Source organism: Pseudotabrizicola sp. (genome assembly GCF_030656345.1).
Lineage (GTDB): Bacteria > Pseudomonadota > Alphaproteobacteria > Rhodobacterales > Rhodobacteraceae > Pseudotabrizicola.
This window is the reverse complement of record NZ_JAUSNR010000017.1, coordinates 1-42,132: the sequence shown is the minus strand read 5'-3', so window position 1 is coordinate 42,132 and position 42,132 is coordinate 1. Positions and strand designations below refer to the sequence as shown.

53 protein-coding genes and 1 pseudogene are annotated in these 42,132 nt (G+C 61.5%); 26 read left to right on the top strand and 28 right to left on the bottom strand.

The annotated features are described in order from the left end of the window. Both Q7J44_RS10200 and Q7J44_RS10195 read left to right on the top strand, forming a co-directional pair. Nucleotides 1-310: pseudogene (locus Q7J44_RS10200) on the top strand (MFS transporter); the annotation flags it as partial. A gap of 230 nt (nt 311-540) precedes the next feature. Continuing rightward, nucleotides 541-726 carry a hypothetical protein gene (locus tag Q7J44_RS10195; RefSeq protein ID WP_304879496.1) on the top strand — a complete coding sequence of 62 codons (186 nt, stop codon included), beginning with the start codon at nt 541-543 and terminating at the stop codon, nt 724-726. 200 nt (nt 727-926) lie between these two features. Here Q7J44_RS10195 and Q7J44_RS10190 read toward each other — a convergent pair whose 3' ends face one another. Both Q7J44_RS10190 and Q7J44_RS10185 read right to left on the bottom strand, forming a co-directional pair. Then, entirely contained in the window at nt 927-3,317 is a 2,391-nt protein-coding gene (locus Q7J44_RS10190; RefSeq protein WP_304879502.1) for a YbcC family protein, read from the bottom strand. Nucleotides 3,318-3,351: 34 nt separating this feature from the next. Then, complete coding sequence (locus Q7J44_RS10185; RefSeq protein ID WP_304879494.1) at nt 3,352-4,911, bottom strand: proton-conducting transporter membrane subunit; 1,560 nt, start codon at nt 4,909-4,911, stop codon at nt 3,352-3,354. Nucleotides 4,912-5,014: 103 nt separating this feature from the next. On the opposite strand from Q7J44_RS10185, the gene Q7J44_RS10180 reads away from it, so the two are divergent. Both Q7J44_RS10180 and Q7J44_RS10175 read left to right on the top strand, forming a co-directional pair. Beyond that, on the top strand, nt 5,015-5,887 hold the full coding sequence (locus Q7J44_RS10180; RefSeq protein ID WP_304879492.1) for a LysR family transcriptional regulator: 873 nt from the start codon (nt 5,015-5,017) through the stop codon (nt 5,885-5,887). A 283-nt stretch (nt 5,888-6,170) separates the two neighbouring features. Further along, on the top strand, nt 6,171-6,353 hold the full coding sequence (locus Q7J44_RS10175; RefSeq protein ID WP_304879490.1) for a hypothetical protein: 183 nt from the start codon (nt 6,171-6,173) through the stop codon (nt 6,351-6,353). A 483-nt stretch (nt 6,354-6,836) separates the two neighbouring features. On the opposite strand, the gene Q7J44_RS10170 is transcribed toward Q7J44_RS10175, so the two are convergent. The 7 genes from Q7J44_RS10170 to Q7J44_RS10140 are packed head-to-tail and all read right to left on the bottom strand — an operon-like array spanning nt 6,837 to nt 12,432. After that, on the bottom strand, nt 6,837-7,535 hold the full coding sequence (locus Q7J44_RS10170) for an NnrU family protein (protein WP_304879489.1): 699 nt from the start codon (nt 7,533-7,535) through the stop codon (nt 6,837-6,839). Next, nucleotides 7,532-7,756 carry an NnrT protein gene (locus Q7J44_RS10165; protein WP_304879487.1) on the bottom strand — a complete coding sequence of 75 codons (225 nt, stop codon included), beginning with the start codon at nt 7,754-7,756 and terminating at the stop codon, nt 7,532-7,534. Before Q7J44_RS10165 ends, Q7J44_RS10170 begins: the two co-directional genes overlap by 4 nt. Then, nucleotides 7,753-7,929: a hypothetical protein gene (locus Q7J44_RS10160; protein WP_304879485.1), complete on the bottom strand. Its 177-nt coding sequence runs from the start codon at nt 7,927-7,929 to the stop codon at nt 7,753-7,755. Before Q7J44_RS10160 ends, Q7J44_RS10165 begins: the two co-directional genes overlap by 4 nt. A 1-nt stretch (nt 7,930) precedes the next feature. Continuing rightward, entirely contained in the window at nt 7,931-9,811 is a 1,881-nt protein-coding gene (locus tag Q7J44_RS10155; protein ID WP_304879482.1) for a nitric oxide reductase activation protein NorD, read from the bottom strand. A 3-nt stretch (nt 9,812-9,814) separates the two neighbouring features. Next, nucleotides 9,815-10,621 (bottom strand): CbbQ/NirQ/NorQ/GpvN family protein, encoded by an 807-nt coding sequence (locus tag Q7J44_RS10150; RefSeq protein WP_304879480.1) that lies wholly within the window; start codon nt 10,619-10,621, stop codon nt 9,815-9,817. Further along, nucleotides 10,618-11,970: a cbb3-type cytochrome c oxidase subunit I gene (locus Q7J44_RS10145; protein WP_304879478.1), complete on the bottom strand. Its 1,353-nt coding sequence runs from the start codon at nt 11,968-11,970 to the stop codon at nt 10,618-10,620. Before Q7J44_RS10145 ends, Q7J44_RS10150 begins: the two co-directional genes overlap by 4 nt. 9 nt (nt 11,971-11,979) lie before the next feature. Beyond that, on the bottom strand, nt 11,980-12,432 hold the full coding sequence (locus tag Q7J44_RS10140; protein ID WP_304879476.1) for a cytochrome c: 453 nt from the start codon (nt 12,430-12,432) through the stop codon (nt 11,980-11,982). 138 nt (nt 12,433-12,570) lie between these two features. Here Q7J44_RS10140 and Q7J44_RS10135 point away from each other — a divergent pair, with 138 nt between their 5' ends. Together Q7J44_RS10135 and Q7J44_RS10130 are read left to right on the top strand one after the other, a co-directional pair. Next, on the top strand, nt 12,571-12,780 hold the full coding sequence (locus Q7J44_RS10135) for a DUF1858 domain-containing protein (protein WP_304879474.1): 210 nt from the start codon (nt 12,571-12,573) through the stop codon (nt 12,778-12,780). A 59-nt stretch (nt 12,781-12,839) separates the two neighbouring features. Continuing rightward, a complete protein-coding gene (locus Q7J44_RS10130) occupies nt 12,840-14,027 on the top strand; it encodes an NnrS family protein (protein ID WP_304879472.1) in 1,188 nt (395 codons plus the stop codon). A 4-nt stretch (nt 14,028-14,031) separates the two neighbouring features. On the opposite strand, the gene Q7J44_RS10125 is transcribed toward Q7J44_RS10130, so the two are convergent. Beyond that, complete coding sequence (locus Q7J44_RS10125) at nt 14,032-14,730, bottom strand: Crp/Fnr family transcriptional regulator (protein ID WP_304879470.1); 699 nt, start codon at nt 14,728-14,730, stop codon at nt 14,032-14,034. Nucleotides 14,731-14,827: 97 nt separating this feature from the next. On the opposite strand from Q7J44_RS10125, the gene Q7J44_RS10120 reads away from it, so the two are divergent. Then, a complete protein-coding gene (locus Q7J44_RS10120; RefSeq protein WP_304879469.1) occupies nt 14,828-15,262 on the top strand; it encodes a pseudoazurin in 435 nt (144 codons plus the stop codon). A gap of 109 nt (nt 15,263-15,371) precedes the next feature. Here the strand turns inward: Q7J44_RS10120 and Q7J44_RS10115 are convergent, their stop codons facing one another. From Q7J44_RS10115 to Q7J44_RS10100, 4 genes are all read right to left on the bottom strand, one after another. Next, the gene (locus tag Q7J44_RS10115; protein ID WP_304879467.1) at nt 15,372-16,178 is read right to left on the bottom strand and encodes an SUMF1/EgtB/PvdO family nonheme iron enzyme; all 807 of its coding nucleotides are present in this window, start codon (nt 16,176-16,178) and stop codon (nt 15,372-15,374) included. A 66-nt stretch (nt 16,179-16,244) separates the two neighbouring features. Then, the gene (gene nirK, locus Q7J44_RS10110; RefSeq protein ID WP_304879465.1) at nt 16,245-17,396 is read right to left on the bottom strand and encodes a copper-containing nitrite reductase; all 1,152 of its coding nucleotides are present in this window, start codon (nt 17,394-17,396) and stop codon (nt 16,245-16,247) included. A gap of 179 nt (nt 17,397-17,575) precedes the next feature. Beyond that, a complete protein-coding gene (locus Q7J44_RS10105) occupies nt 17,576-18,175 on the bottom strand; it encodes a 5-formyltetrahydrofolate cyclo-ligase (RefSeq protein ID WP_304879463.1) in 600 nt (199 codons plus the stop codon). Further along, nucleotides 18,162-18,662, bottom strand: a complete 501-nt coding sequence (locus Q7J44_RS10100; RefSeq protein ID WP_304879461.1) for a group III truncated hemoglobin — start codon at nt 18,660-18,662, stop codon at nt 18,162-18,164. The genes Q7J44_RS10105 and Q7J44_RS10100 overlap by 14 nt, the downstream gene beginning before the upstream one ends. A gap of 86 nt (nt 18,663-18,748) precedes the next feature. Here Q7J44_RS10100 and Q7J44_RS10095 point away from each other — a divergent pair, with 86 nt between their 5' ends. The 9 genes from Q7J44_RS10095 to Q7J44_RS10055 all read left to right on the top strand — a co-directional run bounded on the left by Q7J44_RS10095 (nt 18,749) and on the right by Q7J44_RS10055 (nt 24,111). After that, on the top strand, nt 18,749-19,189 hold the full coding sequence (locus Q7J44_RS10095) for an Rrf2 family transcriptional regulator (protein WP_304879459.1): 441 nt from the start codon (nt 18,749-18,751) through the stop codon (nt 19,187-19,189). 88 nt (nt 19,190-19,277) lie between these two features. Then, the gene (gene ccoN, locus Q7J44_RS10090) at nt 19,278-20,903 is read left to right on the top strand and encodes a cytochrome-c oxidase, cbb3-type subunit I (protein ID WP_304879458.1); all 1,626 of its coding nucleotides are present in this window, start codon (nt 19,278-19,280) and stop codon (nt 20,901-20,903) included. 3 nt (nt 20,904-20,906) lie between these two features. Continuing rightward, nucleotides 20,907-21,641, top strand: a complete 735-nt coding sequence (gene ccoO, locus Q7J44_RS10085; protein WP_304879456.1) for a cytochrome-c oxidase, cbb3-type subunit II — start codon at nt 20,907-20,909, stop codon at nt 21,639-21,641. Next, the gene (locus tag Q7J44_RS10080; RefSeq protein WP_304879454.1) at nt 21,638-21,802 is read left to right on the top strand and encodes a cbb3-type cytochrome c oxidase subunit 3; all 165 of its coding nucleotides are present in this window, start codon (nt 21,638-21,640) and stop codon (nt 21,800-21,802) included. Before ccoO ends, Q7J44_RS10080 begins: the two co-directional genes overlap by 4 nt. Next, entirely contained in the window at nt 21,793-22,659 is an 867-nt protein-coding gene (gene ccoP, locus Q7J44_RS10075; protein ID WP_304879452.1) for a cytochrome-c oxidase, cbb3-type subunit III, read from the top strand. Before Q7J44_RS10080 ends, ccoP begins: the two co-directional genes overlap by 10 nt. Then, nucleotides 22,656-22,811 carry a hypothetical protein gene (locus tag Q7J44_RS10070; RefSeq protein WP_304879450.1) on the top strand — a complete coding sequence of 52 codons (156 nt, stop codon included), beginning with the start codon at nt 22,656-22,658 and terminating at the stop codon, nt 22,809-22,811. The genes ccoP and Q7J44_RS10070 overlap by 4 nt, the downstream gene beginning before the upstream one ends. An 11-nt stretch (nt 22,812-22,822) precedes the next feature. Further along, the gene (locus tag Q7J44_RS10065) at nt 22,823-23,632 is read left to right on the top strand and encodes a DUF2189 domain-containing protein (protein ID WP_304879448.1); all 810 of its coding nucleotides are present in this window, start codon (nt 22,823-22,825) and stop codon (nt 23,630-23,632) included. Next, nucleotides 23,629-23,823 carry a cbb3-type cytochrome oxidase assembly protein CcoS gene (gene ccoS, locus Q7J44_RS10060; protein WP_304879446.1) on the top strand — a complete coding sequence of 65 codons (195 nt, stop codon included), beginning with the start codon at nt 23,629-23,631 and terminating at the stop codon, nt 23,821-23,823. The genes Q7J44_RS10065 and ccoS overlap by 4 nt, the downstream gene beginning before the upstream one ends. A 3-nt stretch (nt 23,824-23,826) precedes the next feature. Next, complete coding sequence (locus Q7J44_RS10055) at nt 23,827-24,111, top strand: DUF6522 family protein (RefSeq protein ID WP_304879443.1); 285 nt, start codon at nt 23,827-23,829, stop codon at nt 24,109-24,111. 459 nt (nt 24,112-24,570) lie between these two features. Here Q7J44_RS10055 and Q7J44_RS10050 read toward each other — a convergent pair whose 3' ends face one another. After that, entirely contained in the window at nt 24,571-25,296 is a 726-nt protein-coding gene (locus tag Q7J44_RS10050) for an ABC transporter ATP-binding protein (protein ID WP_304879441.1), read from the bottom strand. A 93-nt stretch (nt 25,297-25,389) separates the two neighbouring features. Further along, nucleotides 25,390-25,674, bottom strand: a complete 285-nt coding sequence (locus Q7J44_RS10045; protein WP_304879439.1) for an FtsX-like permease family protein — start codon at nt 25,672-25,674, stop codon at nt 25,390-25,392. On the opposite strand from Q7J44_RS10045, the gene Q7J44_RS10040 reads away from it, so the two are divergent. Continuing rightward, a complete protein-coding gene (locus Q7J44_RS10040; protein WP_304879437.1) occupies nt 25,667-25,972 on the top strand; it encodes a hypothetical protein in 306 nt (101 codons plus the stop codon). The two genes, Q7J44_RS10045 and Q7J44_RS10040, sit on opposite strands and share 8 nt — an antisense overlap. A gap of 323 nt (nt 25,973-26,295) precedes the next feature. Here Q7J44_RS10040 and Q7J44_RS10035 read toward each other — a convergent pair whose 3' ends face one another. The 8 genes from Q7J44_RS10035 to Q7J44_RS10005 form a co-directional block, all read right to left on the bottom strand. Beyond that, nucleotides 26,296-26,508, bottom strand: a complete 213-nt coding sequence (locus Q7J44_RS10035) for a hypothetical protein (RefSeq protein ID WP_304879435.1) — start codon at nt 26,506-26,508, stop codon at nt 26,296-26,298. Nucleotides 26,509-26,553: 45 nt separating this feature from the next. After that, nucleotides 26,554-26,721: a pseudouridine synthase gene (locus tag Q7J44_RS23305; protein ID WP_370692988.1), complete on the bottom strand. Its 168-nt coding sequence runs from the start codon at nt 26,719-26,721 to the stop codon at nt 26,554-26,556. Nucleotides 26,722-26,953: 232 nt separating this feature from the next. Beyond that, a complete protein-coding gene (locus tag Q7J44_RS10030) occupies nt 26,954-27,616 on the bottom strand; it encodes an HPP family protein (RefSeq protein ID WP_304879433.1) in 663 nt (220 codons plus the stop codon). 108 nt (nt 27,617-27,724) lie between these two features. Then, nucleotides 27,725-29,080, bottom strand: a complete 1,356-nt coding sequence (gene gdhA, locus Q7J44_RS10025; RefSeq protein WP_304879431.1) for an NADP-specific glutamate dehydrogenase — start codon at nt 29,078-29,080, stop codon at nt 27,725-27,727. A gap of 152 nt (nt 29,081-29,232) precedes the next feature. After that, nucleotides 29,233-30,174 (bottom strand): DMT family transporter, encoded by a 942-nt coding sequence (locus tag Q7J44_RS10020; RefSeq protein WP_304879429.1) that lies wholly within the window; start codon nt 30,172-30,174, stop codon nt 29,233-29,235. An 89-nt stretch (nt 30,175-30,263) separates the two neighbouring features. Further along, the gene (rnk, locus tag Q7J44_RS10015; protein WP_304879427.1) at nt 30,264-30,683 is read right to left on the bottom strand and encodes a nucleoside diphosphate kinase regulator; all 420 of its coding nucleotides are present in this window, start codon (nt 30,681-30,683) and stop codon (nt 30,264-30,266) included. Between the two features lie 145 nt (nt 30,684-30,828). Continuing rightward, nucleotides 30,829-31,293, bottom strand: coding sequence for a hypothetical protein (locus Q7J44_RS10010; protein ID WP_304879426.1), 465 nt, complete (start codon nt 31,291-31,293; stop codon nt 30,829-30,831). Nucleotides 31,294-31,563: 270 nt separating this feature from the next. Then, nucleotides 31,564-31,863 (bottom strand): DUF1127 domain-containing protein, encoded by a 300-nt coding sequence (locus Q7J44_RS10005; RefSeq protein WP_304879424.1) that lies wholly within the window; start codon nt 31,861-31,863, stop codon nt 31,564-31,566. Between the two features lie 571 nt (nt 31,864-32,434). On the opposite strand from Q7J44_RS10005, the gene Q7J44_RS10000 reads away from it, so the two are divergent. Together Q7J44_RS10000 and Q7J44_RS09995 are read left to right on the top strand one after the other, a co-directional pair. After that, complete coding sequence (locus tag Q7J44_RS10000; RefSeq protein WP_304879423.1) at nt 32,435-32,890, top strand: hypothetical protein; 456 nt, start codon at nt 32,435-32,437, stop codon at nt 32,888-32,890. Between the two features lie 50 nt (nt 32,891-32,940). After that, nucleotides 32,941-33,693, top strand: a complete 753-nt coding sequence (locus tag Q7J44_RS09995; protein WP_304879421.1) for a sulfite exporter TauE/SafE family protein — start codon at nt 32,941-32,943, stop codon at nt 33,691-33,693. Between the two features lie 337 nt (nt 33,694-34,030). On the opposite strand, the gene Q7J44_RS09990 is transcribed toward Q7J44_RS09995, so the two are convergent. The 4 genes from Q7J44_RS09990 to Q7J44_RS23300 all read right to left on the bottom strand — a co-directional run bounded on the left by Q7J44_RS09990 (nt 34,031) and on the right by Q7J44_RS23300 (nt 36,339). Continuing rightward, on the bottom strand, nt 34,031-34,162 hold the full coding sequence (locus Q7J44_RS09990; RefSeq protein ID WP_304879419.1) for a hypothetical protein: 132 nt from the start codon (nt 34,160-34,162) through the stop codon (nt 34,031-34,033). A gap of 99 nt (nt 34,163-34,261) precedes the next feature. Next, a complete protein-coding gene (locus tag Q7J44_RS09985) occupies nt 34,262-35,104 on the bottom strand; it encodes a hypothetical protein (RefSeq protein ID WP_304879418.1) in 843 nt (280 codons plus the stop codon). 234 nt (nt 35,105-35,338) lie between these two features. Beyond that, on the bottom strand, nt 35,339-35,680 hold the full coding sequence (locus tag Q7J44_RS09980; protein WP_304879417.1) for a hypothetical protein: 342 nt from the start codon (nt 35,678-35,680) through the stop codon (nt 35,339-35,341). Nucleotides 35,681-36,180: 500 nt separating this feature from the next. Further along, nucleotides 36,181-36,339, bottom strand: a complete 159-nt coding sequence (locus Q7J44_RS23300; RefSeq protein WP_370692987.1) for a hypothetical protein — start codon at nt 36,337-36,339, stop codon at nt 36,181-36,183. Between the two features lie 307 nt (nt 36,340-36,646). Here Q7J44_RS23300 and Q7J44_RS09970 point away from each other — a divergent pair, with 307 nt between their 5' ends. The 7 genes from Q7J44_RS09970 to Q7J44_RS09940 all read left to right on the top strand — a co-directional run bounded on the left by Q7J44_RS09970 (nt 36,647) and on the right by Q7J44_RS09940 (nt 42,059). Then, the gene (locus Q7J44_RS09970) at nt 36,647-37,012 is read left to right on the top strand and encodes a hypothetical protein (RefSeq protein ID WP_370692986.1); all 366 of its coding nucleotides are present in this window, start codon (nt 36,647-36,649) and stop codon (nt 37,010-37,012) included. Between the two features lie 130 nt (nt 37,013-37,142). Beyond that, complete coding sequence (locus tag Q7J44_RS09965; RefSeq protein WP_370692989.1) at nt 37,143-37,721, top strand: lytic transglycosylase domain-containing protein; 579 nt, start codon at nt 37,143-37,145, stop codon at nt 37,719-37,721. Beyond that, entirely contained in the window at nt 37,718-38,008 is a 291-nt protein-coding gene (locus tag Q7J44_RS09960) for a TrbC/VirB2 family protein (RefSeq protein WP_304879413.1), read from the top strand. The genes Q7J44_RS09965 and Q7J44_RS09960 overlap by 4 nt, the downstream gene beginning before the upstream one ends. 9 nt (nt 38,009-38,017) lie before the next feature. Then, complete coding sequence (locus Q7J44_RS09955) at nt 38,018-38,296, top strand: type IV secretion system protein VirB3 (RefSeq protein ID WP_304879411.1); 279 nt, start codon at nt 38,018-38,020, stop codon at nt 38,294-38,296. Continuing rightward, nucleotides 38,286-40,682: a type IV secretion system protein B4 gene (locus tag Q7J44_RS09950; protein ID WP_304879409.1), complete on the top strand. Its 2,397-nt coding sequence runs from the start codon at nt 38,286-38,288 to the stop codon at nt 40,680-40,682. The genes Q7J44_RS09955 and Q7J44_RS09950 overlap by 11 nt, the downstream gene beginning before the upstream one ends. Beyond that, nucleotides 40,679-40,888: a hypothetical protein gene (locus tag Q7J44_RS09945; protein ID WP_304879407.1), complete on the top strand. Its 210-nt coding sequence runs from the start codon at nt 40,679-40,681 to the stop codon at nt 40,886-40,888. Before Q7J44_RS09950 ends, Q7J44_RS09945 begins: the two co-directional genes overlap by 4 nt. A 4-nt stretch (nt 40,889-40,892) precedes the next feature. After that, the gene (locus tag Q7J44_RS09940) at nt 40,893-42,059 is read left to right on the top strand and encodes a lytic transglycosylase domain-containing protein (RefSeq protein WP_304879406.1); all 1,167 of its coding nucleotides are present in this window, start codon (nt 40,893-40,895) and stop codon (nt 42,057-42,059) included. Nucleotides 42,060-42,132: the final 73 nt, after the last annotated feature.

Below are 42,132 nucleotides of genomic sequence, written 5' to 3'. Positions count from 1 at the left end.
CACGCTGCTGTTGCCGCATGTGGACCTGTTCTGGACAGGGGTGCTGACGATCCTGATCAACCTGATCATGGCCAGCGCTTTTGCCTCGATCCTGATCTACGCGATGGACCTGCTGCCCGACCGGATCGGCCTGATTGGTGGATTGTTCTACGGGTTGAACTTCGGACTTGGCGGCATCGCAGCCGCGCTCCTGGGCGTGCTGGCGGACAGCTACGGCGTCGAGATGGTTTACCGCATCTGCGCCTACTTGCCGCTTTTTGGGGTGCTGGCCTGGTTCCTGCCCCGGATCGAGGAGGATGTGGGCACATAGGTCCGCGGTGACAGCTATACTGCATGGGACCAGAGACATGAGCGCCGCGCAAGCCCGCCGACCGTGCTCTGTGTGGTTGGTGGTCATCGGTGTTTTGGGTGCGGCGTGCTAGGGGGCTGATATCCGACCCATCACGACGGATTGGGGAGGAAGGATGTTGTCGCGTAGCTCTTAAATGGGGTCATCCTCAATCTGTGAAGCTCAGTCAGACCGTGACACACAAATTGAGGATGACCCTCGTTAAAGGCAACGCGACAGGCGCTCTGACTGCCGCGATCTTTGCCGGAGAAACCCTGTCTGCCAGTGAGATGATCGGTGGCGGGTTGGTTATTCTGTGCGGAATGCTGGAGGTCTGGCCGACAAAGGGGGAAGGTGGACAATCGCAGCCGTCCAAGACCGTGCCACAGCAAGGCTGAAGCTGCCATTGTCTCCCAAAAGAATAGGTGCTCTCGTGTCGCCCCTTCCCACTGTGTGGTATCCTCGGTTGTTCCATAGCATACCCTCTTGCCGACCACCGACCAAACAACCAATCCGATGGTCAGCAGCGCGCCGATGACCGGTTCGACATCAAGAGCCTGAACATAGTCTTTGGCAATTAGTCCGGTGCCAACGACTGTCAGGATTTGCCGGCAGCGAACGCTTCCCATTTCAGTCCACCGACATAGCGTTCGTGCATATGCCCCGTGTCGTTCAGCGTGAACAGGTGCAACCAGCGATTGTCAAACAACGCGCGCACGCCGTCATGACGCCCAAGGATATCGTTGATCGCTGCCAGTGGGGCCTCGACGATGATCGACAGGCGCAAGGGTTCGTGCACCAGCTCCGCGCCATCATGCACCGATTGCCAGGGCAGGCCCGTGCGCAACAGCCCGCCACTGCCTTCAACCACGCCGATCCCCCCGGTGACATTGTGCAAGAGCTTGTTGCCGCCGCCAAAAGTCACTGGGGCAACAGTGGATCCGTAGTATTGCAGGTTGATCCAGCTTGCCACCACGACGGGCGCGGTCAGGATCAGTTCCAGCACGCCAAAACCCGTGTCTTGCCGCCAGTCATAACTATGCAGGAACGCCCGTCCGCCCAGGTTCTGTGCCGCGGTGCGACTACGTGACGCCGCGACGAAGGCCCGGCAGCCTGCAAGACCCCACTCCGGGCGCACTTCCGCCCAGTTGCTTGACCGCCCGGCGACGTCGCCCGCATTCTTGGCGCGGGGCAGACGCAAGGCACGCTCGCCACGCGCGATGAGACCGGCAGCCGTCAACCAACGCTTCAGGTCGGTCAGGTCCTTGGCGTGGTCGGCCGACGGGTGATCGCCGTCGTAAACCAGAACGTCATCGGTGGTCGTGTCGTGCAGGCCCGCGACGAACAGCGTGTCCTCCGGGATCGGTATGCCGCGCGCAGGCAGGCCTTGGCGCACCTCTGCGTCGTTCAGCAGCCCTGCCAGAAGCCGTGCGTTCACCTCACCGGAATAGCCACCGCAGGCACCGCAATGCAACGCACTGGCATGCGGGTTGTTCGTGACATTCGCGCCATGCCCGGCAAGCAGCACGATGCGGGCAAAGCCTTCGGTCATCGACATGGCGCGCAGCACCATCTCCGCCGAGGCCAGCTTTTTCGCCGCATCCAGTCCGGGCGACAGTTGCGGTGCGGGGTCCTGCGGCAGATGCGTGGGGCCAAGGCCAAGTGCGTCGCGCACCAGCTTGCCTGCATAGACCGGTCCCGTCGCCTCGACAAAGGCGAAGGACGATACGGCGGCCAGCTTGAACCGGCCCCAAGCGCGTTTGGCGCGAGCGGTGATCCGGGCGGCGTCTTCCGCTCCGGCATGCGGCTGAATAGTGCAGGATTTGACGGTGGAGTTTAACAGAACCGGCAGCCGCGCCTCTGATACGTGGGACGCAAAGGGCCGATGATCGACGAACATGCCGAAGAACCCGGCAAATCCGATGGTCTGGATACCGGGTTCCACACCTTCCAGCGCACGGCGGAACACTTCGGACCGCACGTCGATGCAGAAGGCCGCCTGCAACGCCGGACGCGTCTTTGTCTCTGCAGGTGCCGGTGCGGCAAAGGCTGCCGCCATGTCGCGCTGTGCTGCACGCTCGGCCGCCTCTTGCAGGATGCCGTCGATCACCTGATCGGTGCTGGGCAGCAGCGCCGTGGCATGTGCGGCAACGGCCGCAGCCCATTTGTCACCGATGTTGGCCTGGTACTGCGCCAGAAGGGCTACGTCCCACATCAACCGTATCACTAGAAAGTCGGTCACGTCGCTGTCCGTGCCCCCGGCAAGTTCAGCCTGCCACAACTCATAGCGGGCGTACTGGCTCCACCCGCCCAGCGACATCAGGGCTGCATGGAAGGCCGTGTCCAGCGCCTCGGCAGCCAAGCCCAGCCGCGCGGTGGCCCATGCCAGCGCCTCGGGTGCCAGCGCTGGAGCCTGTGTGACAAACGCCGCAAAGCCCCTCAGCCCGGCGATCTCGGGCGTCAGATCATGGGCGGCAAAGTTGCGCCAGGCCGAATAGGCCGATGTGCCGGGCACCGTGGTCCACAGCGCCTGACCCCTGTCGAAATGCCCCGCCGCAAAGGCGCTGAACCGGTCATTGACCACTCCGGGCCAGTCGATCCCCGAGGCCTCAGCCGCCAGCCCAGCAACCGAAGGCAGCGCCTGTTGCGTGGTCGAGGGCTCATTCATGGCTGCCTTCAACGCGGCAAGGTCCGCAGGGGTACCCGCGTCGGGTGAGGCTGCAAGCGCCGCCGCCAGATCGCCGTCGCTGATCCGGCCATCCGCGATCCGCGCCAGATACCACTCGCGCGGCTGGGTCACGGGCGTTCCTGACACCCGTCCAAGCCGCGCGGCGGTCTGGGCAAGTGTGTCGCCGGTCTGGCCGAGAAACGGGTTAACCGCAACGCTCGACGCCAGCGGGAATAGCGGCGGGATCCCGCGGGCGGCGGTATTGGCGGCCTTGATCAGGGCTTCGCTGGGCGCTGAGCCAAGCTCGGGGTGATGGATCATCATGTCGGGCATCCTTGGGATTTGTGAAAGCGGATCAGATGTTCGGCGTCTTCGTCCACTTGGCCAGCAAACGGTCGAACACCGCATTGGCATAAAGGCCGTTGTTCAGATGTACCCGCAGGCCCGCCGCCGCCGGGTGATGAGCCCAAAGCGGCAACAGCGCCTGCGCCACGGCGACAAGGCCAAAGCTTGCTACCGCCAGCACGATCAGCGCCCATTCCAGCGGGCCGGGCGCGAACGTTGCAGGCAAGGTGCCAGCGGTCAGCGCCTCGGCCCCGGCCTGAAGGGAGAAGTATCCCAGCGAGGCGGCCAGCGCATAGATCACCGTCGTTCGGGTCAGCGCCTTTGGTGCGGCCCCGGCGAGGCCTTGGGCAATCAGATAGGCCACACCAAAGATCAGGATGGCACCCAGAGCAATTGCTTGCGGTGACTCTGCACCCCACCCGAAGGCCTGACCAAAACCGAAGGTCATCAGCGAATAGATGGCAAGGGCAGTTAGAAAGGCCTGCACGACCTTTGCGCCGGACGGCACGGCAATCGGTCCGGGCCTGCGGACCAGAGCCACGGCATCAACCGCGCCGCCTGAGGCGAGAAAAGAATGCGCCTTGTACAGCGAATGCACCACGATATGGAGCAGAGCCAGAGGGAACACGGCCAGCCCGCATTGCATGACCATGAACCCCATCTGTGCCACAGTGGACCAAGCCAGCGATGTTTTGACCGCAGGTTGCGTCAGCATGACCATGCCGCCGAAGATCGCGGTAAAGCCGCCGAGCATGACCAGCACCGCCAGCACGCCGGGCGAGGCCAGCATCACATCGGCAAATCGGATTATCAGGAACCCGCCTGCGTTGATGACCCCGGCATGGAGCAGCGCGGACACCGGAGTGGGCGTCTCCATCACCTCGGTCAGCCAGCCATGCGTCGGGAATTGCGCAGATTTCAGCACAGCGGCTAGCGCGATCAGGGCCGCAGCCCAGACTGCTGTGGTCGGTGCGTCACCTGCCTTTGCACCCTCCAGGATCGTCGCGATATCACCGCTGCCAAAACCGCGCCACAGCACCAGCGCTGCGCCAATAATCACCAGATTTGACACACCGGAGGTCACCAGCTTTTTATGCGCCGCGCGGCGCGCCTGCACCCGGTCGGGGTAAAAGAGTAGCAACTGGTGCAAGCTGAGGCTGGTTGCGATCCAGGCCAGCACCAGTTGCATCAGGTGACCCGCCGTCACCAGTAATAGGACTGTCGCCAAGGTGGCGCACATCCAGCCCATGAAGACGCCCTGCCGGGCCTCGCCGTCCGCATATGTGCCCGCATAGCGCAGCACAACCCACCCGATGAAGCTGACCAGACACAGCATTACCACGCTGACCACGTCTAGCCGCACCGACAGCCCCGGCACCAGAACCACCGTCTGCGGCCCCTGCAGGATCAGGAGTGCCACCGAGCCGATAGAAACGACCATCGCCGCGATCCCCACAGCCTCAGCTACCCCGGCGACCGTCTTTGGGCGGCGTCCTGGGCGCAAAAAGCCGAGCAACGCTGAAAGGATCAAAAGCAGGGGGGCGAGATAGGCAATCAGGGCTGCGCTCATGGCCGTGGTCCTTTCAAGGAAAGCTTGCGTCCCGGTCATAGCCGCGGCGCAGCATCGTGTGAAATACATTGTTTGCTGAATATCGTTCTGTTAAAGCGAACGGATGAACGATCTCAACTATCATCACCTGCATCTGTTCCGTGCCGTGGCCCATGACGGCAACCTGACCCGCACAGCGGAAAAGCTGAGCCTGTCGCAGTCGGCAGTCTCGGTGCAGATCCGCAAGTTGGAAGACCGACTTGGCCACCCGCTGTTTGAACGGCGTGGGCGGCAGTTGCACCTGACCGAGGCGGGGCGTATCACCTTGGATCATGCCGATGCGATCTTTGCGGTGGGCGATGAGTTGGTGGGCACGCTGCGCGGCACCGGGCGCGCGGTGCAAGTCTTGCGGGTGGGTGCGCTTGCTACCTTGTCGCGCAACTTTCAGATGGGATTCCTACGCCCTGTCCTTGGGCAGCCCGACAGTGAAGTGATCCTGCGCTCAGGCAGTCTGACCGAGCTTTTGCATCAGTTGGAGACCCTTAACCTTGACGTGGTGCTGACCAATCAACCCTCGCAGCGTGAGGCGACAACAACCTTTGTCTCGCACCGACTGGCCGAGCAGCCTGCAAGCCTTGTCGGCACCGCGCGGCGTTTGAAAAACACTGGGGACCTTGCTATGCGTCTGGCCACTCAGCCCATCATTCTCCCTAGCACCAATAGTTCGATCCGCATTGCATTTGACGCTTTGGTTGCACGATTGGGTATCCGTCCTCATGTCGTGGCCGAGGTGGATGACATGGCGATGATGCGTCTGCTGGCCCGTGAAGATGTGGGCCTTGCCGTTTTGCCTCTGATCGCTGTGAAAGACGAGTTGGAACAAGGCACCTTGATCGAGGCCGACCGCCTGCCTGGCATCAGCGAGACATTCTACGCTATCACCTTGGACCGCCGCTTTCCGAACCCGATGCTGACAGGATTGATCAATCCAGACTGACCAATGTTGACCCGGCTACACCGCGGCCGCAAGAGTTTGGTTGCATCGGTGGTGACCAACATTTCCAGTGGATTGGCTTGGTTACCTTTCGTTAAAAAATTAGAATAGGGTCGAGTGACCTCTTCCGATGCCGCATTGGACTTGCGCAACAACCGGATCGTCTGTCTGCGACTGCTGCGCGACAAGGGGCTCCAAATCCCCGGAATCGCGTTCCCTGTTTGAACTGACCCTAGCCCTGCTGCTGTTCCTTTTCCCGCTGGCCTTCAGCCCAGGGCTAGAAAACATGTTCTTTGCGGCAATCGGTGGGCGCTTTGGGCTGCGGCCATCGCTGCCTGCGACCAATGGCTATCATCCGGCCACATTCGCAGTGACAACAGTCGTCGGGTTTGGCTTTGTGGAGTTGGCCGGGCTGAATTCAACGGTGTTCAATATCCTGCGCATTGGGGGATCGGTCTATATCCTTTGACTTGCGTGGCTGTTTTTTCGTGCGGGGGCCAAGTAGGGCATAAACGAGGCGCGCGAGGAAACCGCGCTGAACGGGGCGATCCTGTTAGTCTTCAATCCCAAGGTCTATCTGATCGTCGTCTTGGTGTTCAGCCTGTTCATGCCTGCCTCGGGCGCAAGCAATGCTGTGCTCGTCCTCTGGATTACGACTGTGTTCACTATGAACAACCTGGTGGCCCTCACCATCTGACCCTCGCCTTTGATGGCCGGGACGATCGGCGCGTTGCTGGCGAGTGGGGGTGGCCTTCGCGCCCTACTTTGCGTGAATTTTTTTGCACGCCTTTCATGGAAGGCTTACGAGCGAACAAGTCGCCGTCGGCTGGCCTATCTACAGTCACGGCTGCTGTCGTGGGGTGATGCTGAACCTAACGGTCTGGATACCGGATTGCGCGAGAATGGGCGAGCACATGCGTTGGCAAGCCGTGAAGCGGGCCACGTCTGACCTTCATGGGCTTGGCGAAACGCCAATCACAGCGCTATGCAGACCAAACGCCGCGGCCCAGATCGCCACAGCAATGGCCAGACGCCATGCCAAATCACGCCGATTTTCGATTAGCCATGTCGGTTCGAATAGTGGTGCCAGTGACAGAACAGGTGCCGCTTGAAACGCCCGGACCGCGTCGTCGCTGGCAATCGCGTTCTTTGCCCTGCCGTCAAACATCGGCATTGCGGCAAGGCTCATGCCTGCAAATCCGCCAAACAGAAGTAGATGCGCAAGATCGCCATTTGGCGGCAGATGTGCCGCCGACCAAAGCGCCAAAGCCCATAGCACCGGGTGCCGGGTCAGAGCGACCAGACCGGGGTTTGCCGGGTCAAACGCCATGCCTGTCTTGCTTCCAAGGATATAAGGCCAGCGGGTTCCGATGCCGATCACGGCCAGAAACATCGCGAAGGGCGTCACGACAGTGGGCACCTTCCGGGTCCATTCAGACGCGTCCCAAAGCTCTATGAAGGGTGCTCGGATGGCGGACCCGATCAGCCAGAGCAGCACCACCAAAGAGACTATCCCGTATCCCGCAAAATAAGGGCCGCGACCGATCTTGGCGATTAGGGTTTCGCGCAGGCCGCCCATTCGGGGCAGGAAGTGGGACGCCATGAACACAACCAGCGCAAGCGCGAATTCTGCCCAACCCGACAGGATCATGGGTCGGCCTTTTCCATCAGGTGCCTGATATGGCGAGCAAAGGCCCAGGTGGCGGGCACGCCCAGCAAAGCACCCCCAAGCACCGAGTGCACAGGCGTCAGCACCGGCCAGCCGATCCACGACCAGATCAGCGAGGCGAAAAACACATTGACCGCCATAGCCCCAGCACCAAACGGATAGAGGTACAGGAACAGACGCTCCACGCTTACCTGCGCAGTCATCTGCGGCTGACCAGCCACTGCACGGCGACCAGCGCCGCAAGGAAGATCAGTGAGGCGGCGAGATAGGCCAATTCCGCCTCGGCCGTTTGCGGCTGAGGAATCGGGCGCTGAAAGGTTTCGGTGGCGGCAAGGGCGGGGGTCAAGATCGCGAAAAGGATCAGGGGCAGGCGCATGTCAGCTCTCCAAGGTCAGGGATCGGTAGATATCAGGCAGGGCGCGGCCCAGCCGGGCGGGGTCGGGCAGCAGGGTGAACCCGGCGCGGCCAAAGATGCGCGCGAACCAATCCTGCCCGTCGGCATCAACGATCACGCCATGCACGGCGTGGCCCAAGCGGCGGGCTTCTCGCACGGCCATGTGGCTGTCCTCGATGCCATGGGTGCCCTCGTAATGGTCAAGGTCGTTTGGCTTGCCATCGGTCAGCACCAGCAGGAGCTTGCGTGCTGAAGGCTCGGCGGCAAGCTGGGCCGTGGCGTGGCGGATCGCTGCCCCAAGACGGGTATAGTGGCCAAGGATCAGACCGCCGATGCGGGCGGTGACTTCGGGCGTGACGCGGCCATCAAAGCCCTTGCAGCGGGTCAGGAACACCCTGTCGCGGCGGAGCGACGAGAAACCCCAGATCGCCAGCCTGTCGCCCGCGGCGTCGATACCGCCTGCGAGAGCCGCCAAAGCCTCGCGCATGGTGTCGATGATGCTGCGGGTGCCGACGACGGATTCGGTGGAGCGGGAGCAGTCCATCAGGATCGCTACCGACAGATCTCGTTCCACGTTGCGCAGGTTGCGGAAGATGCGGTCGCTGCCTTGGCCCGTTGCGCGGATGGCGACTTGGGCCGCAATCAGCGCGCCAAGGTCAAGCTCGGCCCCGTCCACCTGACGGGGCAGGATGATTCGGCGGGGATGCAATGCCTCGAACTGCTGCCGGACACGTGCCATCAGGCGCGGATCGGGGACGAAACCATCGCCTTGCGTCCCTTCCGCTTCCAGCACGCGGGTGTGATCGGGCATATAGGCACGGGCGCGGTGGTTCCATTCGGGATAGGTGAAGGTATCGGACAGGCGTTCGTGGTCGGCATCTTGCGGGGCAAGATCCAGGTGCAGCCGCAGCCGGGTGGCGGCGCGTTTGTGGTGTTTGGTCAGGGCGATGTGGTCCTGATCCTCGGCCGCCTTCTGGGCGTTTTCCAGATCGTCATCGTCGGTCGCGCGGTTCAGGCCCATGCTTTCGACCCACGAGAAGATCGACTCAAACCGGTGCATGATGAAACTGTCTGTGCGGTTGGCCTGCTCGTTGTCTTCACGCCTGGCCTGCTTGCGGGTGGCGGTGGCGACCCCGGGCGGGGCGGTGGTGGTTTCCTCGCCGGGGGCGGCGGTTTGGCTGCGCGCGGGGCGGTCCAGGCGCAGGTGCACGGGCACGGGCGGCAGGGGGGCGTAGCTGCGCGGGGCGGGAGGTGTGGCGTAAGTGGCAAGTGGATTGCCCATGAGAAGGGCGCCCAAGTCCTCGGCGGCCAAGCGTTCAGCGGCTGATGCAGGGTAAAGTCGCAGCGCGCCCGCGAGATAGGCGCAAAGCGCGGCATGGGGCGCGCGCAGGCCGGGGCACAGCGCAAGGGCGCGAGCGCTGGCGGCTTCCATCGCGGCAAGATGTGAAAGATCGGCCGCCAGTAGATCAGTAGGGGGCGTATAGGGCTTTGCAGTGGCGGCCAGTGCTGCCAGCCACAGGTAGGCCGCTCGGTTCAGGGTGGTATCCGGAAAGGCATCCATTGCTGCGGGCAAACGCAGGGTATCACCGTCAAACGTGGCGACATGTTCCATCACCCGCGCCTCGGCCAGATGCGCGCCCACCCCCCGGCGGTGGCGCGAGGCGGTGGCGGGGCTGGCCGCCACCTCGACCCCCGGCTTGCCACCAAGCGCGCGGAAAAGGAGTGTGACACCGGGGCGCACGGCCTCAAGCGCTACGGCATGGGCCGCAAAGCCTGCCACGGGGGCCAGACGCTGGGCCATTCCGTGCCAGAGGTTGCCGACGGTTTCCTCAGGCTCCATAAGGTCTTTGGGGTGCAGCGCCATGACTTAACCGTAGACCGAAGCGATGACGTCGCGCAGAGCTTGTGCCACGTCAGGCTCGTCCGTCAGGGGCTCAATCACGGCGGCTTGCAAGGCGCGGTCTATCGGCATGCCCCCGGCGATCAGGGTCGCGGCATAAATCAGCAGGCGAGTAGATACACCTTCCTCCAAATCCATGCCCGACAGCGCCCGGATGTGACCGGCCAGCCGCACCAATGGGGCCACGCGCACCGCATCCAGCCCGCTTTCGCGGGCGACCACAGCGGTTTCGGTGGCAGGATCTGGAAAGCCGAAGGTGATCGACAGGAACCGCTGGCGGGTGGATGGCTTCAGCCGTTTCAGGATGTTCTGGTAGCCGGGGTTGTAGCTGGCCACCAGCATGAAGCCCGCTGGGGCCACCAGTTCCTCGCCGGTGCGGTCGATCATCAGGGTTCGGCGGTTGTCGGTCAGGGGGTGCAGGACGACGGTCACATCCTTGCGCGCCTCGATCACCTCATCCAGATAGCAGATCGCCCCTTCCCGCACGGCGCGGGTCAGGGGGCCATCGACCCATTCGGTGGCACCACCGCGCAGCAGGTAGCGCCCGATCAGATCTGCGGCGGACAGGTCATCGTGGCAGGCGACGGTGTAGAGCGGGCGGCCCAGCCGTGCGGCCATGTGTTCCACGAACCGCGTCTTGCCGCAGCCGGTCGGCCCCTTCAGAAGAAGGGGCAAACCGTTGGCATGGGCCGCTTCGAACAGGGTCACTTCCTCTGCAACGGGGCGGTAGTAGGGGGCCAACGCATCTGCCCGGTCCGGGGTCAGCGCGTTCATGTTGCCTCTCCCACCGGTTCGGGCATCGTGTTCGGGGTGATGACCTCACGCCGCACCACGACTTGGCTGTAGATGAACAGGATCGCCCCCAGCACCACGGCAATGCCCGCCCCGAAGCGCATGACGTAAAAGAGGCTCAACTGGTCCTGCACGTCCATGTAGTAATCGCCGACGATGCGCTGCATGTGGGTCTGGATGGTGCCCGCAAAGGTCAGCACAAAGGTCATGAACGCCATGCCCCCGGTCATCAGCCAGAATGAGATCATGTTCAGCACCTGATTGTAGGGTGCCCGGCCTCGCAGAAGCGGCATGGCGTAGGTAATGATGGCAAGGTTCATCGCCACATATGCGCCGTAAAAGGCAAGGTGGCCGTGTGCTGCGGTGATCTGCGTGCCGTGAGTGTAGAAATTCACGCCATGGAACGTGTGCAGAAAGCCCCAGACCCCCGCGCCGAAGAAGGCCACCGTGGCCGAACCCAAGGCCCAAAGAAGCGCCGCCTTGTTGGGGTGCGTGCGCCGACCTTTCCAGACCATGATGAAGGCGAAAGACATCATCGCAAAGAACGGCACCACCTCGAACGCCGAGAAGATTGAACCCGTCCACTGCCAGTATTCCGGCAGGCCGATCCAGTAGAAATGGTGGCCGGTGCCCAGGATACCCGAAAACAGCGCGGTGGCGACGATGACGTAAAGCCACTTTTCCACCACCTCGCGGTCAACGCCTGTCAGCTTTAACATCAGGAAGGCAAGGATGGCCGCCATGACCAGTTCCCATGTGCCTTCAACCCAAAGGTGGACCACGAACCACCAGTACATCTTGTCCAGGCTCAGGTTGTCGGGGTTGATGAAGGCAAAGATCCACAGCAGCGACAGGAGCCACAGGCCAGTCAGCAACACGCCGGTGATGGCCGTCTTGCGGCCCGCCAGCACGGTCATCGAGATGTTAAGAAGGAAGATCACCGCCGCCAAAAGGATGCCGAACTTGACCCAGAGCGGTTGCTCCAGAAATTCGCGCCCGCCATGGATCCCGACGAGATATCCTGCCACCGCGCCAAGGGTGCCGACCACCAAGATGATCAGTTGCAAATAGGCCAGCTTGACCGACCAGATATCACGTTCGGACTCCTCGGGCACAAGGAAATAGGCAGCGCCAAAAAAGCCCAGCAGCAGCCAGACGATCAGCGCGTTGGTGTGGATCATGCGGATGATGTTGAAGGGCAGCACCTCGGACAGCGTGTTGGGCGAGATGTAGACCCAACCCGCCAGCAAACCACCCAACACCTGAATGCCGAACAGGCCCATGGCGACAAGGAAATAGGCATAGGCCACCTTTTGCGATTGATATTTCATGTCTTTCTCCTAGCCCGCATCCGTTGGCGGCCAACCTTGGGTGTCTGTCTGATCGGCCCACCGCAGAAATTCGGAGAGGGCGCGCATCTCTTCGGGGGTGATCTCGAAATGGGGCATCTGACGCCGCCCCTCGATGCCACTGGGCTGGGCGGCCATCCAGCCGTCCAGCGTGAGGTAAGCGTCCTCGGGGTCTTCCAGCACGCCCCAACGGGTCATCACATTGCCCAGTTCTGGTGCGAAATACGCCCCCTCGCCATGCAGGGTGTGGCAGTTGATGCAGCTGTGCCGCTCCCAGACATGCTTACCCAGGATGACCTCGGGCGTCAGTGGCATGCCGGCGGTGGAGACATTGACCACATAGCGGTGCGAATGGATGGTCATGAGCACGAACACAACGACGAAAAAAAGCGATCCACCGTAAAAAATGTTCCTGGCCCGTGACTTCGTAAGGATCTCTGACATTGGGTCGGTCCTGGCGATGGTTGCGGATGGCACGGTTCTACCCACGGCTGAACGCGCGGACGTTGTTCCAGCACAACGACCAGGACGGATGATGCGGGCAGGGTTCACAAACGGCACGTCCTGCGCAGCGGAGGCACCATGTTCGGCCCAAGGATGGACGACCCCGATCTCCCGCTGCGGTTGCTGTTCTCCCACTGGCCCGCAACAGCGACCGTTTTTCTATCGCATCGCATGGTCTGCTTTGGCTGCCCGATCGCCCCGTTTCACACGGTGATCGACGCCTGTGCCGAGTACGGGCTGGAGGAAGCGCTGTTCCGTGCCGAACTGCGCGCGGCGGTTGCCAGGTGAAACTCGCCCTTCATACGCAGCCCCGGCAGGCGTGTGAGACAAAGACAAAGGCCCAGACGATGACCAAATCCACGCCAGCACCTTATGGCGGCCCCGCCGTGTTCAGCTATGGTTTTCGCCCGTTCTTTCTGGGGGCGGGCGTGTTCGCGATGCTGATCGTGCCGCTGTGGATGGCGATCTGGTCAGGCCAGATCGCGGTGACCGGCCCGTTCTCGCCGCTGGATTGGCACATCCACGAGATGCTGTTTGGCTATACGTCTGCGGTGATTGTGGGATTTCTGTTCACAGCCATTCCGAACTGGACCGGCCGCATGCCCACACGCGGCTGGCCCCTGATGGCGCTGACCGCGCTGTGGCTGGCCGGGCGGTTGGCAGTCGCTGGTGCGCTTGGGCTTGGACAGGTTGCAGTTATGGTGGCTGACTGCGCCTTCATGGCGGCGATCAGGGTGATGGTCACGATCGAGATTGTGGCGGGGCGCAACTGGAGCAATCTGAAGGTCGTGGCACCCGTGCTGCTGTATCTTGCGGCCAATATCACGTTTCACCTTGAGACGATGATTGCAGGGTCTGCCTACTATGGCCGTCGCCTTGGATTTGCGATGGTGGTGATGCTGATCGGGCTGATTGGTGGACGGATCATCCCCAGCTTTACGCGCAACTGGCTGGTCAAGCAGTCGCCCGAGCCGGGTCCGCTGCCGATCCCGTTCGGGCGGTTTGATGCGGTCAGCCTCGGCGCTACGCTGCTTGCGCTGTTGGTCTGGGTGATCTGGCCGATGTCGCTGCTGACCGGGGTCTTTTTGGGGCTGGCCGGTGTGGGGCAGGGCGTGCGGATGCTGCGTTGGCGGGGGTGGCGGGTGTGGTCGTCACCGCTGGTCCTGATGCTGCATGTGGCCTTTGGATTCATTCCGGCGGGGCTTGCGGCCTTGGGTCTGTCGGCCCTTGCGGATGTCCCGCCTGCCATAGGGTATCATCTGCTGGGGATCGGCGGCTTTGGCGGCATGACGGTGGCGGTGATGATGCGCGCTTCGTTGGGGCATACTGGGCGCGCCTTGGAGGCGGGGCCTGTCTTGACGCTAGCCTTTGCTTGCGTGGCTTTGGCGGCGGTTGCGCGGGTGGCCGTCCCGCTGCCCTTGGGCCTGTGGATCGCGGCGGCGCTGTGGACGGCGGGTTTCAGTGCCTTTGTCTGGCGCTTTGCCCCATTGCTGACCCTGCCCAACCCGGCGCGGCGTCAGCCGAATGGCCGCTGATGTGTCAGGCGGACGCCCCGCTGAGGATCACCAGTTGATGCGGCGCGGTCACCGTGATCTTGCGGCGCTCTGACATCACGATTCCGTCACGCTCCCACCCGCTGAGCAGGCGGCTGACGGTGTGGAGCGTGGTGCCGGTCATGTCCGAGATGTTCTGACGGGTGATCGGCAGCCCGATCTCGATGCCCCCCTCGACCTTTCGCCCGGTCTGGGTAATCAGACGCAGGATCGCGCAGGCAACCCGCTGTTCCACCGCCTGCGTTGCCAGCTCGACGATGCGGTTGTTCATCTCGCCGACCCTTTCACCGATCACGCGGTAGCTTTCGGTGGCAAAGCCGTCATAGCGTTCGGTGAATGTGGCCCACAGCCGGTTGGGCCAGGCCAGTGCCAGACACTCATCGGCCGTCATTGCCGTGGCGGGATAGGTGGTGCGACCGAGGGCAGCGCCGATGCCGAACAACTGCCCGGGTGCGATGTGCAGCGCGATGATCTGATCGCCGCCCGGTGTGGTGCGTATCACCCGGATATGGCCGTCCATCAGCAGAAAGAACCGCTCGACCGGCGCGCCCTCGCTGAAGACTGCCACACCGGCATCGAACCGCAAGGGGGATGCCGCGTCCAGAATCTCGCGGATCTGTGGGCGGGACAGTTTGCGGAACGGGGGCAGGTCGGTCAGCAGGCTTTCGTCAAGTTTCTTTAACACAAAGCCTCCGATGTTGTGGCAGCACAACGAGCCGCGCGCGACCTTAGCCTAGAACCGATGCAAGACCAATCGCTACTGTTCCAAGAAAGGACAAGCCATGTTCCCGAAACTGATCGCCGCCAGTCTTGCCACGCTGCTGCTGACCTCTGCCGCATTTGCCGAGAACTTTGAGGTGAAAATGCTGAACAAAGGGGCCGAAGGTGCCATGGTGTTCGAGCCCGCCTTTGTGAAGGCGGCTGTCGGTGACACCATCACCTTCATCTCCACTGACAAGGGTCACAATGCCGAAGGCATCAAGGGTATGCTGCCCGAAGGCGTCGAAGAATTCAAAAGTGACATGGGCAAGGATTACATCCTGACCCTGACCGCCGAAGGCCTGTATGGCGTGAAATGCACCCCGCACCTGTCGATGGGCATGGTCGCTCTGATCCAGGCCGGTGCGCCCGTCAACAAGGACGCGGTCATGGCCGTCGAACTTAAGGGCAAGGCAAAGACCCGGTTTGAACCGCTGCTCGGCCAGATCGCCGAGTAGTTGAAATAGCATGATAAAAAGCGCGGCCCATCATATGGGCCGCCCTTTTTTTGGTTTCGCCTGGCCATTTCCAGTTTGGCCAGAGCGCGATGGGCCAGAACACGATAGGTCAGCCGATGCTGTCGCGCACCAGCCGGAAACCCAGATAATCCGGCGGCACGCCTGCCGCACAGCCGCCTGACCTTGCGTCACGGATGAAGTCGATGACGAAGGCACGGTGTTTGCCCTGCACCGCCCGCACGCCGCAATAGTCGGATTGCGTCAGGATTGCCGCGCCGTCAGGGCTTAGCGTGCCGTTCTGAAAGCAGGTCTCGGTCCACTCCCAGATGTTGCCCGCCATGTTGGCCACGCCTGCGGTGTTGACCCCGAAATTCCCGATCGGATGGGCATCAAGGTCTGCCTCGCCGCGCAATTCCACCTCGCGCAGATATGCGGCGATCCAGCGGCGCGACGGGTCGGTGCCATTGGCCTCGGCGGAAAATCCGTCTTCGCTGCCGCGTTCTGCCGCTGCGCGCAGCCATTCGGCATCGGTTGGCAGGCGCCAGCTTTGCCCGGTGCGCGCCGAGAGCCACGACGCATAGGCGGTGGCATCGGTGAAGTTGACGCCCGTCTGGGCAAAGTCCTTACGCCCCTTGGAGGGCAGGGCAGGACAGGCATCCTCGGCCACGCAAAGCGCATAGTCGGCTTCGGTGACGTGGTATTTCATGATGTCGAAGGCGCTGGCCGTTTGTTGCAGCGGCGGGGCGTCGATGACGCGGGTTCCTTGCCGAAACTCGCCCGCCGGTCGGTAGTCCTGAAGGGCGGCTGCCAGATGCACGGTTTCGGGGGCGGCAAGGGGGCTTGGGGCGGGCCACAGCACTGCGACAGCCCCAAGGGTGGCCACGACCAGTGATGCACCTGCGATGCGACGTTTCATGACGGCCCTCCGGATTGAAAAGGGAGCCCCTTGGAAGGGGCTGCCCATCTGTCTTGCTGACCCGCCTTACGGCAGCGCGCTGCGCCCCTCATGGGCCACATCGTATTCGACCGGGGCCACCACCTGTTCCATCAGGTCGTTGTTCCAGTCGCCGCCGACGATCACATGCGCCGTGGCCCCCAGATTGACCGCCTCGATCAAGTTGTGGTTGACGTAGGCATAGACGCCGGGCTGCAGGAACGTGTACAGCGCAGCCCCCGCCGATCCGCCGCGGATGAACCACGTCTCCAGATCACGCTCGGGCAGGTTGTTGAACTTGCCCGTCTCCCAAACCAGATCGCCATGGCCGCCAATCAGGTGCGGGCGGGTGTCGCGGTTGGCCTGGCTGTGGATGAACAGAACAGTTTCGCCCTGTTCCGCCGTCAGCGCCTTGTCGCCGGTCAACGCGCCGACCCGGCCGTTGAACACCACATGCGATGGGATCAGGCCGTTCATCACCTCCAGCGTGTCGGAGTAGCTTTCCCCCGCATCGGCAAAACGCATGTAGGCACCATCCTCGCCGCGTGGAATGTAGAAATCGTTCTCGCCGATATAGTAAGCGCGGTCATAGGAGACCGGCGCGCCCAGATGGTCCTTAAGCCCGTCGCGCGGCAGCACCATGATCGCACCCGACATGCCCGACACGACGTGCCAGGGGATCATCGGGCCGCCCGGCGCGCAGTGATAGACAAACACCCCCGGGCGTGTCGCCTTGAATCGCAGCACCGCCTTTTCGCCGGGGTTCACCAGTGTCAGCGACCCGCCGCCCAACGCGCCGGTGGCGGCGTGGAAATCGATGTTGTGCTGCATCATGCTTTCCGGCGGGTTGAACAGCGTCAGCTCGACATAATCGCCCTCATGAACCACCATCAGCGGACCGGGGACCGAACCGTTGAAGGTCATCGCTTGGATCCAGGCGTCCTCGTCCACTTGCATCTCTTTCTCGATGATCTTCATCTCGAATTCGACAATCTGCGGGCCGACCGTCGCCACCTGTTCATGCGCATGCACGAAAGGCGGCGCGACCAGCTTGACCTTGCGGCGCTTCATCGCCGACAGATCGACCGGGGCAGCGCCCGAAGTGTCCATCACCTCTTCCGCCGCGACGGAGGTCTTGAGAACATAGGGCGAGGCGGCAACCAGTGCGGCCCCCATGAGTGCAGCGCGTCTGGTCAGCATCTGATTTTCCTTTCGGGAGTTGGTCGTTTCCCGAGATCTAGCCTGATGCTCCTTCGTCTTCGTTGTGCCGCAACAACGTTTTGGGCGGATGTGGACAGATGCTTTACCTGATCGACAAGGGTCGCCTTTGGCGTCGCCGGAGTGGCAAACGAGCGATCCGCTTGTCAGAGGGCGCGACCCTATGCGCCGCCCTCGGTCACGATTTCGTCCATTGCTATGTCGTGTGGCTGCGGGAAGATCGTGGGGAGGTGCGCTGCGGCCAGCCCGACGCCGATGACAATGGGGCGCAAGGCAAATGTCGCCAGCGTGCGGTCAAAGTAACCACCGCCGTAGCCAAGGCGGTAACCGGCATCATCCCAGCCCACCAAGGGTGCAAGGACGATGTCCGGATCCACGTCTGGCCCGTCGGCGGGCACCGGTATCTTCCAAAAGCCTTGCACCATCCGGCAGTCCGGCGTCCAAGGACGGAAAATGAGTGGGGCCGCCCGTGTTACCACGACCGGCAGTGCGACCTGTGCGCCTTTTGTGATCTGTCGTTCCATCCAGTGCCGCAGGTTCAGTTCGGCCTTGATCGGCCACCATGCGGAAATCGTCAGCCCGGACAGATCACCACACCGTTGTGCGAGCAGGCGGTCGAGATGAACTGCGACCGCCTCTGACGCGGCGACGCGGTCAGCGACAGGCAAGTCAGCCCGCATCTGCAACAGCCGAAAGCGTTGAGCGTCGCGCCACTGCGCCACATTGTCCGCATCCCTGCCGTTTTCCTCAGGCTCTGCCATCCGCTCCTCCTACGGGTTGGGGGCCGGTTGAACTTGACAAGTTAGGGGGCTGGGCGTGAGGGCGGGCCGCATCCTCAACCGCCAGGTTCAATGACCGGGCGATGCGCTCGGCACGGGCGATCACGTGGGCCGCCCCGACGGGTGGGCAGACCTGACCTGCGGTTTCACGAAACAGCACCAGCCAGTGTTCGAAATGCGCCCATGTCACCGGCAGGTCGGCGTGTTTGGCGACCGGCGAGCCGTGATAGCAACCGGTCATCAGTGCAACCGAGCCCCAGAATTCGACCATCCGTTCCAGATGGGGGTCCCAGTCAGTTATGCGCGAAGCAAAAACTGGGCCAAGAACTTGGTCGGCACGGACCTTGTCGTAGAACCGGTGAACCAGCGTGGTCAGGATCGCCTCATCCAGCCCGGTTTCAACCATCAGTGTCGCTGTGATCTCTGGCCGGGCAGACCGGATCGGGGGCGTTTGGGCATTTTCGGTCATGGGGGCATCCAGATTTTTAGGGTTGCGCAAGTGCCTAGTCCTGATAATAGGTATTGTAAATACTTATTCCTTGGAAAGGCCTGCGCGTGCGTCTGACTTCCTTCACCGATTACGGCCTGAGAATGCTGATGCGGATGGCAAGCGCGCCGGATCGCGCTTTTTCCACGGCAGAGCTGGCAGGCGAATTCGGCCTTTCGCGCAATCACCTCACCAAGATCATGCAGCGACTCGCGCAGGGAGGCATTGTCGCCACGCGGCGCGGCGGGGGCGGGGGGGCCGTGTTGGCACGTGCCCCGCATGAGGTCAGCGTCGGGGCGATTGTGCGGCTATTGGAGGAAGGGCAGGCCCTTGTCGAATGCTTTGCGGCAAACGGGGGCGACTGCACGATCACAGGCTGCTGCCGCCTGAAAGCTCGGTTACGCAGCGCCGAGGCGGCGTTTTTGTCGGCGCTTGACCGCTCGACCCTTGCCGACATCGCGCTTGGGCCCAGGCCCAATTTCGGCCCTCCGTCAGGCACGCAGCTTTGACACAGAAAATGGCTGATCTTTGGCTGCGGAACCAAATTTTGGATGTTGTGCCTGCCCGATCCCTGCCGCAACGGCGAAGGACAGATAAATGATTGCCCAACTCACCCGAACTGAACGCAACATGGCAATGGCCCTTTCAGTCGTGCTGGCCCTGCTGGGGCTGACGATGGCGGCGCTTGGCAACCACGACCCGATTGCTGTGCATGGGTTCATGGCGCTGGCTTTGGGCCTTATGCTGGTGTTCGCGGTGGGCGGAGTGCTGGAGGAACCGCTGCCAAGCCCCGCGCGGATGCAGCAGTATTACGACGATCCGATCAAGGTGGGCATTCTGCTTGCCATGGTCTGGGGTGTGTTCGCCATGGCTATTGGGTTGTGGGTGGCGGCGCTGATGGTCTGGCCCGATGCGACCTTCGGGCAGGCATGGTCCAGCTATGGGCGTCTGCGTCCGGTGCATACCACGGGGGTGGTTTTTGCCTTTGGTGGCAATGCGCTCATCGCCACCTCGTTCCACGTCATGCAGCGCACCTGCCGCGCGCGTCTGGCCGACCAACTTAGCCCATGGTTTGTGTTGATCGGCTATAATCTGTTCTGCGTCTGGGCGGTCAGTGGCTATTTCATGGGCATCACCCAGTCCAAGGAATATGCTGAACCCGAATGGTATGCCGACATCTGGCTGGTCATCGTTTGGGTGGTCTATCTGGTGCTGTATCTGCGCACGCTCAAACGCAGGGCCGAGCCGCATATCTATGTCGCCAACTGGTATTACCTCGCCTTCATCGTCGTGGTGGCGATGTTGCACATCGTGAACTCTGCGGCCCTGCCGGTCAGCTTCACCGGCGCGAAGAGCTATCCGGCGTTTTCGGGCGTTCAAGATGCGATGGTGCAGTGGTGGTATGGCCACAACGCGGTGGCGTTCTTCATGACCTCGGGTTTTCTGGGGATGCTGTATTACTACTTGCCCGTGCGGGCGCAGCGGCCGATCTTTTCTTACCGGCTGTCGATCCTTTCGTTCTGGGGGATCACGTTCTTCTACCTCTGGGTTGGATCGCACCATCTGCATTATACCGCTCTGCCACATTGGGTGCAGACGCTGGGGATGACGTTTTCGGTGATGCTGCTTGTGCCGAGCTGGGCCTCGGCAGGCAATGCGCTGCTGACGCTGAACGGGGCGTGGCACCGGGTGCGCGATGACGCAACGCTGCGGTTCATGTTCGTCGCAGCGGTGTTTTACGGTCTGTCGACATTCGAGGGGTCGTTCCTCGCCATCCGCCCGGTCAACGCGCTTTCGCATTACACGGACTGGACGGTGGGGCATGTGCATTCGGGTGCCTTGGGATGGCTCGCCATGGTCACGTTCGGCGCGTTCTATTCGTTGATCCCGCAGATCTGGGGCCGTGCCGGAATGTATTCGCCCAAGCTCGTGGAATGGCACTTCTGGTTGGCGTTGGCTGGGCTGCTGACCTACGTTTTTGCCCTTTGGAACGCGGGCATCACCCAAGGGCTGATGTGGCGAACCTATAACGACGCGGGCACGCTGAACTATTCCTTCATCGACAGCATGGAAGCGATGCGCCCCTACTACATCGCCCGCGTGGTGGGTGGTTCGCTGTTCCTGGCAGGTATCTGTGTCGGCGCTGTCAACATCTGGCTGACTGTGCGGGGCGCGCGCAATGCGGCCGCCGACCGCCCCCTGTCCCCCCAACCGGCGGAGTAGCCCATGGCCCTGTTCAAAGCCCACTACAATCTGGAAAAGAACTCAATTGCGCTGGTGATCGGGATCATTCTGGCGGCCAGCGTTGGCGGCATCGTGGAGATCGCGCCGCTGTTCACCATAGACGAGACGGTGGAAACCCTGCCCGACATGCGGGTTTACACGCCCTTGGAACTGGCGGGCCGCAACATCTACATCCGCGAAGGCTGCTATGCCTGCCACAGCCAGATGATCCGCACCCTGCGGGATGAGGTCGAGCGTTACGGTCCCTATTCGCTGGCGGCGGAAAGCCAGTATGACCACCCGATGCTGTGGGGGTCCAAGCGCACCGGGCCCGACATCGCGCGGCTGGGGGGCAAGTATTCCGACGACTGGCATGTGGCGCATCTGATCAATCCGCGCGCTGTGGTGCCGACCTCGATCATGCCGGCCTATCCGTGGCTTAACAGCACGCCACTGGTTGTGGCCGATCTGGGCGACCATCTGGCGGCGCTGCGCACTCTGGGCGTGCCCTACACCGATGACATGATCGCCAATGCCCCTCGCGATGCGGCAGCCCAGGCCAATCCTGACGGCGACACCGCTGGGATCGCCGGGCGCTACGGCGAGGCGACAACGCTGCGCCGCTTTTCGGGCACGGCACGGCTGACCGAAATGGATGCGGTGGTGGCCTACCTGCAAGTTCTGGGCCAATTGACCCAAGCCCCCTACGCCCTTGACGCCGCGCAGGTGCAGCAATGACCCACGAAACCTTTGTCATCATCGCCAAGACCTTCGGCCTGTTCTACCTAATGGGGTTTTTCGGGGTCGTGGTGGTGCACACCTATCGCCCGTCCCACAAGGCCCGCGCCGAACACGCCGCCAAGTCTATCTTGACCGCCGAGGACCGCCCATGTCCGTAGAAGAACGCGATCCCGTTTCGGGCTATCTGACCACCGGGCATGACTGGAACGGCATCAAGGAGCTGAACTCTCCCGTGCCGCGCATCGTGCTCGCGTTCATGGTCGTGACCCATCTTTACGCGCTGGTGGCATGGTTTTTGTTGCCGACATGGCCGCTGGGGCAGAGTTTTACCAAGGGCCTGCTGGGGATTGATCAGAAAACGGCCGTCGCCGCCGATCTTGCCGCCGCCAACGCCGCCCGCGCCGGGTGGACGGATGCGCTGGCAACGCTGGAGTTTGACGCCATTCGCGCCGATCCCGACCTGATGGCGCGCGCGCTTGCCACGGCGAGACCGCTGTATGGGCAGAACTGTCAGGCCTGCCACGGCGCGGGCGGCATCGGCGGACCGGGTTTCCCGCGCCTGAACGATGACATCTGGCTTTGGGGCGGCACGGCGGACGAGATTTCCACAACCCTGCGGGTTGGCATCAACGCGGCCCATCCCGACACGCATTTTGCCCAGATGCCCGCCTTTGGCCGCGACGAGTTGCTGACCCGCGCAGAGATTTTGGTGCTGACCGATTACGTCCAGACGCTGGGCAACGGCGTGATCTCCGCAGACCCCGCCGAAGGGGCGGTGCTGTTCCAGACCAACTGCGCTGCCTGCCACGGCGAGGATGCGCGGGGCGTCGAGGCCAGCGGTGCGCCGAACCTGACGGATGCGGATAGGGTTTACGGCGGGGATGCGGCCAGCATCCGGCAGACCCTGATCGCCGGGCGTCAGGGCCAGATGCCAAGTTGGCAGTCGCGGCTGAGCGAGGCTGAAATCCGCGCGATGGCCCTGTATGTCGAGGGTCTAGCGGGAGCCGCCCCATGATCGCGCCGCGCCACTGGGCAATCCTTGCCGCCGCCGCCGGGTTGGTGCTGGTCCTCGCGGCAAACTGTCAATTCGTGCGGCTGGCGTTCGACACGGCCCCCGGCTGCGTGCTGGTGGATGCCGCCCGGCCCGCCGCCAAACCCGCCTGCTGAGGACGCACGCCATGTTGGAACCCCTTCCCGTCATCGCCCCCCGACTGCGCGCCACCCCCGGTTTTGCGCGAAACCTGCCGCCTTTGGTTGCGCTCAGCTGGCTTGCCGCCGGATGGTCTGATTTCCGCACCAACCCGGTGCAAAGTCTGGCTTACGGCCTTGCGGTCTTTGCGCTGTCGATGGCGGTGATGTGGGGGCTGATCGCGATAGGGTTGCCCTCATTGATCCTGCCCGCGCTGTCGGGCTTTCTGGTGGTGGGGCCGCTGCTGGCGATCGGGCTTTACGAGAAAAGCCGCTGCTTGCAGGCTGGGCAGCCTGTGACGCTGGCAAACATGATCATGACGCATCCGCGGTCAGGAGGGCAGCTGGTGTTCGCGGGGCTGCTGCTGTGTCTGCTGGTGATGCTGTGGCTGCGCGCGGCGGATCTTTTGTATGCGCTGTTTTACGGACTGCTGCCATTTCCGGGGTACGACCAGATCCTTGGCCAGTTGCTGACCACGCCGCGCGGTTGGGCGCTGATCGGGGTGGGGACTGCGGTTGGCGGCCTGTTCGCGGCCTTTGCCATGGCGATCAGCGTGTTTTCCATCCCGATGCTGCTGGAGCGCCGCGTTGACGCGCTGACCGCGCTTTGCACCAGCTTTGCGCTGACCACGCAGAACCTGCGCGCCGTGCTGCCGTGGGGAGCGATTGTGGTGGCCGGATTTGCGCTGTCGGCGGTGACGGGCCTGCTGGGCCTGATCGTGATCTTTCCGCTGCTAGGGCACGGCACCTGGCACGCCTGGGTCTCAATGCGGCCAGCAGTGCGGGGTGCGGAATCATGAGCTATCTGTTCCTGATCCCTGTGTCGATTGCCCTTGGCCTTACTGGTCTTGGTGCTTTCTTCTGGTCCATGCGCCACAATCAGTATGAGGATCTTGACGGCGCGGGGGCGCGTATCCTGACGACACCCGACCAACCCTTGCCGCCCCTCGAACTGTTGAGGAATAGCCATGCGCAACCAGATGCAGGCTAAAGCATGACCGCTGTCACCATCACGACGGGCGGCTTTGAGGTGGATGCATCGTTGATCGCCACAGCGTTCGGCCTTGATCCCTCGACCTTTCAGGCGCGAATGCGCAAGGGAGAGGTCACCAGTCTTTGCGAGGCGGGAGTGGACGCTGATCTTGGCCGCTTTCGGCTGACCTTCCGCCATGCTGGACGGGCGCTGCGGCTGACCGTAAACGCAGAGGGCGAGTTGCTGACGCGGGCAATGTTTCCCGTCGCTCGGGCCAACGCCATTCGCACCCTACCAACCGATTGAATGCGACGGCTTCGGTCCGGCCACCGAACGAAGCCACTCGGCCTTGTTGGCACCAGACGTGCGGCGATCCAGGCGATGTCTTGCTCCAAAAGTAGATCGCAATGCCGATCCAGACAGCTGCGCGCAAGACCATCGCACCAACCGTCCGTGCCTCGTAGGCGCCGCCGCGCAAGACGTGCAGGCCGAAGAACGCGTACACCGCCAAAATGGCCAATGACAAAGCGGCGGCCAAGGCAGTCGCCCAATGCTTGCGCAAGAAAATCCCGATCCCGGCAAGCACGTAGGCAAAGCCCGATAGAAAGTTGAACCACAGCACGAAGGGCACTGCGTTGCCCACGGACCCTTGCGCAGCAGCACCGCCGAAAAGTGCCTGTCCGCCGGACGCGATGGTCAAGGCCCCAAACACCACAGCGATGCCCGCTGCGACCCAAAGACCTGTTCCTCGTGGGGGTGTCGTTGTCATGGCTTGTCTCCCTTGTCATTTTCCAGCCGCCCGTCCCGCAGGTGGAACAGGCGGTCAAACCGGTCGAGTATATTTTCGTCATGCGTTACCGCGATGATGCAGGCGTCCTGTTCGCTGGCCAGTTTGCGCAACAGATCCTTCACGATGCCTGCGCGCATGCTTTCCAGCGCCGCCGTGGGTTCATCGGCCAGGATGATGCGCGGGCTGTTGGCCAGCGCGCGGGCGATTGCAACCCGCTGCGCCTCGCCGCCCGACAACAGCGCGGGCATGGCGCGGGCGCGGTGGCGAACCTCAAGGTAATCCAGCAGTTCCTGCGCGCGGGCCTGCGCCTGAGCGGCGGTCTTGCCCGCCAGTTGCAGCACCAGCGCCACATTGTCGGTGGCGTTCAGAAAGGGCAGCAGGTTATGGGCCTGAAAAATGAACCCGATCTTGTCCAGCCGCAGGCGGCGCAGGTCACCGCGCAACCATTTGCCATCAAAGACCATTTCGCCATCCAGACTGACCTGCCCCTCAGACGGGTCGATGATGCAGCCGATGATGCAGCCGATGATGTTCAGAAGTGTGGTCTTGCCGGACCCAGATGGGCCGAGCAGCGCTACGACCTCTCCCGCATGCACTGACAGATCGAGGTTGCGCAGCGCATCAACCCGCGCGTCGCCGTCGCCATAATGCTTGGCGACTCCCTTGATGTCCACAATCACTCGGCGGCTGTCATCGGACATATCAGCCCCCCAAAGCGGTGGCAGGGTCCACCTTCAGCGCTGCGCGCACGCCAAGACTCGAGGCCAGCACGCAGACTACCAGAATGATCCCCGTCAGGGCCAGCGCGTTGACCGGCTCCAGGAGCACCCGGCGCGGGAAATAGTCCTGACGGTCAGGATCAGACCCAACCCCAGCATCAGCCCCACCGCCCCAAGTGCCAGCGACTGCTGCACGATCAGCCCGATGATCACGCGGTCTGGCGCGCCGATAAGTTTCAGTGTGGCGATCTGTTTCAGCTTTTCCATCGTCATTGTGTAGATGATCAGCGCGATCACTACGGCGGACACGGTCAAGAGGATGCCAAGGAACAGGCCGAACTGCTTGCGGGCCTTGTCCACCACCGACTTAATCAGGATGCGGTCACTTGAAATTATGCGCAGCCTTGCCGCTAACGGCGAAGGTGTGGGGATCTGCTATACCCGCCCTCCCGGTAGCCTGGCCTACGATGAGGCGAAGGTTGCCACGGTTGCGATCAGCGATCCTGCCGCGCGCGAACCTGTCATTCTTGCAAGGTCGAGCGACGAGCCTGATGTGCCGGTTGTCGCGGCAGCGTTTTCAATGATCGCCGCCATGTTTGCAGAGCCGGCGTATTGCAAAGGGTTTTTTTGCTCAAGGCACCGAGCGGGGAACTACTGAGCCGTAGCTCGTCTTTTCCGACAGACCGATCACCGGCACAGTCTGCTCGGTTGTTCATGCACCTTAACCAAACGGTGGGGACGATTGTAGATCGCGCGGCACCACACGACCGAGAGTGGGTGCAGGCCTGCGGCGGGAATTGGCCAAAGGCGTGCAAACTCCGTGCCATGCAACTAGCAGCATGTGCTCATGCCACCTTTGCAAAGGTGCATTGCAGGCACCACGCTAGGCTCGGGAAAACGCGCCCCGTCTTGCCCAAAGATCAGGGATACTTCTTCGTCAGTCAAAAGCCTCCACTCACCGGGGGTCGTGCCCTTGGGGATTCACAGGCCATCCAGACGTTCGCAATGCAACTTTTCGGCATAGTTGCCGGTGCTTGCAAACACGCGTCGCGCCTGATGGTAGTGCCCTTCTCTAACGGTGAGCAGCCCCTCGGTGGCGAAAACCACCTCAAGTTCTGCAAGGAGCAGCGGCTTTGCCTCGGCTTCCAGCGTCAGAAGACCCGATGCAAATAGATCGCATCCACAGCCATCCATCGGGCGGGCCAGTTGGGCGCAGTTGTTTTTTTTGAGATACCGCCTTTATCTAATGACCCTATGCAGAAATTCGCCGTCATCGGTCAGCAGCAATAGGCCGGAGGTCTTTTTGTTGATGCGGCCGATGGTGGAGATCGCCCGATTGCGCCGCCCCCGGAGCTCCTGCAGAATGTCATAGACCCGTGCGCCGGAATATTTGTGCGAACAGGTCATGCCGAGGGGTTTGTCGGGATGATTACGCCCGCGACAGGATCAGGCGGTTCCCTGTCGATCTGCGTGCGGGCTGATCAGCCCGGCGGGGCAGGGACGCACTTGGTGATATCTAAAAGCATGGCGGCATTCGGAAAATTCCTGCCAGCTTTCGCAAGTTGCGCCATTTGGCGGACTGAGCCGAAACCCATAGATGACAAGAGTTTGTCAACGCAGGAGTTCCGAACTTTGCCCACTACCTTCGCGTTTCTTGCTGGCGTGAGTGGTCCGCCGCGACCTGCTCGGCTGCCGCAATGAGCCGTGCAAGATCCTCAACACCCAGGTTTGCCGATTGCCGATACGTTGCAAGAATGTCCGCGAGGTCTTCTGCGTCAAGGCCGGGCAGCAAATGGGCATGCTGGTCAGTGCCGGATTTGGCTTCGGCCACATGCGGTTGCCTGAAGGGGTAAGTGCGGCCGATCAGACGGTGCCAGAGCATTGCGGCGCAGACCAGACCAATGGTGCCACACAGAACCGGGAACAGCACAAAATCGAAACCTGACTCATCGAGCATGTGGGGATTAAGCGACGCAGTCAGTGCGACTGCACCACCCGGCGGATGCAGGGACCGCGTCACCAGCATTGCCAAAAGCGCTAGAAATGCGGAGGCTCCGACGGCGAGTGCCGGATCATCCACCACCTGATGAACCCAGAGTGCCATTAGGGCCGACACGGAGTTGCCCACCACCGCCGACCACGGCTGCGCGAGGGGACTGTTTGGCAGTGCAAACAAGATCACGGCCGTCGCTCCCATCGGCGCAATCAGAGCCGCGCCCGTCGACAAATCGACACTGAGCAAAACCAAAGCGACTGCCCAGATCAACAAGACAAGACCGGATCCGGCCGCTCCGGCCACCATGATACCCGTGCTTGTGGGCCCGATGACTGGGCCAAACGAGCGCAAGCTGACCAGACTGCGCCGGACTAGAGATGGCCCAGTCGGGCGCTTGTCAGTCTGCAGCATCAATCAGATCACACCCAGCATCCGCATTGCTTCGGCCACGCGTACGAACCCTGCGATATTGGCACCCAGCACGTAGTCGCCCGGCGCGCCATATTCGTCAGCAGTCTCATGGCAGGTGTCGTGAATACTCCGCATGATCGCGGCCAGCCGGGCTTCGGTCTGCTCGAATGTCCAACTGTCGCGGCTGGCGTTCTGTTGCATCTCCAGCGCCGAGGTCGCGACACCCCCGGCATTGGCCGCCTTTCCGGGCGCAAACAGCACGCTGGCATCGCGGAACACTTTCACCGCTTCTGGCGTGGAGGGCATGTTTGCACCTTCACCAACCGCAATCACACCGTTCTTCACGAGCACGCGGGCGTCTTTGCCAGAGAGTTCGTTCTGTGTCGCTGAAGGCATCGCAACGTCGCAGGGCACATCCCAGATCGACCCTTTGTCCGAGGCGATGAAATGCACGCCATTGCCCCTGCGGCGGGCGTATTCGGAAATCCGCTCGCGGCGCACGGTCTTGATCTCCTTGAGCAAGGCCAGATCGATCCCGTTCTCGTCCACGATGTAACCGCTCGAATCCGAACAGGCGATAACCTTACCGCCAAAGGACTGCACCTTTTCAATCGAATAGATCGCCACATTGCCAGACCCCGAGACCACCACGGTCTTGCCGTCGAAATTGGTGCCTCTGGTCTTGAGCATTGAGTCAACAAAGTAGGTGTTACCGTAACCCGTGGCTTCAGTGCGGGCGCGCGATCCGCCATAGGCCAACGCTTTGCCGGTGAATACGCCTGCCTCAAACCGGTTGTTCAGCCGCTTGTATTGGCCGAACATGTATCCTATCTCGCGGCCGCCCACGCCAATATCGCCCGCCGGCACGTCGGTCTGTTCGCCAAGGTGGCGGTGCAGCTCTGTCATCAGGGACTGGCAAAAGCGCATGATTTCGGCATCTGACCGGCCCTTGGGGTCAAAGTCTGATCCGCCCTTGCCGCCGCCAATGGGCATGCCCGTCAGTGCGTTCTTGAAGGTCTGCTCAAAGCCGAGAAACTTGATGATCCCGACATTCACCGACGGGTGGAACCGCATACCGCCCTTGTAGGGACCCAGTGCCGAGTTGAACTGCACCCGGAAACCGCGATTGATCTGAACCTGTCCCTGATCATCGGTCCACGGAATGCGAAAAATGATCTGACGCTCTGGCTCGCAGATCCGCTCGATCAGCGCCTGTTCAAGGTAATGGGGATGCTTGGCCACCACCCGCCCCAGACTTTCCAGCACCTCATGGACGGCCTGATGAAACTCGGGCTCCCCTGCATTCCGGCGGATGACTTCCGCAAGAACTGGCTGCAGCTTTTCGTCGATGCTGTTCATGATGACCCTTCAGGAGCAAGTTTTGCTTATTTTGTGATCGACTAGATCATTTCATCGGCAATTTGAAGACGATATGGTCGATTCTGGCGCAATGAACCACTGCTCTACTGGCCATCGAGTTTTCTACCGAGGCTAAGGCTCATCTCTCGCCGTCAAGACTGCCGCTTCTTGATCGGCAACGCATGCTCGGCGGCCAGTGCCCCTGTCGTGGCGTCACGTCGCTCTGCGAGCACTGCCTGTAGATTTGATAGCAGGATGATTGCACCACCAAGGAACACCCACAGGTCAATGGCTTCGCCATAAACGTAAAAGCCCACGACGGATGCCATGGGCACGCGTAAGAAATCGATCGGAATGACAACCGAAGCCTCAAGTCGCTTCAGCGCTTGGGCCTGACAGAAATGTGCGGCGAGAGCCCCGACACCTGCCACCAACATCCATGGAACATCGGTCAGACTGACGGGACGCCAATCGGTCAGCGCTGCGATGAGCCCCAACGGCAGCTGGATCAGGATCATCCAGATCACAATGGCCCCTGGTGAACACCGACCTGTCAAACGTTTGACCATGATGAGGGATAGCCCATATCCGGCCGCGGCGATCAGAACGAGACCGGCTGCCGGATCGATCATGCCGATGCCGGGACGAACGATCACCAGCACCCCTATAAACCCCCCCACCGTTGCCAGAAGGCGGGATCGGCTCACTTGCTCACGCAAAAGCAACCACGCGAACAGCGTTACCCAGATGGGCATCGTGAATTCGAGGGCAAATACGGAAGCAAGAGGCAACACAACCACGCCGATGGTCCAGAAATACTGGGCAGCGAAATGCACCGTGTTCCGCGCGAGATGCAGAGGCAGGGCCTCCATGCGGCGGATCTCGGGCAGGAGGGACCGCCCCACAGCAAGGATAACCCCCAATCCAACCAGTGCGCGAAAGAAAAGGATCTGCTGTATGGACAAGGTGGTGGCCATTTCCCGGGAGCCGACTGACATGGCGATGAAAGAGACCATGCTCAGCGCCATCCAGATCAATCCTTGAGTGAACTGCGATCCGGGAAGCGCTCGCAGAGAGGCATGGTTGTCTGACATGAGTAGACCCTTGGGAAATGACCGACGTTTTTGTGCAGTCAGTTGATAGGTGAAAATTGTCGGGGCGGTATCAAGTCAGCACATCTGGATCACAGTGCTGCCGGGGGCTTTACGTCCAGAACCTCCAAGACGCGGGTCTCGTCGTCACGCGTGACCCACGAGATTGTCGCGCCCGCGCTCAACCCCAGAAGCGCCACACCAATCGGTGTCAAGACAGAGATGCGCTGCTGGTCGATATCGGCGTCTTCGGGATAGGATACAATAACGGTGCGAACGCGGTCCGTGCTCAGGTTGCGATATGTGACCTCACTTCCGATCGTGACGATATCATCGCGCAGTTTCTCTGGCGCGACCAGTTTGGCGCGGGCAATTTCGGTCAACAGCCGTTCGCCAACTTCCGGCGAACGGCGCATCGTGGCAGAGGCGAGAGCCTCGAGGCGGCCCACGAGTGTCTTGTCGAGATGGATCTTTGGCAATCGAGTGACTGCAGTGGGAGAAGATGTGGGCATGACTTTTCTTTCTTTGTTGTGAGAAGGCAAATCGCCTGCGCGCCATTGTTCAAATGGCGCGCAGGCTTGCGGAAGGTGAGTAGAGGATGGCAAGCAGGACCCATGGGCAGGCCGACGCTTGCTGGACTGGTGTGCAGTGGAGGTATTAGTGATCCACGCTCAGAAGGCGCACGCTCCGGAACGAACCATCTGCCTGAAGAAACGGCGCACGACTGCCTGCCTTCATGCCGATCAATGTGGCTCCCAAAAGTGTCCCAACGTGGATACCATTCTGGCCCAACGCATACTCGTCGTAATGGAACAACTGCCCAGTTTGCGTCTCCAGATCGTCAATCGCATAGGTCACACGTGATCCGCCGGCCGCGGCTGCCGCACTGATTTTGTCATCGTCCCGAACAGTCGCGTAGAGCAGCTTCTGGCTGAGAAGCCTTGTCAGCATGGCAAAAGCGCCAGTGCCAACCTTGTCCGCCCGCTGGATGTGCTCTGCCAGAGCTCGGCGGTCGGTTTTGGTCAGAACACAGTGGACTGCCGCATCGCACAGCGTTGCATAGCCTTCTTTTTGAAACGGAACTGGGTCTTCAGTCTTTTGGTGTTGTCCGGAATTGATCATGGTTCCCCCTCGGACGACATTTCTGCCGCCCTAAAACTCGGTTGATTGGAAGAGACGGATTGACCCGGGGCAGCAGCGCAAGTTGCGCGCGTTCAGACCGCCCCGGGCTGGGGGCGGCTCTGACGCATAATCCGAAACAGGATGAATAGGTTCATGATCCAAAAATCGTGCGCATACTGTCGAAGAGGCCCGATGTGATCCCGATCGATAAACAGATGCTTACGCGTCACTGACAGTGAATGATGCGGATCCGGTTGCAAATTGGGCATTTCAAGCTGCTCTGCGAAATTCAGCATAGGACAGATCCTGCGTTTCGCCCTCTGGAGCAACCGGCTGCATGCACAGCTCGCGCGCATTGAATCCGTCAACCACGCGTTCAATTTCTCCTCGGGGAATGCCGATATCTCTGAGGATATGGTCATCCAATGCGCCAAGTGCTGCGATCATTTTCCGGCGCTGCCAAGTCTGAATGACGCTGTTCCACCACTGCACAAGCAGGCTGGGCTCTTTCTCCTGGACGGAGCTTCGTGCGGTCTGGTCGGGTGGGTTTTGTCGGATGTCGATAGACATGTGTTTCTCCAAGTCTGAAACCACTGAACATGTCTCTCAATGCAGTGCGCTTGGGCGCGGCCCATTATGGCGTTAGGCTTCCCACAGCATCAATGCTGTGCTTGGCTCTGCTAAATTGAGAGTTGCTATTGCGGAAGGTCCCCGGGGCGCAGCTTCGAGCAACACTGCTCTTTCCGCCCGGGGCTACCGGCGGTTCAGTAGAACTCCTGCGGAACGCAGGAACCTCATATGGAAACTGAACATTGTCATAGTGCGAATATGATCCTTCGCGAGGACGTTTGCAATCCCGGGATATCTCAAAGCCTTACGGGGCCGGCACGAAAGCGCCGATCTTGGACGCGTTCTGACATATATGAAGCAGGGCGGGTTCCGGTGGGCGCGCACGGATTGACTTGTGCTGATAGCGTTTCTAACGTCGATGCATGGTGTCGCATGAAAACCACTTCCGGTTCCTTCTGCTGAACCGCCCTTATCCCCGGGCGGTTCAAGCGTTTGCGCGCTGACTGAACGTCCCGGGGCCTCCTCGTTTTTCTGAAAAAGCGTCCGACGGCAAGCCGTCCGAGGAAAAGTCATGGCACCAGGTTCAAAACTTCAGACAGTCAACATCCGTTCTCTTGCGACCCAGAAACTCAGATCGCGAGATCAACAGGTCTTGCCGGAAGAAGACCACCAACTTCTACAGGGCCATCTTGAGGCATGTGAACGAAGCCGTGCGCCATCATGGACTTTGCTGGCCTATGCTTTGCAAAGCAAGATCTTCAATACCAAACCAGTTCCGGTCCCGGTAGAGCACGACATTGTCATAGGCGGCAGCCTCATCACGTATGCGGTTGATGGTGGTGCGCTTAAGACTGGTCTGCTTGTTCATCAAGAGGATCGCGGTGGTTCGTCCAGCGAAAACATTCTGGTGGCTTCGCTGCTCGGTGCCACGCTTATCGGTATGCGCAGCGGACAACGTGCCCCGCTGTTGTGCGACGACGGGACAGTAAAGTCTCTGTTTGTCCTCGATACCATCCCGCCAGCCTGAAACGCGACCCGATGGATGACACGGGAACCGCCTCATGAAAGAAGATGTAGATGGAAATGATCTTGTTGATCGCCGCGGCCTTTGGCGCAGGGATCCTGAATACGGTTGCGGGTGGCGGAACCTTCCTGACCTTTCCGGCGCTCGTGTTCACGGGCATGCCACCTGTAATGGCCAACGCAACAAGCACAGTCGCTGTTTTCCCCGGATATCTGGGTGGGGCGGTCGGCTTTCGGCACGAGTTGCAGGCGTTTGATCGCAAACGGCTTTTGCGACTGGTAGTAATTACCCTGGCTGGGGGACTGGTCGGCTCCGGATTACTTCTGGTGTCATCGAACGAGGCCTTTTCCTTGGTGGTGCCATTTCTGCTCCTTGGAGCGACTCTTGCTTTTCTCTTCGGTGACAGGGTCCGCAAGTGGGCCGCCGCCAAGGCGCGCGAGGTGTCGTCGGAAGGTGCCATGGGGCTGTTTGCGGTGGCGCTCTATGGTGGATATTTCAACGGTGGACTTGGTATCGTCCTCCTCGCTTTATTCTCGCTGTGGGGCATGACGGACCTTGACCGCATGAATGCCCTGAAGTCAGGGCTGAGCTTTCTGCTATCGGCGATCTCGGTTGCGGTATTTGCCGCAGCTGGACTGGTCGCCTGGCCACAAGCCGTGGTCATGATGATTGCCGCGACTGCCGGGGGCTATGCTGGCGCTCCGTTGGCTCGAGCGCTTCCGAAATCCGTTGTCCGCGGGGTTATTGCAACGGTGGGGTTCGGGATGAGCGCTATATTCTTTTGGCGTCTGATCACCCCGGCTTGAGGGTTATCGGTCGAGACGTCGGGAGTTCTTGCAGCCACCTCAAAGATTTGCAACGCAAAGGAAAGACCCGATTTCCTTTCAAGAATGCGATTAGGTATGGTTGGGATGCAGCCTTTCAACGTGTCGGGGCGCATACAGATTTCTGCAAAATTGGTTCAGAAGTATCAAGCTCAGCGACAAAATTGCACAATACAGACTGCGTGGCAGGTTCTGTGCTTTGATAATCGCTATATTGGGTAAATTGCCTTCCCCAGGCCTACAAAGGCCAGGTCGGCAGCATCTCCGGTCAATGGTCGATCTTGACAGGTCAGCCCGGAGGGGCCGCCGACCTGTCGTATCACTTGGACTTGAGTTTAGGGGTGGTTATGGCAACGGCATTCTTCATGCTGGGTGCGGCTGCGATCACTTTCACGACTTCTTTCTTCGGCTTCTTTTCGTCACGTCGTCGTTTGGTCATGCCTTTGGCCATGATCTTCATCCTTTTGAGCACCGTCTCAAATTGACGGCCTTGCGAGCATAGACGTTTGGGCAGGAAAGGCCAGAGTAATGATTGGCATCCAGATCGCTGTTACCGCGAAATCTCCCCCGCCAGTACAGCCCGTCCATGAACGGCAAGAGTTGCGGCAAACCTCAGACAGCCAAATTGCCTAATGACTTCTTGGACACGCGCTTCATATGCGGCGTGACCGATCCGGCGGCAAAGGTCAGACGCGTGAAACTGCCGGTTCGAGCTTGGAGCCGCCTTGATCTGATCATGTAGCTCGCGCTTGCTTGGATCCATCACCCGCTGCGATATAGCGACTTCTTGTGGGCGGGCGACAGCGCCGGGTGAGGTGCGCCACCGGCGCATAAAGCCTAACAGGAAGCCCGCCGGAACCCTTTCCTGGCCACGCGCACGGTTGAACGCCACAAACCGCTCCCAGATCACCTGCGTATCAACATTCCAGCAGGGCAGGGCGGTCTTTGCAGCCTTGATCAGCTCGGCCCAGTAGGTTCGAAACACGTTGCTGTCTTCATTTATGTTGATACGACCCGTAAAGATAGTTTTGTTAGAGTCTTCCTTAGATAGTGATGTGTCGCCTCCATCTGACATGCCATCATGGTGATGGCTCTCGTCCAGCACCCCGGCAAACCGAAACAACCAAGGGGCATACTTGCCGTTGGGTTTTCTGCGCTCAACTTTGAGCTTGGATGCTTCCAGCTCGCTCAAGAGAACAGTCAGGTACTGCCGCGAAACGGCCATCTTCTCTGCCAGTGCAGCGAGCGTGAACGCCGCAGTGCCGCGCTCAAGTCCGTTGTAGCCGTCCTTCCAAGCAATACCGTCGAGGATGATCGTTGCGAGTTTGTGGGCAGAGACGGAAAGATCGGTTTGGGTAATCCGTCGCAGGATCAGGCCGGTCGTAGGTTCCATGGTCTGTTTCTCCTGAGAGACCAACACCATGCCATGAGGCAAAACTAATTCTGCCAGCAAAACAACTTTGCCGGTTACGCAAAAGTAGGACGATGGCTAGAGGATACGCGTTAAAGCTTTCCTCAGGCGGCGTCGGGCTTCACGGGCTGGCGTCGTTTCCTTTTCGAGGCTGTGCATCTGGTCAGATGCAGGGGTTAAGAGGATGAGGCCCGCAGAACACGGCCCTGCCGGATTTCAGTAGCGAACCTCCTCGAAGCCGTAGTTGCCGGCATGATCCCGCCAATCGACAAAGACGGAGCGATAGCTGACGGATCTGCAGTCATCAGAGCGGGGAAGCCTGGATGCCAGGGGGACCTCTCCAAAGCTCGAACGGGTCCACCGATAGTCACCTTGTGTTCCGTAGGAACCGAGGCGGGTCCAATCCGAGCGAATGCAATCGCCGTCCCTGTTTTCTCGCTGGCTGAACTGGATATGGTAAACACGAATGCTGCGAACGAAGTCGAAAGAAGCCCCCGAAATATCGATGTCTGCCTGTTCATCCGACTGGACCGGCACGATGCGTGACGGCTCAGACATCAAGCGGCCTGGCCGATCTCTCCTAAAGGCTATGTCGTAGAGAAGCTCCATCGATGAACGAGGGCTGGGAGCATTGAACGAGGCTCTCATAGGACAGCGCCATATCTGCAAAGGCGGCTCGATTGGCCAAGGTGTGATCCGTTGGATGAAGACTGCCCGGGCATGGGCACAAGGTGGGGATGCAGGCCACCCTCCCGAAAGACAAAGGAGGATCGCGCAGTCAACTTGATAGGCCTGAGCTGATTTGGACCCAGCCACGATGCCCGAGACACCCAAGGCCGCGACGACCACGACACCGCGAAACATATGCTTCAAGTTACCGACTCCTTCTATTGCTGCGTCGTGATACAAAACAACATTAATGATATCAATAATATTTTCTTGTTAAAGGGGCGCATTCAACACAGATGCTTTCAGGCTCTGCGGCGGTGGAAGCCCGGGTACTTCCCTACTTCGATCATCTGAATGTCCGTCATCTGCTCTTTTGATGACCGTGCCAGTCACTCGACCATACGGACGAACTGCCCGTACTCCTCAGCAACCTCCCTTGCCTCAACAAAGGCCCGCGCGCGTTCTTCGTCCAAGCAGCGGAAGTAGTTCTGCACATCTGCGATGTAGATTTCGAAATCCCACCGGATCAGATCCGCGTAGATGCGCATGTCTGCCCTGGACTGGGGCAGAAACGGCCGCTCCGGCGCGGTGCAGGCCTGCGCCGGACCCCATGCCACAAGCAGGTTGATCACCAGCACAAGGGGCGTGTTGTACGCATTCAAAATCTGCAGGGCAAAACTCCTCTGCCGCCTTTAATATTGTTCTTTCGTTAGATATCACCGTTATTGGAGCAAGGCGATCCTCGTCAAGTCGTTTTAATTGTCTTGCTATCGTTCATGTTGTCTTGTATCGCCCACGGTGTTGCGACTCCGTGGGCCCGAGACTGCACCCAGGCAGAAAAGGGACCTGAAGCGGATGGCCATGATAGAAGAAGCCCCGAATGTGGTTACAGAAGACGGACTGCGCGGCCTCCTTGCCGAAGGCTACCTCATCGAGGTGGTCTGCAAGGAAGGGGCCGAGAAGCGCCACAACAGTTGGTACGGCGCCTGGGTCATCCGGGCCGTTGCCCCGGACGGGCGCGACGACAAGATGCTCGTCACCAGCCGCAGCGTCCTCAAGCTGCGCGATTTCAAGACCATCGTCGGCCTCGTCAGCTTCCTTGCCGACATGGGTTGCACGACCGCCAGCATCCCGCTCATTGAAGGTGCCCGCGAACGTCACGCAGCACCAGGGCGCACGTCCGAGCCGCGGACCGGCCCGGTTCTGGTCAAGGACAACTGACCGCGCTTTTGCGCTCGTCGTTGCATTGGGTACAGGCGTTTGTTCCGCGCCCCCGGCCCTTGCCGACGGTTTTATCTTCCAGGTTAGCCCCGATGGCCGACTGATCGACAACGCCGAGACTGCGAACACCTTGCGCTCGTTCAGCGGCGACGACGATGCTCAGACTGAGCCTCTTCCAGATCGCCTCTTTCTCTTTGCAGCACCGCAGTCCCAAGGGGATGATCATCCCCTGAGCGATCTGACGGCGGCTGCAGCAGCAGCCCCGCGTGCGGTCCGCGCCTCCCCCGGAATCCTCCACGCCATCGAGATCACGGCGCTACGCTACGGCAGCCACGATGCTCTTCGCGGGGCTGGTCTGTCGGTCACCGATTGGGCGCTGTTCTACCGCGCCAATATCGAGGTCGAGAGCGCGTACAATCCCGGCGCCTTGAGCCCCGTCGGTGCCATCGGGCTCGGCCAGCTGATGCCCGACACCGCGCGCGATCTCGGCGTTGACCCCCATGACATCGCCCAGAATCTCGATGGCTCGGCGCGTTACCTGCTGATGATGCTCGAGCAGTTCGGCGATCCCGCGCTGGCTCTCGCTGCCTACAATGCCGGTCCCCATGCGGTCACCCGCCACGGCGGCATTCCCCCCTTTCGAGAAACCCAAGGCCATGTGGCCCGTGTGACAGCCGTGTTCCAGCGGCTGAGAGGAGACCTTTCGTGACGTCCCAATCTTCCCTTGTCGCGCTCGGCGCGATGGCTCTCATCGTGCTGGCTGGCCCCGCGCTGGCCCAAAGCATTGACCTATCGCCCGTGCAGACGCTGCTGCAGGGCATCGTGGATGCGATCACTGGCCCCTTGGGCATCGTGATCGGCACGCTCGCGCTGATTGGCGTCTTCCTCTCCTGGCTCTTCGGGATCCTCGATTTCCGCCAGGCGCTCTGGGTCGTGGTTGCGATCGCGGGCATCGCCGCGGCGCCCACCATCGTCGCCGCCATCTGGACGACCTGAGCAAAACCGATGTCCGACCAGTCCCGCGTGTTCATCGGCCTTCTGAGGCCACCCAAGCTGATGGGCCTGCCGATCATGTACGCCATGGTGTGGCTCTTCGGCTCGACGCTCCTGTTCCTCTGGGTGCAGAGCTGGGTGGTGGCCGTCTTCGCGGGGCTGGCCTGGCCGGCGCTTTGGAAAGCCGCGGACTGGGATCCGAACTTCCTCGACGTCCTGGTGATCACGTTGCAGGAAACCCCGCCCACAACAAACCGCAAGCTCAATGGGGGCGACAGCTATGCCCCGTGATGGACTTGGCCATGGCGGGGCCGACGCCCTCGACCCGCTGACCGCGCTGCCTGCATGGGTCAAGGGCGAGAAGCGGCTCTCGTCCATGCTGCCTTACGTCAGCCTTGTCACCGACCGGACGATCCGGACGCGCGGCAACGAGCTGATGCAATGCATCCGGTTGGAAGGGGTGAACAGCACCACGAGTGAGGATGCCCATCTCGACCGGATCGGCGGGCTTCTCGCCGGGATCGTCGCGCAGGTAGGGACCGAGTTCTCATTCTACCTGCACAAGGTCTCGAAAGCGGTCGACGTGACCCTGCCGCCCATCCCGGGCGAGGGCTTCGCTGCCGCCATCGATCAGCGCTGGCGGGCGCATCTGGGTCGATCTGGTCTGCGCGACAAGACACTGACCCTGACGGTGCTGAAGCGCCCCGAGGCGGGTAGCCGTCTGCCGTTCAGCTTGGGCGCGTCCCGCGCCCGCCATGCAGCCGACACGACCCGGCGCTTGCGCAAGCTCGAAGAGGTCGTGGGATTTCTCCTTTCATCCTTCGATGAGTTGAAACCCCGCCTCCTTGCCGCCAGCACTGGCGAGCTTCTGGGCTTCCTCGGCTCGCTCAACACCGGCGAGGAGCATCCGCTCTACCCGCGATCGCGCCTCGGCGTGATCGCCGAGGATGTTGCCAATACCCGCGTCACCTTCCGCGGCACGACCATCGCGCTCTCCGACGGTGCCGTTGGCGACAAGCTCGGGGCAATCTTTGCGGTGAAGAACTATCCCGCCAAGACCGACAGCCTGATGCTCGACGAGCTGAACCTGCCCGTCGACATGGTGGTCACGCATTCCTTCGTGCCGATCAATGCCAACATGATGGCGGGCCGGATCAAGCGGCAGCTGCGCTTGATGCAAGCCGCCAATGACGGGGCGGTCAGCCTCGCGCAGGAGTTGGAACTCGCCCAGGACGATCTGGAATCCAAACGTCTGATCTTCGGCGAGCACCACATGACTGTGGCGGTCTATGCGCGGACCCAAGCTGCCCTCGACGACATCGCGGCCGAGATCCGCAACATCTCGGCCACCTCCGGCATCAACCTGATCTCAGAAGCCTTCGGGGCACGGGCGCATTTCATGGCGCAGCATCCCGGCAATACCGGCGCGCGGAGCCGCAAGGCCGCGATCACGAACCACAACTTCGCTGATCTCGCCACCTTCCACCGCACGCCGCTTGGCAAGACGGCCGCGCAAGTGCCCTGGGGCGTGCCGATCACGCTCTTCCCGACGCCGGAGCGCAGCGGGTTCCGCTTCAACTTCCACGAACAGGGCGCGCCGGACCGCGAGCCCACCGGAGGGCACACGCTGATCCTCGGCCGCCCCGGCTCGGGCAAATCCGTGCTGGCGGCGTTCCTCATGACCATGGCGCGGCGGGCAGGCGCACGGCTTTTCGTCTTCGATTACCGCGCCGGAATGGAAATGGCCGTCCGTGCCCTTGGCGGCAGTTATTCGACCGTGCGAGCCGGACGGCCCACGGGGCTCAATCCCCTCCACACCGAGATCGATCCGCGCGGTCAAGCCTGGCTGGCCGACTGGCTTGCAAGCCTCCTCGAGCGCCGTGACCGACCTCTGACCCCTGTGCAGACAAACCGCCTGCAGGAGGTGGTGCGCCAGAATGCGAGCGCCGCCAATGCAGGGCTCAGGAACTGGTCAGACTTTGCCTCGCTCCTCGTCTCGACCGATGACGACGGCGATCTCTTCGAGCGGATGCAGGAATGGACCGCCGAGGGCCGCTATGGCTGGATCTTCGGGGCGAACGCAGACGACACATTCCAAATCGGGAGCAGCACCGACACTGACGTCGCGGGCTTCGATCTGACCGGCATCCTCGATTCCGAGAGCGAGCGGGAACGCATGGCGGTCCTCTCCTATCTCTTCCGCCGGGTCGAACGAGTGATCGAAGACCGCAAACCCACGATCATCGTCATCGACGAGGCGTGGAAGGCGCTCGACAATGCGTATTTCGCGGAGCGGCTCTCGAACTGGCTGGTGACAGCGCGCAAGCAGAACGCGGTCGTCGTGATGATGACCCAGTATGCCAGTCAGCTCGAGCGCACACGCACCGGCAAGACCATCGTGGAAGCAGTGCCAACCCAGGTGCTTCTGCCCAACATCCGCGCCTCAGCCGCCGATTACGCCATGCTCGGCCTCAGCGAGAAAGAACTCGACGTGCTCCTGTGCGTCGGCTCCGCCTCGCGGTTGGCGCTTGTCCGCGATGACCGGGGCGCGGTGGTGATCGACGCCGATCTCAGCGCCCTCGGCCCCCTCGTGACCATCCTCGGCGGCATGGAGAAGGGCGAGGCCATTGTCGGCCCTGACTACCGTGATCGCCCTGATTTCTGGAGAGTGACATGACCCTTACCATCATGCGCAGCGCCGTGCTGCTTGGCCTCGGCCTGACCCTGACGGCCTGTGCGCAGCATAACCCCGCAGCGGCCAACTGCTTCAACTTTCGCGACGCACCCGCGCAGTCGGCGACCGCGACGATCTCGACCATGGGTGCCACAATCACGCGCCGCGACACAGCTTGCGATTTCGTGATGCTGGGAGCGGGCAGCTAGGCCAATGCGGAACTGGCTTCCCCGCATCATGGTCAGTCTTGCACTGGCAGGTCCCACGGTGGGGCCAGCGGTCGCCCAGGGCGTGCCGACTTTCGACCTGCGCCTTTTCGCAGAGCGGCAGGCGATTCTTGAGCAGACTGATCGCGATCTGGCGCTGCAACAGGACCGGCTGACCCGTGAAGAGGAGCTGGCCGAGATCGAGCGCCAGCAGCTCGCCTCCCTCGAAGGGCTGATGGATGCGATGTCCCTGGGGTCCGGCGATGTCGCAGGCACCGTGGCCAGGCTAGAGGCGGGGCAGGGCGTGGTTGGTGACGTCGAAAGCGCGGCCGCCAGCCTCTACGCGCCCGAGGACAACAACCCGGCCGCAGCCCGGATGTTCGGCGATGCCCGGGAAGGGATCGAGGAGCTGATCATCCGCGCCGCGCGCGCCACCCACGGACTACCAGGCGTAAGCCGCGCGGGGTTGTCGCTTGTGCAGTGGCGCTCCCTACTGCAGGCGCTGATCTGGCAGGAAACCCGGTTCCAGATTGGTGCGCGCTCCCCCGCGGGAGCTTTCGGCCTCACGCAGATCATGCCGGGCACTGCGAGCGATCTCGGGATCTACCCGGCCTACTATGACGACCCCTGGCTGCAGGTCACCGGCGGCGCGCGCTACCTCGCGCAGATGCTGAACATGTTCGATGGCAACATCATCCACGCACTTGCGGCTTATAACGCGGGCCCTGGCAACGTGCAGGACTACCGCGGCGTCCCACCTTTCGCAGAGACCCAGCACTACGTCGTCGTGATACCGCAGCAATACAACAGCTACCTCGCCGCCGTGAGCGGCATCGATGCGCTCGGCACGATCGATCCAGTCCTTCTGGCGAACGCGAGCTTCAGTCTCTCGGCCCATGGCGCAGGCGTCTATGGCGACTATTCGCTGGTCTCCGTCCAAGCGGCCGCGCTGCGGGTTCAAGACATCATCCGCCGCATCGGCGAGACTGAAGACCTGCACGAGGCCATCGCGCTCAATACCTACGCGCGCGCCGAACTTGCCCGGCTGGTCGCGATCCGGACCCGGATCAAGGCCGCTCACACCCAGCCCCTCAGCGAGGAACAAATCGCCATGGCCGCCGCGCAAGCGGCCGAGCGGCAGTTCATGGATTTCACCTTGGAGAGTTTGCGATGATCAAGCGCTTGTCCCGTTCCCTTGCCACCGGTGCCGCGACACTTGCGCTTGGCCTCGCTTTTGCAGGTCCCGT

Bases quoted from the DNA above. Each gene is read 5' to 3' on its own strand.
- Q7J44_RS10195 (WP_304879496.1), top strand. From the start codon at position 541: ATGACCCTCGTTAAAGGCAACGCGACAGGCGCTCTGACTGCCGCGATC.
- Q7J44_RS10190 (WP_304879502.1), bottom strand. From the start codon at position 3,317: ATGATCCATCACCCCGAGCTTGGCTCAGCGCCCAGCGAAGCCCTGATC.
- Q7J44_RS10185 (WP_304879494.1), bottom strand. From the start codon at position 4,911: ATGAGCGCAGCCCTGATTGCCTATCTCGCCCCCCTGCTTTTGATCCTT.
- Q7J44_RS10180 (WP_304879492.1), top strand. From the start codon at position 5,015: ATGAACGATCTCAACTATCATCACCTGCATCTGTTCCGTGCCGTGGCC.
- Q7J44_RS10175 (WP_304879490.1), top strand. From the start codon at position 6,171: ATGTTCTTTGCGGCAATCGGTGGGCGCTTTGGGCTGCGGCCATCGCTG.
- Q7J44_RS10170 (WP_304879489.1), bottom strand. From the start codon at position 7,535: ATGATCCTGTCGGGTTGGGCAGAATTCGCGCTTGCGCTGGTTGTGTTC.
- Q7J44_RS10165 (WP_304879487.1), bottom strand. From the start codon at position 7,756: ATGACTGCGCAGGTAAGCGTGGAGCGTCTGTTCCTGTACCTCTATCCG.
- Q7J44_RS10160 (WP_304879485.1), bottom strand. From the start codon at position 7,929: ATGCGCCTGCCCCTGATCCTTTTCGCGATCTTGACCCCCGCCCTTGCC.
- Q7J44_RS10155 (WP_304879482.1), bottom strand. From the start codon at position 9,811: ATGGCGCTGCACCCCAAAGACCTTATGGAGCCTGAGGAAACCGTCGGC.
- Q7J44_RS10150 (WP_304879480.1), bottom strand. From the start codon at position 10,621: ATGAACGCGCTGACCCCGGACCGGGCAGATGCGTTGGCCCCCTACTAC.
- Q7J44_RS10145 (WP_304879478.1), bottom strand. From the start codon at position 11,970: ATGAAATATCAATCGCAAAAGGTGGCCTATGCCTATTTCCTTGTCGCC.
- Q7J44_RS10140 (WP_304879476.1), bottom strand. From the start codon at position 12,432: ATGTCAGAGATCCTTACGAAGTCACGGGCCAGGAACATTTTTTACGGT.
- Q7J44_RS10135 (WP_304879474.1), top strand. From the start codon at position 12,571: ATGTTCGGCCCAAGGATGGACGACCCCGATCTCCCGCTGCGGTTGCTG.
- Q7J44_RS10130 (WP_304879472.1), top strand. From the start codon at position 12,840: ATGACCAAATCCACGCCAGCACCTTATGGCGGCCCCGCCGTGTTCAGC.
- Q7J44_RS10120 (WP_304879469.1), top strand. From the start codon at position 14,828: ATGTTCCCGAAACTGATCGCCGCCAGTCTTGCCACGCTGCTGCTGACC.
- Q7J44_RS10115 (WP_304879467.1), bottom strand. From the start codon at position 16,178: ATGAAACGTCGCATCGCAGGTGCATCACTGGTCGTGGCCACCCTTGGG.
- nirK (WP_304879465.1), bottom strand. From the start codon at position 17,396: ATGCTGACCAGACGCGCTGCACTCATGGGGGCCGCACTGGTTGCCGCC.
- Q7J44_RS10105 (WP_304879463.1), bottom strand. From the start codon at position 18,175: ATGGCAGAGCCTGAGGAAAACGGCAGGGATGCGGACAATGTGGCGCAG.
- Q7J44_RS10100 (WP_304879461.1), bottom strand. From the start codon at position 18,662: ATGACCGAAAATGCCCAAACGCCCCCGATCCGGTCTGCCCGGCCAGAG.
- ccoN (WP_304879458.1), top strand. From the start codon at position 19,278: ATGATTGCCCAACTCACCCGAACTGAACGCAACATGGCAATGGCCCTT.
- ccoO (WP_304879456.1), top strand. From the start codon at position 20,907: ATGGCCCTGTTCAAAGCCCACTACAATCTGGAAAAGAACTCAATTGCG.
- Q7J44_RS10080 (WP_304879454.1), top strand. From the start codon at position 21,638: ATGACCCACGAAACCTTTGTCATCATCGCCAAGACCTTCGGCCTGTTC.
- ccoP (WP_304879452.1), top strand. From the start codon at position 21,793: ATGTCCGTAGAAGAACGCGATCCCGTTTCGGGCTATCTGACCACCGGG.
- Q7J44_RS10070 (WP_304879450.1), top strand. From the start codon at position 22,656: ATGATCGCGCCGCGCCACTGGGCAATCCTTGCCGCCGCCGCCGGGTTG.
- Q7J44_RS10065 (WP_304879448.1), top strand. From the start codon at position 22,823: ATGTTGGAACCCCTTCCCGTCATCGCCCCCCGACTGCGCGCCACCCCC.
- ccoS (WP_304879446.1), top strand. From the start codon at position 23,629: ATGAGCTATCTGTTCCTGATCCCTGTGTCGATTGCCCTTGGCCTTACT.
- Q7J44_RS10055 (WP_304879443.1), top strand. From the start codon at position 23,827: ATGACCGCTGTCACCATCACGACGGGCGGCTTTGAGGTGGATGCATCG.
- Q7J44_RS10050 (WP_304879441.1), bottom strand. From the start codon at position 25,296: ATGTCCGATGACAGCCGCCGAGTGATTGTGGACATCAAGGGAGTCGCC.
- Q7J44_RS10035 (WP_304879435.1), bottom strand. From the start codon at position 26,508: ATGGATGGCTGTGGATGCGATCTATTTGCATCGGGTCTTCTGACGCTG.
- Q7J44_RS23305 (WP_370692988.1), bottom strand. From the start codon at position 26,721: ATGACCTGTTCGCACAAATATTCCGGCGCACGGGTCTATGACATTCTG.
- Q7J44_RS10030 (WP_304879433.1), bottom strand. From the start codon at position 27,616: ATGGTGGCCGGAGCGGCCGGATCCGGTCTTGTCTTGTTGATCTGGGCA.
- gdhA (WP_304879431.1), bottom strand. From the start codon at position 29,080: ATGAACAGCATCGACGAAAAGCTGCAGCCAGTTCTTGCGGAAGTCATC.
- Q7J44_RS10020 (WP_304879429.1), bottom strand. From the start codon at position 30,174: ATGTCAGACAACCATGCCTCTCTGCGAGCGCTTCCCGGATCGCAGTTC.
- rnk (WP_304879427.1), bottom strand. From the start codon at position 30,683: ATGCCCACATCTTCTCCCACTGCAGTCACTCGATTGCCAAAGATCCAT.
- Q7J44_RS10010 (WP_304879426.1), bottom strand. From the start codon at position 31,293: ATGATCAATTCCGGACAACACCAAAAGACTGAAGACCCAGTTCCGTTT.
- Q7J44_RS10005 (WP_304879424.1), bottom strand. From the start codon at position 31,863: ATGTCTATCGACATCCGACAAAACCCACCCGACCAGACCGCACGAAGC.
- Q7J44_RS10000 (WP_304879423.1), top strand. From the start codon at position 32,435: ATGGCACCAGGTTCAAAACTTCAGACAGTCAACATCCGTTCTCTTGCG.
- Q7J44_RS09995 (WP_304879421.1), top strand. From the start codon at position 32,941: ATGGAAATGATCTTGTTGATCGCCGCGGCCTTTGGCGCAGGGATCCTG.
- Q7J44_RS09990 (WP_304879419.1), bottom strand. From the start codon at position 34,162: ATGGCCAAAGGCATGACCAAACGACGACGTGACGAAAAGAAGCCGAAG.
- Q7J44_RS09985 (WP_304879418.1), bottom strand. From the start codon at position 35,104: ATGGAACCTACGACCGGCCTGATCCTGCGACGGATTACCCAAACCGAT.
- Q7J44_RS09980 (WP_304879417.1), bottom strand. From the start codon at position 35,680: ATGTCTGAGCCGTCACGCATCGTGCCGGTCCAGTCGGATGAACAGGCA.
- Q7J44_RS23300 (WP_370692987.1), bottom strand. From the start codon at position 36,339: ATGCGCATCTACGCGGATCTGATCCGGTGGGATTTCGAAATCTACATC.
- Q7J44_RS09970 (WP_370692986.1), top strand. From the start codon at position 36,647: ATGGCCATGATAGAAGAAGCCCCGAATGTGGTTACAGAAGACGGACTG.
- Q7J44_RS09955 (WP_304879411.1), top strand. From the start codon at position 38,018: ATGTCCGACCAGTCCCGCGTGTTCATCGGCCTTCTGAGGCCACCCAAG.
- Q7J44_RS09950 (WP_304879409.1), top strand. From the start codon at position 38,286: ATGCCCCGTGATGGACTTGGCCATGGCGGGGCCGACGCCCTCGACCCG.
- Q7J44_RS09945 (WP_304879407.1), top strand. From the start codon at position 40,679: ATGACCCTTACCATCATGCGCAGCGCCGTGCTGCTTGGCCTCGGCCTG.
- Q7J44_RS09940 (WP_304879406.1), top strand. From the start codon at position 40,893: ATGCGGAACTGGCTTCCCCGCATCATGGTCAGTCTTGCACTGGCAGGT.